The organism is Kitasatospora sp. NPDC127067, from assembly GCF_042724755.1.
In the GTDB taxonomy this organism is placed as follows: domain Bacteria; phylum Actinomycetota; class Actinomycetes; order Streptomycetales; family Streptomycetaceae; genus Kitasatospora; species Kitasatospora lactacystinica.
In genome coordinates, this window is the sequence record NZ_JBHXEM010000067.1 from 1 (window position 1) to 47366 (window position 47366).

At 73.6% G+C, this 47366-nt stretch carries 42 protein-coding genes; 18 read left to right on the top strand and 24 right to left on the bottom strand.

Translation table 11 applies throughout. The features are described from left to right. Window positions 1-63: 63 nt before the first annotated feature. Window positions 64-1299, bottom strand: a complete 1236-nt coding sequence (locus ACFWJ4_RS24875; protein WP_380547164.1) for a sulfite oxidase — start codon at window positions 1297-1299, stop codon at window positions 64-66. A gap of 473 nt (window positions 1300-1772) precedes the next feature. On the opposite strand from ACFWJ4_RS24875, the gene ACFWJ4_RS24880 reads away from it, so the two are divergent. The 3 genes from ACFWJ4_RS24880 to ACFWJ4_RS24890 all read left to right on the top strand — a co-directional run bounded on the left by ACFWJ4_RS24880 (window position 1773) and on the right by ACFWJ4_RS24890 (window position 4253). Further along, window positions 1773-2162, top strand: a complete 390-nt coding sequence (locus ACFWJ4_RS24880) for a MerR family transcriptional regulator (protein ID WP_380547101.1) — start codon at window positions 1773-1775, stop codon at window positions 2160-2162. Between the two features lie 159 nt (window positions 2163-2321). Then, window positions 2322-3953: a BCCT family transporter gene (locus tag ACFWJ4_RS24885; RefSeq protein WP_380547103.1), complete on the top strand. Its 1632-nt coding sequence runs from the start codon at window positions 2322-2324 to the stop codon at window positions 3951-3953. Between the two features lie 120 nt (window positions 3954-4073). Further along, the gene (locus tag ACFWJ4_RS24890) at window positions 4074-4253 is read left to right on the top strand and encodes a hypothetical protein (RefSeq protein ID WP_359913294.1); all 180 of its coding nucleotides are present in this window, start codon (window positions 4074-4076) and stop codon (window positions 4251-4253) included. A gap of 165 nt (window positions 4254-4418) precedes the next feature. Here the strand turns inward: ACFWJ4_RS24890 and ACFWJ4_RS24895 are convergent, their stop codons facing one another. Then, entirely contained in the window at window positions 4419-5978 is a 1560-nt protein-coding gene (locus ACFWJ4_RS24895; protein WP_380547105.1) for a DUF2398 family protein, read from the bottom strand. Window positions 5979-6434: 456 nt separating this feature from the next. Here ACFWJ4_RS24895 and ACFWJ4_RS24900 point away from each other — a divergent pair, with 456 nt between their 5' ends. Beyond that, window positions 6435-7199, top strand: a complete 765-nt coding sequence (locus tag ACFWJ4_RS24900; protein WP_380547107.1) for a lysoplasmalogenase — start codon at window positions 6435-6437, stop codon at window positions 7197-7199. Window positions 7200-7276: 77 nt separating this feature from the next. On the opposite strand, the gene ACFWJ4_RS24905 is transcribed toward ACFWJ4_RS24900, so the two are convergent. The 7 genes from ACFWJ4_RS24905 to ACFWJ4_RS24935 form a co-directional block, all read right to left on the bottom strand. Further along, window positions 7277-7900, bottom strand: coding sequence for a hypothetical protein (locus ACFWJ4_RS24905; protein WP_380547109.1), 624 nt, complete (start codon window positions 7898-7900; stop codon window positions 7277-7279). A gap of 167 nt (window positions 7901-8067) precedes the next feature. Next, complete coding sequence (locus ACFWJ4_RS24910; RefSeq protein ID WP_359913305.1) at window positions 8068-8916, bottom strand: exodeoxyribonuclease III; 849 nt, start codon at window positions 8914-8916, stop codon at window positions 8068-8070. A 75-nt stretch (window positions 8917-8991) separates the two neighbouring features. After that, window positions 8992-10782, bottom strand: coding sequence for a gamma-glutamyltransferase (ggt, locus tag ACFWJ4_RS24915; protein ID WP_380547111.1), 1791 nt, complete (start codon window positions 10780-10782; stop codon window positions 8992-8994). Window positions 10783-10863: 81 nt separating this feature from the next. Then, the gene (locus ACFWJ4_RS24920; RefSeq protein WP_380547113.1) at window positions 10864-11970 is read right to left on the bottom strand and encodes an ROK family glucokinase; all 1107 of its coding nucleotides are present in this window, start codon (window positions 11968-11970) and stop codon (window positions 10864-10866) included. Beyond that, a complete protein-coding gene (locus tag ACFWJ4_RS24925) occupies window positions 11967-12827 on the bottom strand; it encodes an ATP-binding cassette domain-containing protein (protein WP_380547115.1) in 861 nt (286 codons plus the stop codon). Before ACFWJ4_RS24925 ends, ACFWJ4_RS24920 begins: the two co-directional genes overlap by 4 nt. Window positions 12828-12835: 8 nt before the next feature. Beyond that, on the bottom strand, window positions 12836-13882 hold the full coding sequence (locus ACFWJ4_RS24930; protein WP_380547117.1) for an ABC transporter permease: 1047 nt from the start codon (window positions 13880-13882) through the stop codon (window positions 12836-12838). After that, a complete protein-coding gene (locus ACFWJ4_RS24935; protein ID WP_380547119.1) occupies window positions 13879-14898 on the bottom strand; it encodes a substrate-binding domain-containing protein in 1020 nt (339 codons plus the stop codon). Before ACFWJ4_RS24935 ends, ACFWJ4_RS24930 begins: the two co-directional genes overlap by 4 nt. 310 nt (window positions 14899-15208) lie before the next feature. On the opposite strand from ACFWJ4_RS24935, the gene ACFWJ4_RS24940 reads away from it, so the two are divergent. Then, a complete protein-coding gene (locus ACFWJ4_RS24940) occupies window positions 15209-16336 on the top strand; it encodes an alpha/beta hydrolase (RefSeq protein ID WP_380547121.1) in 1128 nt (375 codons plus the stop codon). Between the two features lie 80 nt (window positions 16337-16416). Here the strand turns inward: ACFWJ4_RS24940 and ACFWJ4_RS24945 are convergent, their stop codons facing one another. After that, on the bottom strand, window positions 16417-18006 hold the full coding sequence (locus ACFWJ4_RS24945; RefSeq protein WP_380547123.1) for a PucR family transcriptional regulator: 1590 nt from the start codon (window positions 18004-18006) through the stop codon (window positions 16417-16419). Between the two features lie 299 nt (window positions 18007-18305). Between ACFWJ4_RS24945 and ACFWJ4_RS24950 the strand changes: the two genes are divergently transcribed. From ACFWJ4_RS24950 to ACFWJ4_RS24975, 6 genes are all read left to right on the top strand, one after another. Then, complete coding sequence (locus tag ACFWJ4_RS24950; protein ID WP_380547125.1) at window positions 18306-19193, top strand: FAD binding domain-containing protein; 888 nt, start codon at window positions 18306-18308, stop codon at window positions 19191-19193. Beyond that, window positions 19190-19678 (top strand): (2Fe-2S)-binding protein, encoded by a 489-nt coding sequence (locus ACFWJ4_RS24955; protein WP_380547127.1) that lies wholly within the window; start codon window positions 19190-19192, stop codon window positions 19676-19678. The genes ACFWJ4_RS24950 and ACFWJ4_RS24955 overlap by 4 nt, the downstream gene beginning before the upstream one ends. After that, complete coding sequence (pucD, locus tag ACFWJ4_RS24960) at window positions 19675-22053, top strand: xanthine dehydrogenase subunit D (RefSeq protein WP_380547129.1); 2379 nt, start codon at window positions 19675-19677, stop codon at window positions 22051-22053. The genes ACFWJ4_RS24955 and pucD overlap by 4 nt, the downstream gene beginning before the upstream one ends. A 249-nt stretch (window positions 22054-22302) precedes the next feature. Next, window positions 22303-23799, top strand: a complete 1497-nt coding sequence (locus tag ACFWJ4_RS24965) for an NCS2 family permease (protein ID WP_380547131.1) — start codon at window positions 22303-22305, stop codon at window positions 23797-23799. 135 nt (window positions 23800-23934) lie between these two features. Next, the gene (locus tag ACFWJ4_RS24970; protein ID WP_380547133.1) at window positions 23935-25140 is read left to right on the top strand and encodes an XdhC family protein; all 1206 of its coding nucleotides are present in this window, start codon (window positions 23935-23937) and stop codon (window positions 25138-25140) included. A gap of 100 nt (window positions 25141-25240) precedes the next feature. Beyond that, window positions 25241-25534 (top strand): hypothetical protein, encoded by a 294-nt coding sequence (locus tag ACFWJ4_RS24975; protein WP_380547134.1) that lies wholly within the window; start codon window positions 25241-25243, stop codon window positions 25532-25534. Between the two features lie 21 nt (window positions 25535-25555). On the opposite strand, the gene ACFWJ4_RS24980 is transcribed toward ACFWJ4_RS24975, so the two are convergent. From ACFWJ4_RS24980 to ACFWJ4_RS25045, 14 genes are all read right to left on the bottom strand, one after another. Continuing rightward, entirely contained in the window at window positions 25556-26176 is a 621-nt protein-coding gene (locus ACFWJ4_RS24980; protein WP_359911746.1) for a LysE family translocator, read from the bottom strand. 72 nt (window positions 26177-26248) lie between these two features. Further along, window positions 26249-26665 carry a PIN domain nuclease gene (locus ACFWJ4_RS24985; RefSeq protein ID WP_380547136.1) on the bottom strand — a complete coding sequence of 139 codons (417 nt, stop codon included), beginning with the start codon at window positions 26663-26665 and terminating at the stop codon, window positions 26249-26251. Beyond that, window positions 26662-26856, bottom strand: a complete 195-nt coding sequence (locus ACFWJ4_RS24990) for a type II toxin-antitoxin system VapB family antitoxin (RefSeq protein ID WP_359911752.1) — start codon at window positions 26854-26856, stop codon at window positions 26662-26664. Before ACFWJ4_RS24990 ends, ACFWJ4_RS24985 begins: the two co-directional genes overlap by 4 nt. A gap of 95 nt (window positions 26857-26951) precedes the next feature. Beyond that, on the bottom strand, window positions 26952-28700 hold the full coding sequence (locus ACFWJ4_RS24995; protein ID WP_380547138.1) for an SDR family oxidoreductase: 1749 nt from the start codon (window positions 28698-28700) through the stop codon (window positions 26952-26954). Further along, on the bottom strand, window positions 28697-29647 hold the full coding sequence (locus tag ACFWJ4_RS25000; protein ID WP_380547140.1) for a M24 family metallopeptidase: 951 nt from the start codon (window positions 29645-29647) through the stop codon (window positions 28697-28699). Before ACFWJ4_RS25000 ends, ACFWJ4_RS24995 begins: the two co-directional genes overlap by 4 nt. Before the next feature lie 25 nt (window positions 29648-29672). Further along, window positions 29673-30761 carry a PDR/VanB family oxidoreductase gene (locus ACFWJ4_RS25005; protein ID WP_380547141.1) on the bottom strand — a complete coding sequence of 363 codons (1089 nt, stop codon included), beginning with the start codon at window positions 30759-30761 and terminating at the stop codon, window positions 29673-29675. 39 nt (window positions 30762-30800) lie between these two features. Then, a complete protein-coding gene (locus ACFWJ4_RS25010) occupies window positions 30801-31715 on the bottom strand; it encodes a metal-dependent hydrolase (protein ID WP_380547143.1) in 915 nt (304 codons plus the stop codon). A gap of 207 nt (window positions 31716-31922) precedes the next feature. Next, complete coding sequence (locus ACFWJ4_RS25015) at window positions 31923-32702, bottom strand: IclR family transcriptional regulator (protein WP_380547145.1); 780 nt, start codon at window positions 32700-32702, stop codon at window positions 31923-31925. 253 nt (window positions 32703-32955) lie between these two features. Beyond that, window positions 32956-34416 (bottom strand): catalase, encoded by a 1461-nt coding sequence (locus ACFWJ4_RS25020; RefSeq protein WP_380547146.1) that lies wholly within the window; start codon window positions 34414-34416, stop codon window positions 32956-32958. A gap of 112 nt (window positions 34417-34528) precedes the next feature. Beyond that, complete coding sequence (gene alc, locus ACFWJ4_RS25025; protein ID WP_380547148.1) at window positions 34529-35725, bottom strand: allantoicase; 1197 nt, start codon at window positions 35723-35725, stop codon at window positions 34529-34531. A gap of 10 nt (window positions 35726-35735) precedes the next feature. Next, on the bottom strand, window positions 35736-37124 hold the full coding sequence (allB, locus tag ACFWJ4_RS25030; RefSeq protein ID WP_380547150.1) for an allantoinase AllB: 1389 nt from the start codon (window positions 37122-37124) through the stop codon (window positions 35736-35738). 147 nt (window positions 37125-37271) lie between these two features. After that, entirely contained in the window at window positions 37272-38414 is a 1143-nt protein-coding gene (locus ACFWJ4_RS25035) for a glycerate kinase (protein WP_380547152.1), read from the bottom strand. Between the two features lie 557 nt (window positions 38415-38971). Further along, window positions 38972-39880, bottom strand: a complete 909-nt coding sequence (locus ACFWJ4_RS25040) for a 2-hydroxy-3-oxopropionate reductase (protein WP_380547154.1) — start codon at window positions 39878-39880, stop codon at window positions 38972-38974. A gap of 203 nt (window positions 39881-40083) precedes the next feature. After that, window positions 40084-40950 carry a TIM barrel protein gene (locus ACFWJ4_RS25045; protein ID WP_380547156.1) on the bottom strand — a complete coding sequence of 289 codons (867 nt, stop codon included), beginning with the start codon at window positions 40948-40950 and terminating at the stop codon, window positions 40084-40086. Between the two features lie 184 nt (window positions 40951-41134). On the opposite strand from ACFWJ4_RS25045, the gene ACFWJ4_RS25050 reads away from it, so the two are divergent. From ACFWJ4_RS25050 to ACFWJ4_RS25080, 7 genes are all read left to right on the top strand, one after another. Further along, the gene (locus ACFWJ4_RS25050) at window positions 41135-41389 is read left to right on the top strand and encodes a thiamine-binding protein (protein WP_359911788.1); all 255 of its coding nucleotides are present in this window, start codon (window positions 41135-41137) and stop codon (window positions 41387-41389) included. Continuing rightward, entirely contained in the window at window positions 41386-41766 is a 381-nt protein-coding gene (locus tag ACFWJ4_RS25055; protein ID WP_359911791.1) for a helix-turn-helix domain-containing protein, read from the top strand. Before ACFWJ4_RS25050 ends, ACFWJ4_RS25055 begins: the two co-directional genes overlap by 4 nt. A 248-nt stretch (window positions 41767-42014) precedes the next feature. Then, window positions 42015-42518, top strand: a complete 504-nt coding sequence (uraD, locus tag ACFWJ4_RS25060; protein ID WP_380547158.1) for a 2-oxo-4-hydroxy-4-carboxy-5-ureidoimidazoline decarboxylase — start codon at window positions 42015-42017, stop codon at window positions 42516-42518. A 94-nt stretch (window positions 42519-42612) separates the two neighbouring features. Then, the gene (uraH, locus tag ACFWJ4_RS25065; RefSeq protein ID WP_359911797.1) at window positions 42613-42948 is read left to right on the top strand and encodes a hydroxyisourate hydrolase; all 336 of its coding nucleotides are present in this window, start codon (window positions 42613-42615) and stop codon (window positions 42946-42948) included. Between the two features lie 33 nt (window positions 42949-42981). Continuing rightward, the gene (gene pucL, locus ACFWJ4_RS25070; RefSeq protein WP_359911801.1) at window positions 42982-43902 is read left to right on the top strand and encodes a factor-independent urate hydroxylase; all 921 of its coding nucleotides are present in this window, start codon (window positions 42982-42984) and stop codon (window positions 43900-43902) included. Window positions 43903-44262: 360 nt separating this feature from the next. Continuing rightward, entirely contained in the window at window positions 44263-45741 is a 1479-nt protein-coding gene (locus ACFWJ4_RS25075; RefSeq protein ID WP_380547160.1) for a nucleobase:cation symporter-2 family protein, read from the top strand. A 78-nt stretch (window positions 45742-45819) separates the two neighbouring features. Continuing rightward, window positions 45820-47205 (top strand): 8-oxoguanine deaminase, encoded by a 1386-nt coding sequence (locus ACFWJ4_RS25080; RefSeq protein WP_380547162.1) that lies wholly within the window; start codon window positions 45820-45822, stop codon window positions 47203-47205. The last annotated feature ends 161 nt before the right edge of the window (window positions 47206-47366 follow it).

The window sequence follows — 47366 nt, forward strand, 5'->3', positions numbered from 1 at the left end:
GTACGAGGTCCAGTCCACCGGCGCGGCGCGGACCACCGCTTGGGCTCGGACCACTGCCGCGGCTCAGACCACCGTCACCGGGTGGGCCACCACCGCACCGAACAGGTAGCCCTCCCGGTTGAACACCGCCCGCTCGGGCTGGGTGTTGCCCCGGCGGTCCGTCGCGCGGGCGCGCAGCTCGTACCGACCGGGCCGCTCGGGGCGCCAGTCGACGCTCCAGCGCGTCCAGCCGTCGGCCCGCGGCTCGTCGCGCAGTTCGGCGCGCCGCCAGGTCCGGCCGCCGTCGGCACTCACCTCGACCCTGCGCACCGCCGCCGCCCCGGACCACGAGCGCCCGTGCAGCCGGTGCTCGCGCCCCGCCGCCAGCCGCGCACCGGCGGCCAGCTCGAAGGCGCTCTTGACCACCTGCTCGGTGAGCGGGTCGCCGCCGCCCGGCGGGTAGTCCGGGCCGAACATCCGGTAGAAGTCGGTGTTCCACGGCGAGTACAGCCGGTGGTCGGCGACCTCCACGCTGCCCACCCACTTGATCGAGGCGATGCCCACCCAGCCGGGCACCACCAGCCGGGCCGGGGCGCCGTGGTCCGGGGTCAGCGGCTCGCCGTTCATCTCGTACGCGAGCAGCACGTCGTCCAGCGCCTTGGCGATCGGCAGCGGGCGGCGCACCGGTCCGTAGTTGGTGCCGCCGGCGACGAAGTCCGGGTCCAGGCCGGTGGGCAGCACGTCCACCGCCGCCCCGGTCAGCCCCGCGGCCCGCAGCACCTCGGCCAGCCGGACGCCACGCCAGCTCGCCGAGCCGACGCCGCCGAGGGTCCACGGGGTACCCGGGACGGGCTGGTTCTGCTGGCCGGGGTAGTAGCTGCGGGCGTTGCCGGCGCACTCGATCAGCGCGCTGATCCGGGTGGACGGCAGCTCCCGCAGGTCGTCCAGGCCGAACTCGACCGGGCGCCCGGCCGTCGGGGCACCGCGCAGGCCGCTGCCGAAGAGCCTGAGGCGCCAGGTGCCGGGGTCGATCAGCGGGGTGCTGGTGTGGTTGCGGACGAAGAACCGCTCCACCGGCACGTGCCGGTGGACGACGGCACGGCCGTCGGCGTCGCGGAAGGCGTCCCAGCGCGTCTCGGCGTTGGTGCCGCGCGGCACGAACCAGTCGGCGGGCAGCGGTTTGACGATCCCGGGCACGGGCCCGGGCACCGCCCCGGGCAGGGGGCCGGGCGCGGGCACCTCCTCGGCGGCCGCCCGGCCCGCGGCGGGCAGCGGGGCTGCCGGGACGGGCGCGACGAGCACCCCGGCGGCGGAGACCATCCGCAGCACCGTCCGGCGGTCCACCCCGTCCTCGCGGACGGGCTGCGCCGGGCCGGCCTGCTCCGGGGCGTCCTGCGTCGGGGTGGCCTGCGTCGGGGTTGCCGCGGTCCCGGCGGCCTGCGTCGGGGCTGCTTCGTCCGGGGTACGGACCTCGTCGTCCATGAACGGCGTTCCTTCCGTGTCGGCGTGGACGGTTCGCCGGTGCGCGCGACCAGAGCCGGGACCCGAAGGCTGTCCCGGGCGGGCTCCCGCTCTCCGGCTTGACCTTCTCACTGGTGTGAACACCTACCGTTCCCGCTGTCGGCGAAACCCCGGCCCGCGAAGGAGCACCCGATGTCAGCCACCCCGCTCACCCGGACCTCCTGGCCGGCCGCCCACGCCGACGTGCGAACTGCGCGACGTGGTACTGGAGTTCCTCAAGGGCTGACCGCCCCCCGGGGAACACCCCGGCGAGCGGCGTCGTTCGCCAGGTCATGCGCATCGGAGAACTCGCCCGCCTGACCGGGGTGTCCACCCGCCTGCTCCGCTACTACGAGGAGCAGGGCCTGCTCAGGCCGGACCGTACGGCCGCCGGCTACCGCGAGTACGGCGAGCAGGACACCGTCCGGGTGTGGCAGATCCGCAGTCTGCTCGCGGCCGGTCTGAGCACCCGGATCATCGCCGAGCTGCTGCCCTGCGCCACCGGTCCCGTCCCGGTCCTGGAGGCCTGCCCGGAGCTGCTGGCCACCCTGCACGACGAGCTCGCCGACCTGGACTCGCGGATCGAGGACCTCTCCCGCAGCCGCCGGGCGCTCTCCCACTACCTCGCCACCGCGCGCGACTCCGGGCACGGGCACGACTACGGCGAGGGGCGGGCGGCCTGACGGGACGTAGGTCCCGACCCGGCGCTCCCCCGGCGCGCCGTCCCGCCACCGGCGGAGTGAACTGGACATAGTGCGACATACAGCTTGATCCCGAGCGTTCCGAGCGTTCCGACAGTCCGAGCGTTCCGGACGCGCCGAGTATGTCGAGAGGTCCATCCGATGAGCAGCCAGCCGCCCCAGCCCGACCCGCCCGCGAAGGAGCCCGACGAACCCGCCGCGACCCTTCCGGTCGACCGGGCGGTGTTCGGCATCGGCGCCGTCCTGGTCCTGGCGGTGGTCGCGTGGGGCGTCTTCGCCGAGGACTCGCTCGGCCGCACCTCCGGCACGGCGCTCGACTGGGTGCTGCACAACTTCGGCTGGCTGTTCGTGGTGGCCGCCGACGTCTTCCTCGTCGTCGCCCTGTTGCTCGCGTTCAGCCGCTTCGGCCGGATCCGGCTCGGCCGCGACGACGACGAGCCCGAGTTCTCCACCGTCGCCTGGATCGCCATGATGTTCAGCGCCGGCATGGGCATCGGCCTGATGTTCTACGGCGTCGGCGAGCCGCTCCAGCTCTTCGCCACCCCGCAGCCCGGCTCCGGCCTGGAGCCGCAGAGCTCGGCCGCCGCCCAGCAGGCCCTGGAGTTCTCGCTCTTCCACTGGACCCTGCACCCGTGGGCGATCTACGCGGTCGGCGGCCTGGCCCTCGCCTACACCACCTTCCGCAAGGGCCGGGGCAACCGGATCTCCGCCGCCTTCGTCCCGCTGATCGGACAGCGCGGCGCGGACGGCTGGGCCGGGCGGACGATCGACCTGCTGGCCGTGTTCGCCACCGTCTTCGGCTCCGCGACCAGCCTCGGCCTCGGCGCGCTCCAGGTCGCCGACGGGCTCGGCTACATCTCGTCCGTCCGCAACACCCAGAACGCCCAGCTGATCATCATCGCCTCGCTGAGCGCCGCGTTCGTGGTCTCCGCGTTCTCCGGGGTGCACAAGGGCGTGAAGTGGCTCTCCACCGCGAACGTCGTGCTCGCCTCGCTGATCATGGTCTTCGTCTTCGTGGTCGGTCCGACCGTGTTCGTGCTGGACGCGATTCCGTCCTCGGTCGGCGGCTACCTCTCCGACCTGCTCGCCATGTCCACCCAGACCGGTGCCTTCACCGACGAGGGCTGGCTCGGCTCCTGGACGATCTTCTACTGGGCCTGGTGGCTCTCCTGGGCGCCCTTCGTCGGCACCTTCATCGCCCGGATCTCGCGCGGCCGCACCGTCCGGCAGTTCCTGCTCGGCGTGCTGCTGGTGCCCAGCGGGGCGACGGTCATCTGGTTCTGCGTGATGGGCGGCACCGCGATCCGGCTGGTCACCACCGGTGCGGCCGACCTGGTCGCGACCATCCCGCAGGGCCCGGAGGCCTCACTGTTCGAGATGCTGCGCTCGCTGCCGCTCGGCTCGGTGACCAGCGTGGTCGCGGTGCTGCTGGTGATGACCTTCTTCATCACCAGCGCCGACTCGGCCTCGCTGGTGCTCGGCTCGCTCTCCAGCCGGGGCTCGCTGCATCCGCGGACCTGGCTGGTGGTGGTCTGGGGCGTGCTGATGGGCGGGGTCGCGGCGGCCCTGCTGCTGGCCGGCGGGCTGACCGCGCTGCAGAACGCGACGATCCTGGTCGCGCTGCCGTTCGTGGTGGTGATGCTGCTGCTGTGCGTCTCGCTGGTGAAGGAGCTCCGCGAGGACCCGGCCGCCGCACCCTCCCGCTTCCGCCCGCCGCACGGCCTGCGGGACGCCGTCCGGGAGGCCGTCGGCGAGTCCGGCACACGCCGCTGACCTGCGCATACGCCCCGGCCGGCGACGGTTGGGGTGTGTGCGGCCAACCGACGCCAAACCCCCGTCGGGACTTCACCCGCGCGTACCGACCGTTCACGCCGCCCTGGAAACCTCCCTGTCATGAACGCCAACCCTCAGGCGCCCCACCAGGAACCGCGCTTCCCCCTGCCCCAACGGCACCGCCGGCTGCTCGCCGCCACCGCCGTCCTCGTCTCCATCGCCCTCGGCACCCTGGGCGTCGGCGCCACCGTGGAAACCGTCGAACACGGCCCCTTGGCCAGCGCCTCCGCCAGCAAGTAGCAACCGCCCCGCCCGGCACCGCGGTCCCGCCCCGGACCCGGTGCTTCTTGCTCTCCCGGTCCGGAACCGCCACGCTCCCCGACCCGGAGCCAGCATGCTCCCCGGCCCGAGCCCGTCGCGTTTCCCGGCCCGGGCCGGGCCCGCCGCCGGAGAGCGGCGCCCCCGCTACGCCCGCTGTTCGGCGCGGGGGCCGGCCGGGGGCGGGACCAGCGGGCCGGGGCGCGAGTGGCGGCCGTTGCCGGGGGTGGGGTGGAGGTCGGGAGCCGGGGCGTAGCGGGCGGCCGGGGGGCGCAGGCGCCAGGCCGGGGGCCGGGTCGGGTGGGGGGTGGGGGCCATCAGGGCGAGGCGGTGGAGCAGGTCGAGGGCGTCGCGCCGCAGGGCGGTGCGGTCGGCGAGGTAGCGGGCGGGCAGCCCGTACTCGTCGGCGATGTCGCCGAGGACGCCGTCTATCAGCGCGTCCGGGATCGGGACGTCTCCGGCCACCGCCTCGCCGGGCAGCGGGCGGACCTCCTCGACGAGGCGCTCGACCAGCAGCAGGGCGGCCTGGGCGACGGTGTCGGCGCCGGGGAGGGCGAGGTCGGTGAGTTCGGCGGCCGGGTCGAGCAGGGCGACGCCCTCGGCCCGCAGCTCGGCCTCCAGCCCGAGGAACTCGGCGAGTGCCGCCGGGCCGCTGAGCCGGTGGTCCTGCAGCCAGGCCCGGTGGTCCTCGGGGAGGTCGGCGGCCAGGACGGCGGGTGTCTCGGCGAGCAGCCGGCGGACGGCGGTGGCGGGCTCGGCGTCGGCGGCGCGGCGGATCAGGTCGGCGGCGTCGTCGGCGAGGGCGGGCGGGCCGGCCGGGACGGCACGGGCGAGTTCGCGGTCCACGGTCAGTACGAAGGAGCCGTCGGCCGGGTCGGACGGCAGCTCGCCGAGCACCTGCCAGCCGGCCAGCGCGGCCAGCGCCATGGCGAGGTCGGCCGGTTCGGCGGTGAGTTCGGGGGCGGCGGCGCCCATCGCATCGAGCAGCCGCCGGTAGTCCAGCTCCTCCGGGGCGTCGACCAACAGGGCCAGCGCGAGGGCGAGTTGGGCGTATCCGGCCGGGGTGAACGGAGCCCCGGTGACGGGGTGTTCGAGGCGGCGGGCGGCGTCGGGGCCGAGGCCGGCCTTGCAGAGCCGGGCGTGCCAGGGGCCGACGACGAGGCGGTAGCCGAGCAGGGTGTCGAACCGCTCGGCCAGCCAGTCCCGGTGACGGCGGATCAGCGGGAAGCCGTCGGCGTGCGGACCGGAGGCGGTGACCAGTGGATGGGCGAGCAACAGCCGGGCGGCGATCCGGCGTTCGGCCGAGGGGAGCTCCTCGCCGGAACGGTCCTGGGCCACGACGGTGGGCGGCGTCACCCGCATGGGCTCGGGCCTGCGGTGCCGGCCCGGCCTGCCCGGCTTGGCACCTGACCGGACGACGGGCAGCGCGGCGTCGTCGCGCCGGGCGCGGCGCAGGCCGCCCTCGGTGCGGTCCTCCCGGAGGCGCGCCGGCGTGGCGGAGTGCGCGGTGGGGCCGTGCCACCAGCTGACGCCGGGATCGGCGGCGGGCTCGGCGGCGGCGCCGAGGTGGCGGGCGGGGTAGAGGCCGAAGGAGGCGGCGCAGAGGTCGTCGGCGGTGCCGGGGGCGGCGGCGGCGAACCAGTGGGCCAGGCGCAGCAGCCCCGGATCGGGCGAGAGCGTCACGTCGGCGGCCGGGGGGTCGGTCACCCGCACGTCGTCAGCACCGCTCGCCGCGCCCGTCCCAGGTCCCCTGTCAGCGGGGCCGGTTCCAGGACCGCCGGCGGAACCGGTGGCGGAGCCGGCAGCGGGACCGCCGTCAGGACCGGCTTCGCGTACGGCGAGGACGGCGTGGGCGGTTCCCCGTCCTGCCCCGCCCGCGCGTCCGTCCGGCCTGCCGGCCACCCGGGTGGCGCCGACCGCGTAGTCCTGCTGATCCATGTCGGGGTCCAGACTAGACGGTGCCCGGGCCACCCGTCGGCAGCAACCGCCCTCCTGAGGAACTCTCCGCAGGAGCCCTCGAAGCGGTCGCCCGCGCTCCGCCTGCCGGCCGCCCCGTCATCCGGCTCCGCCCACCGGGGTTACGCACCGGTAACCCGCCCTTCCGCCGCCGGTCCGGCTCCTCTAGGGTCGGTCCGAAGCAGCGGATCACCGAGAGGCGCACGCATGACTGTCCGTACCACCGACCGCGCCGGCCTCGGGGCACGCCTGCGCTCGGCCACCGGCCTGCTGGGCGGCTTCGCGGCCACCTCGGCGGCGCACCTGGGCGCGATCGTCTCCGGCGCCTCGGTGCTCCAGAACGCCACCAAGCCGGCCCTGATGCCATTGCTGGCGGCCCAGAGCGTGGCGGCGGCCAGGAAGGCCGGGCAGGAGGCGCCGAAGCTGCTGGCGCCGGCCCTGCTGCTGAGCGCGGGCGGGGACGTGCTGCTCCAGCTGAAGAACGATCCCGCGTTCCTCGCGGGCATGGGCTCGTTCGCGGCGGCGCACGTCTGCTACGTGACGATGTTCGTCCAGCGCGGCGCGCTCACCGACCGCCGCCGGGCGCTGATGGTCGCGGCCGCGTACGCGACGGCCTGGGTGACCCTGGTCGGGCAGCTCTGGCCGGATCTCGGGGACCTGCGCGTCCCGGTGGCGGGCTACAGCCTGCTGCTCGCCTCGACGGCCGTCACCTCGGCCGGGCTGGGCTGGCGGACCGGGCTGGGCGGGGCGCTGTTCCTGCTCTCCGACACGTTGATCGCCACCCAGCTGGCGAAGTGGCGGGAGCTGCCGGGCCATCAGTTCTGGATCATGGCGACCTATGTGCTGGCCCAGTACCTGCTGGCCGACGGCACCCTCCGGCACCAGGACCGGCTGCACCGCGAAGGCGTCGAGGGCACCGGGAGCACCGGGGGCACCGGGGCACCTGGGGCAACGGCGGCGCCGAGCCGCTGACCGTCTGACCCGCCGCCGGTCCCGTCGGGGTCCGGCGGCGCGGCGCAGGGGCGCGCGGGCACGCGGCGGCGGGGCCGTCAGGCACCGCGCCTCCGCAGCAGCCAGAAGCCGCCGACACCGCCGGCGACGAGTGCGAGGCCGCCGGCCAGCTCCGCCGGGTTCGCCGCGACCGAGCCGCCGAGGCCGGTCTGCACCGCGCCGTGCGGGGCGACCTGCTGGCTGCCGGCGCCGGACTGCCCGAGCGAACCGGCCCACTCCCCCGCGGCCTCGCCCCATTCGCCGAGGCTCTTGTCGGGGTTCGTCCGGGCGTCCTTGTCGGTGCTCCTGTCCGGGGTGGTGGAGGCCGCGGTGGAGACCGTGACGGTGGTCGCGAAGACGCCGCCGTCCGGGCAGGTGCCGTCGACCTTGCTGTCCCCGGCGTGCTGGCCGGCCAGTCGGGCGGAGCCGCTGTGCTTGCCGTCGGGGCCCAGGGTGAGGGTCGCCGGACCGCCCTCGAAGGCGGCGGAGCGGGCGGTGATGGTCTTGGCGTCGGGCTTGTCCGACTTCTCGCAGGAGACCGTGACCGTCACGGTCTGGCCCGGTGCGGCCTGGGACGGGCTGACCGAGGCCGAGCCGTCCCTGGCGGATGCGAGGGGGGCCGTCAGGCCGGTCAGCGCCGTCGCGCCGATCAGGACGGCGGCGGCCGTACACGTGGGGCGCATGCCGGAACCTCCGGGATTCTCGGGCGCAGCCGGGGACTCCCATGTCCACGTGGTCGAGCGACTGCACCCGGTCATTCACCGACGGTAGGCACCCGCCCCGCGCTCGGCCAGCGCTCACGACCGTTCGGGTTACGGCCCGTGACCCGGCGTGACGCCCGCGGCGCGGCTCAGACGTCGAGGTCCAGGTCCACCACGACCGGCGCGTGGTCCGAGGTTCCCTTGCCCTTGCGGGCCTCGCGGTCCACGTAGCTGTCGGTGACGGCGTCGGCGAAGGGCTTGTTGGCGTAGGTGAGGTCGATCCGCATGCCCCGGTTCTTCGGGAAGGCCAGCTGGCGGTAGTCCCAGTAGGTGTAGGGGCGGTCGTACTTGAGCGGGCGGGGCAGCACGTCCTGGAGGCCGATCTCGCCGAGGGACGTCAGCGCCGCGCGCTCGACCGGGGTGACGTGGGTGAGGCCCTCGAAGGCGGCGGCGTCGAAGACGTCCTCGTCGGTGGGGGCGATGTTGAAGTCCCCGAGGACGGCGAACGGGCGGGAGCCCGCGGCGTCCTCGGTGGCGGCCTTGCGCAGCGCCTCCAGCCACTCCAGCTTGTACTCGTAGTGCGGGTGGCCGACCTCGCGGCCGTTGGGCACGTAGACCGACCAGACCCGGACCGGGCCGCAGGTGGCGGCGACGGCGCGCGGCTCGACCTCGGGCAGCAGGGCGCCGTCGGCGAGGTAGCCGGGCTGGTCGGGCAGGCCGCGCACGACGTCGTCCAGGCCGATCCGGGAGACGATCGCGACGCCGTTCCAGCGGCCGTTGCCGTGCGCGGCCGTCTCGTAGCCGAGCTCGCGGACCGCCTCGTACGGGAAGGCGTCGGCCGCGCACTTGAGCTCCTGGAGGCAGAGCACGTCGGGCTTGGCGCTCTCCAGCCACTCCAGGAGCTTGGGCAGCCGCGCGGTGACGGAGTTGATGTTCCAGGTGGCGATGCGGACGGTCACGGCGGGCGGCCTTCCCGGTGGTTCGGTGCGGACGGGCATGCGGACGGGGTGGGCCGCCCCTCGCGCGGGAGGCCCACCCCGAACATACCGTCCGGCACCGACAGTCCGGCCCGATCAGCGCGCGGGCCGGACCACCGCGGCCGAGCCGCCGCCGCGCCGCACGGGTTCGGCGGCGGCCACCCAGCGGCCGTCCGGCAGCCGTTCCACGCCGGTGGCGGCGCCGATCTCGCCGCCGTTGACGAAGCTCTGTCCGAGGCCCTCCAGCGCTGCCCGCTCGGGCAGCGCCAGGAAGCCGGGCTCGGCCTGGGTCGTGGCGCCGTTGCGCTGGCTGGCGCGCGGCGCGGCGATGGCCTGCTCCAGGCTCAGGCCGCGGTCGAGCCGCCCGAGCAGCACCTGGAGGGTGGTGGTGATGATGGTCGCGCCGCCGGGGCTGCCGGTCGCGAGCACCGGCTCGCCGTCGCGCAGCACGATCGTCGGGGACATCGAGGAGCGCGGCCGCTTGCCCGGGCCCGGCAGGTTGGGGTCGGGGACGCCGGGCGCGAGCGGGGTGAAGTCGAAGTCGGTCAGCTCGTTGTTGAGCAGGAAGCCGCGGCCGGGGACGGTGATGCCGCTGCCACCGGTCTGCTCGATGGTGAGCGTGTAGGAGACGATGTCGCCCCAGCGGTCGGCGACCGTCAGGTGGGTGGTGTTGGGGCCCTCGTACGGCTCGGCGACGGCCTGGCCGGTGTCGGCGCAGGGGGCCGGGTGGCGCGGGTCGCCGGGGGCGAGCGGGCTGGTGAGCGCGTGGTCCGGGCTGATCAGGCAGGCCCGGGAGGCGGCGTAGCGCTCGGAGAGCAGCTGCTTGGTGGGGACGTCGTTGAAGGCCGGGTCGCCGACCCAGCGGTTGCGGTCGGCGAAGGCGATCCGGGAGGCCTCCAGGAAGTGGTGGTAGTACTGGGTGCTGCTGTACGCGGAGACGTCGCCGCCGTCCTCCAGGATGTTGAGCGCCTCGCCGACGGTGGTGCCGCCGGAGCTGGAGGGGGCCATCGCGTAGACGTCGTAGGCGCCGTGGGAGACGTGGGTGGGCGCCTGGTCGCGGACCCGGTAGTCGGCGAGGTCGGTGGTGTCGACCCGGCCGGGGCGGGCGTTGCGGCCGGAGGCCGGGTCGACCGGCGGGTGCTGCACGGTGTTGACGATGTCCCCGGCCAACTCGCCCTGGTAGAAGGCCTTGACGCCGTCCTTGGCGAGCAGCCGGTAGGTGGCGGCGAGGTCGGGGTTGCGCAGCAGGCTGCCGGTCTCGGGGGGTTTGCCGTTCGGCAGGTAGAGCTTGGCGGTGGCCGGGAAGTCCTTGAACCGGGCGTAGTTGTCGGCGGTCTGGTTGCGGAAGGTGTCGTCGACGACGAAGCCGTTGTCGGCGATCCGCTCGGCCGGTTCGAGGTTCTGGGCGAGCGAGCGGGTGCCCCAGTGGCGCAGCGCGGCGTCCCAGGTGGCGGGGGTGCCGGGCACTCCGACGGACAGTCCGCTGGTGACGGCGTCGGCGAAGGCCAGCGGTTTGCCGTCCTCCAGGAACAGGCCGCTGTCGGCGGTGCGGCCGGCCGTCTCGCGGCCGTCGATGGTGTGCACCCGTCCGGTGGCGTGGTCGTAGTAGACGAAGTACCCGCCGCCGCCGACGCCGGAGGAGTACGGCTCGGTGACCCCGAGGGCCGCGGCGGCGGCGACGGCCGCGTCGACCGCGTTGCCGCCCTTGCGCAGCACCTCGATGCCGGCGGCGGTGGCGTCGGCGTCGACGGTGGCCACCGCACCGCCCCAGCCCACCGCCTCCGGTGCCTTCGACGGCGGGGCCGCGGCGCCGGCCGGCCCGACGCCGGACCAGACCAGTGCGGTGGTGAGTAACAGAGACGGCGCGAGGCGGGTCAGAGCTCTCATGCGAGTCCTCCTGAGTCGACGTCAACTCATCAGTTGTTCCACAGGAGGAATGATCCGACAACCGCACCGCCCCGCCCCCGCCTACAGCGCGCTGCGCTCCACCCGCCGCCGCTTGATCGTACGGAAGCGCCGCGCCACCTGCCGGGCCAGGTCGGCCGCGCCGACCAGGCCCGCCTCGTTGCCGAGGGCGGCGTGCACGATGGCGGCCTCCGGACGGAACCCGCGCCCGGTGAGGGTGCGGCGGAAGGTGTCCCGGGCCGGGCCGAGCAGCAGGTCGCCCGCCTCGGAGACCCCGCCGCCGATGACGAAGCGGCCGGGGTCCAGCGCGGCGGCCAGGTTGGCGATGCCGACGCCGAGCCAGGTGCCGACCTCGTAGAGCAGCTCGGTCGCGGTCGGGTCGCCGTCCTGGGCGGCCTCGGTGACCAGCGGGCCGGTGATGCCCTCGACCGTGCCGCCCGCCCGGGCCAGCAGCGGCTGCACCACCGGCGACTCCTCGGCGACCAGCTCGCGCGCGTCGCGCACCAGCGCGTTGCCGGAGGAGTACTGCTCCCAGCAGCCCCGGTTGCCGCACGGGCAGCGGTGGCCGCCGGGCAGCACCTGCATGTGCCCGAACTCGCCCGCCAGGCCGTACTTGCCGCGGTCCACGTAGCCGTCCCGGACCACCGCGCCGCCGATGCCGGTGCCCAGGGTGAGCATCACCATGTGGTCCTCGCCGCGCCCGGCGCCGAAGCGCCACTCGGCCCAGGCGGCCGCGTTGGCGTCGTTCTCCACGATCACCGGGAAGCGCAGCCGCTCGCTGAGCGCCTCCCGGAGCGGCTCGTTGCGCCAGTTGAGGTGCGGGGCGAACAGCACCTTGGAGCGGTCGGCGTCGACCCAGCCGGCCGCGCCGATGCCGACGGCGTGGACGTCGTGCCGGTCGGCGAGCTGGAGCACCAGCTCGACGATGACGTCCTCGACCACCTTGGGGCTCTTGCTCTTGTGCGGCGTGTCCGTGCGCAGCTTCTCCAGCACCTTGCCCTCGCCGTCCACCACCCCGGCGACCACCTTGGTGCCGCCGATGTCGACGCCGATGGTGGGCAGCCGCAGTATCCCGGCGGGCAGGGCGCGGCGGCGGCGCTCGGCGCGCGGGCCGAGGCCGAGCAGGGTGGGCAGGACGGGTGGCCGGGTGCTGCCTTGGGAGCTGGTCACGGCTGCGGACGCTCCTCGCCTGGGTCGGGGTCACGGGGGTCGGGCTCACGGGGGTCGGAAACGGAGGGCCGGGCCAGCTCGTGCGAGAGCTCGGCGAGGTCGGAGCCCCCGGCCATCTCGGTGGTGAGCTGTTCGAGGCCGATCTCGGCCCGCGGGTGGCTGCCCGCCATCCGGCCCCGCTTGAGCAGGGTGAAGTGGTCGCCGACCAGGTACGCGTGGTGCGGGTTGTGGGTGATCAGCACGACCCCGAGCCCGGCGTCGCGGGCGGCGGTGACGTACTTGAGCACCACTCCGGACTGCTTGACGCCGAGCGCGGCGGTGGGCTCGTCCAGGATCAGCACCCTGGCGCCGAAGTGCACCGCGCGGGCGATGGCCACGCACTGGCGCTGCCCGCCGGAGAGGGTGCCGATCGGCCGGTCGACGTCGTACAGGTCGATGCCCATCCTGGCGAGCGCCTCGCGGGTGGTGGCGCGCATCCCGTCGGCGTCCAGCCGCAGGCCGCCCCAGCGGCGCGTGCCCTGCTCGGAGCCGAGGAAGAAGTTGCGCCAGACCGGCATCAGCGGGACGACCGCGAGGTCCTGGTAGACGGTGGCGATGCCGCGCTCCAGGGCCTGGCGCGGGGAGTCCAGGCGGACCTCCTCGCCGCCGACGGTGAAGGTGCCCTCGTCGTGCTGGTGAAGCCCCGCGATGATCTTGATCAGGGTGGACTTGCCGGCCCCGTTGTCGCCGAGCACGCAGCTGATCTCGCCGGCCCGCAGGGTCAGCGAGACGTCCTGCAGCGCGCGGACGGTGCCGTAGCTCTTGCCGACGCCCTCCAGGGAGAGCAGTTCGGTGCCCGCCGCGGCCGCGCTCGTCATGTCCGTGCTCATCGCGGCCCCCGCTCGGCCCGGCGCTTGACGTAGGCGTTCAGCAGCGCGGCCAGCAGCAGCATCGCACCGAGGAAGAACTTGAACCAGTCCGGGTTCCACTGGGCGTAGATGATCCCCTTGCTGACCATGCCGAAGATCAGCGCGCCGAGCGCGGAGCCGACCACCGAGCCGTAGCCGCCGGTGATCAGGCAGCCGCCGATGACGGCCGCGACGATGTAGATCAGCTCGTTGCCGACGCCCTCGCCGGACTGCACGGTGTCGAAGGAGAACAGCAGGTGCTGGCCGAGCACCCAGGCGCCGAAGCCGACGCCCAGGTAGAGCAGGGTCTTCGTCCGGGCGACCGGCACGCCGACCGCGCGGGCCGCCTCCGCGTCGCCGCCGACCGCGAAGATCCAGTTGCCGAAGCGGGTGCGCAGCAGCACCCAGCTGCCGACCGCGAGCAGGCCGAGCCACCACCAGACGGTGGCCTTGATCGTCAGCCCGCCGACGGTCACCTCGGAGGCGAACAGCCAGCGGCAGGAGGCGAAGCCCTCCATGTCGGAGATCGACTTGGTGGAGACGGTGCCGGAGATCGCCTTGGTGACGCCCAGGTTGGCGCCGGTCAGCATCAGGAAGGTGCCGAGCGTGACGATGAAGCTGGGCAGCCTGGTGCGGCCGAGCATCCACCCGTTGAACCAGCCGACGGCCAGCGTGGTCGCCAGCGAGACCAGCACGCCGACCCAGGTCACCGCGGTGAACTGGTACGAGACCATCGAGGAGGTCAGCGCCGCGGTGGTGACCAGCACACCGGCCGAGAGGTCGAACTCGCCGCCGATCATCAGCAGCGAGACCGGCACCGCCATGATCCCGATGGTGGAGGCCGCGTACAGCACGGTGCCCAGCGAGGAGACCCGCAGGAAGGGTTCGGCGACGACGGCGAAGACCGCGAAGACCGCGACGGCGGCGATCAGCGCGCCCAGCTCGGGGCGGGCGAGGAGCCGCCGCAGGGCCGCCGGGCGGCCGTCGACCAGGCCGTCGTGGGCGAGGAGGTCGGGGCTGCTCACCTGGTCCCCCTCGCGACGTACTCGGCGAGCGCGTCGGCGTTGTCCTTGGTCAGGATCTGCGGACCGGTCTCGACGGGCTTGCCGCCCCCGAGCATGTTCAGGTTGTACTTGTACAGCCAGATCAGGTCGACGCCCGTGTAGCCCTGGAGGTAGGGCTGCTGGTCGACGGCGAAGCCGACACTGCCGGACTTGAGCCCGGACACCACCTGGGTGCCCAGGTCGAAGGTGTCCAGCTCGACGCTGCGGCGGGCGTCCTGGACGGCCTGGAGACCGGTGGCGGCCATCGGGCCGGAGAGGGTGAGCACGGTGTCGATGGCCGGGTCGGCCTGGAGCTTGGCGGAGATCGCGGCGCGGGCGTCGGGCATGTCGACGCCGTTGACGTAGAGCACCTGGAAGGCGCCGCCGGCCTTGGACTGGGCTCCGGAGCAGCGCTGCTCCTGACCGACGTTGCCCTGCTCGTGGATCACGCAGAGCACGTTCTTGCGGCCGCGCGAGGCCAGCTCGGCACCGGCCGCCCGGCCGGCGGTGGACTCGTCCTGGCCGATGTGGGTCAGCGCGCCGAACTTCTGCGAGAACTCCTGGCCGGAGTTGATGGTGATCACGGGGATGCCCGCGGCCTTGGCCTTGCCGAGGACGTCGGCCATGGCGTCGCCCTTGGCGAGGGTGACCAGCAGTCCGTCGACCTTCTGGTCGATGGCGGCCTGGACGAGCTGGACCTGGTTCTGGGTCTGCGCGTCGTTGGAGTACAGGAAGGTGATGTTGTCCTTGGCGGCGGCCTGCTCGGCGCCCTTGCGCACAGTGTCCCAGAAGGCGTCGCCGGCTCCGGCGTGGGTCACCATGGCGACCTTCCAACGCGGGGTGGTGACGGCGCTGCCGCCGGTGGCCGCGGCCTTGGCGCGGGCCTCCTCGGCGCGTCTGCCTCCGGTACTGCTGCAACCGGCCGCGGTGACCGCGAGTGCCAGGACGGCGCACACGGGCCAGAAGCGGCGGGACGGGCGAAAGCGGGTGATGCTCATCCCCATAGTCTCCCTTCCCTGGTCGCGCGGGATCGCACCGCCTCGCCCGGCAGGCCCAACGGCCTGGGAGGTAAGGTGCCCCGGGGGACCTTTCCTGGTAGTTCGCTGAACATCTGGTCCGGACGACGTCTGTCCGGGTGGCAGACTTAGGCGCCGATCCGAACGGGTTCATCGCGAGAACGTGATGTTCCTCTCAGGTTCCGCACAGATTCGGACGGCAACCGATCATCGGTCCATCACCGTCTGATGCCATTGACGTGCGTTCGGGCGAGTGGGGCCCGGGCGGCGTGCGACCCGATACGAGAACTCGATGGAACTGACAGGTACGCCATTCTTCCTCCTCACCGTCATCCTGGTGCCGGTGTCCATCACAGTGGCGCTGCTGTTCTGGGGGAAGGTCGGCGGCCCGCAGCCGGTGCGCTACCTCACCCGGATCGTCATGATCATGTTCTGCCAGGTCACGGCCGTCCTGATGGTGTTCGTGATGGTCAACAACGCCAACCTGATCTACGGCAACTGGGACGACCTGCTCGGCACCGGGAACCACGTTCGCGCGGTGCCCGTCCTGGCGCCGGTCGACCCGGCCGCCACGGCGGGCCAGGGCGGTGAGGCCGCCAAGGAGCCGCCGAAGGTCAAGCAGAGCTTCGGCGGCGTGAACGACCCGCTCGTCCCGAACGACGTGCAGCGGACCGAGCTCAAGGGCCAGGTGTCCGGGGTCGACGGCGAGGTGCTGGTCTGGCTGCCGCCGCAGTACAACGACCCGGCGTTCAAGGACAAGAAGTTCCCCGTGGTCGAGCTGATCCCGGGCTACCCCGGCTCCTCCTCCACCTGGTACGGCACCCTCAAGGTCTCCGAGCAGCTCAAGCCGCTGATGCAGCAGGGCAAGGTCGCCCCGTTCATCCTGGTCTCGCCCCGCACGAAGCTGCTGAACAACCAGGACGCGGGCTGCACCGACATCCCCGGCAAGATCAACGCCGACGCCTGGGTCACCCGCGACGTCCCGCAGATGGTGCTGGACAACTTCCGGGCGGACCCGTCCGCGGACCGCTGGGCGATCGCCGGCTACTCGGCCGGCGCGCACTGCGCCGCCAAGCTGTCGCTGTCCCACCCCAACCGGTACCGGGCCGCCATCGCGATGTCCGGCTACAACGACCCGGCCCAGGAGCCGGACTCCCTGGTCGGCAAGGACGCCAAGCTGCGCGAGGCCAACAACCCGGTCAACATCCTGAAGACCGCCCCGCAGCCGCCGAAGGTCGCCCTGCTGGTCAGCGGTTCCAAGGGCGACGGCTACGAGGACGGCGAGGCGATCCGCGCCGCCGCCAAGGCCCCGACCACCGTCCAGGTCGAGGAGGGCACCGGCCCGCACACCACCGAGCAGTGGAAGAAGATGGTCCCGGCCGCCTTCCAGTGGCTGACCTCGGTCATCCCGGTCCAGTAGGCCGGCAGCAGCCAACCGTACGGGCAGGGCCCGCCGCGACCGAGGTCGCGGCGGGCCCTGCCGCATGTCCGGGCGCGGCGTCAGGCCAGCTCCAGCGCCAGGTAGAAGTCCACCCGGTCCTCCAGCCGGGAGAGGTCACGCCCCGTCAGCTCCTCGATCCGGCCGATCCGGTACCGCAGGGTGTTCACGTGGACGTGCAGCTGCGCGGCGCAACGGGTCCAGGAACCGTCCGAGCGCAGGAAGGCCTCCAGGGTGCGGACCAGGTCCGCCTGGTGCTCGATGTCGTACGCGATCACCTTGTCCAGCAGCCGGCCGCGGAAGGCGCGGCGCACCTCGTCCGGGACGGCGGCCAGCAGCAGCACGTGCGAGGCGAGCTCCTCGGGGCCCGCGACGCAGACCCGGCCGACCCGGGAGGCGGCGATCCGGCGGGCGTGCCGGGCCTCCTCCAGGGCGCCGCGCAGACCGCCGGCCCCGGAGGCGGGGGCGGAGACCCCGAGGGTGATCCGGCCCTCCGAGCCGAGCCCGGCCTCCAGCGGGGCGAGCAGCTCGCGCAGGGCGTCGGCGGGCACCGGGCCCTCCGGGGCGGGCAGCACCACCACGGCGCCGGTGCCCGTCCCGGCGACCAGGGCACGGTCGGTGGCGCCGAGCGCCTCCTCCAGCACCGCCCGTACGGTGCCCTCCGGCAGGCCGGTGCCCTCCGCACTGAGCACCAGCCAGGAGCCTGCCTGCGCCCGGGACTTGGGATCGGGGATCTCGTAGCCGACGGCCATCGCCGAGGAGGCGTACAGGGTGCGGCTGATCTCGGCCGGGTCGGCGTCGCGGCGCAGCAGGGCGAGCACCTCGTCGGCGAGGCGGCGGCGCAGCCGGCGGCCCTCGTCGCGGCGGTGGCGCTCGGCGGCCACCAGCCGGGCCAGGTTCTCGGCGAGCTGCTGGCGCTTGGCGGTCCACTCGGTGACGTCGCCGGCCACCGCGAGCACCCAGTCCACCAGCGGCGCGTCGTGCTCGGCGGAGACCGGGGCGGGCAGCAGCGAGTAGGAGCCGGCCGCCAGCCGGGCCCGGTGCGGGGGGCGGCGGCGCTGGCGCTGGGCGGCGAGGTGGGCGCGGACCAGCTGGTCGCGGTCCTGGGCGGAGAGCCGTTCGGCGGGGCCGGCGATCACCGCGCCGGTCGGGGTGAGCACCCAGCAGTCCAGGTCGAGGTCGCCGCCGAGCAGGTCCAGCACCGCGTCCAGTCCGCCGCCGCCGGCCGCCGAGACCAGCAGGCGGTGCCGGTCGACCAGGGCGGCGAGGTCGGCCGCGCGGTCCGCGGAGACCTGGCGGCCGATGAACTCGGTGACGGTGCCGAAGGCGATGTCGTCGGGGACGGCGAGCAGCGGCATCCGGTGCCGCCGGCAGGCCTCGACCAGGTCCTCGGGCACCGGGCCGACCTCGGCCTCGCCGGCCGCCAGGGCCACCGCGCCGCCGGCCGCCAGGGTGCGGACGAAACGCTCGGAGTCGGCCGGGACGGTGCGCCAGAGCATGCCGGTGAGCACCAGTTCGCCGCCGTGCAGGTAGCGGCCCGGGTCCTGGAGGTCCGTCGTCATCACGCCGCTGACCTGCCGGTCCAGCTCTTCCTCGGCCGCGAGCAGGCGCAGTCGCGGGGCGCCGGGGGCGAGCAGGTCACGGACGCGCATCCGCGGACTCCTTAACGGGGCTTGGGGGGAGGGGTGAAGGGGTAACGATAGGGCCTGACCGAGCGGGCGTGCGCGCGGGTCCGTAGCCCGCGCATCCCGGCCGGACTACGGTCGTAGGTAGCACCCGGCGAACACCCGGGCTGCGAGATTCCCCTCCTTAGAGGAACGTACAGGATGCCGGGCGGGCTCACAGCCGGGGCTTCATGCCATCGGTGACTGCCAGTGGGCCGCGTCACAGCGGTTCACTGGGCGACACGCCGCCGGACACCCGGCGGGCGAAGACTTGAGGAGACACCCGCATGGAGTTCCTTCGGCCCGCCACCTGGGACGAGGCACTCGCGGCGAAGGCCGAGTACCCGACCGCGCTGCCCCTTTCGGGCGGCACGGACGTCATGGTCGAGCTGAACTTCGACGTGCACCGGCCATCCGCGATTCTCGACCTGAACCGCATCACCGAGCTCACCGAATGGTCGAACGACGACGGCGTCGTGCGGCTCGGCGCCGCGGTCCCGTACGCCCGGATCATCGCGGAGCTGTCCGGTCCGCTGCCCGGGCTGGCGCTGGCGGCCCGCACCGTCGGATCCCCCCAGATCCGCAACCGCGGCAGCGTCGGCGGCAACCTCGGCGCGGCCTCCCCGGCCGGCGACGCGCACCCGGCGCTGCTGGCGGCCGGACGGGACGTGTTCGTCGAGGCGGCCTCGGTGCGCGGCACCCGGCTGATCCCGATCGACGACTTCTACGTCGGAGTGAAGCGCAACTGCCTGGAGGCCGACGAGCTGATCCGGGCCGTTCGAATCCCGGTGGCGGACGGGCCGCAGCAGTTCTCGAAGATCGGCACCCGCAACGCCATGGTGATCGCGGTCTGCGCGTTCGGCTTCGCCCTGCACCCGAAGAACGGAACCGTCGGCACCGGCATCGGTTCGGCCGCCCCCACGCCGCGCCGCGCCGTCGAGGCCGAGGAGTACCTCCGGGGCGTGCTCGCCGAGCGCGGCCTGTGGGAGTCCGGGGAACTGCTGGGCACCGAGGTGGTCCAGCGCTTCGGCGAGCTGGTCAAGGCCGCGGCCTCGCCGATCGACGACGTGCGGGGCACCGCCGACTACCGCCGGCACGCGCTCGCCGTGATGGCCCGCCGCACCCTCACCTGGACCTGGAACGACTACGGCAAGCAGATCAGGAGCGCGGCATGAGGGTCACTTTCACCGCCAACGGCAAGCCGGTCGAGGCCGACGACGTGTGGGAGGGCGAGAGCCTGCTGTACGTGCTGCGCGAGCGGGTCGGCCTGCCGGGCTCGAAGAACGCCTGCGAGCAGGGCGAGTGCGGCTCCTGCACGGTCTACCTGGACGGCGTCCCGGTCTGCTCCTGCCTGGTCGCGGCCGGCCAGGTGCAGGACCGCGAGGTGCGCACGGTCGAGGGCCTGGGCGCGGAGGACGGTGAACTGGGCCTGGTCCAGCAGGCGTTCGTCGACGCCGGCGCCGTCCAGTGCGGCTTCTGCACCCCCGGGCTGCTGGTGCAGACCGACGCGCTGCTGGCCGCCGATCCGCAGCCGAGCGACGACGACATCCGCGAGGCGCTGTCCGGCAACCTGTGCCGCTGCACCGGCTACGAGAAGATCATGGACGCGGTGCGGCTGGCCTCGGCCCGCACCTGCGCGGGAGCGGGGGCCTCGGAATGAGCGGGCGGACGGTCCAGCGGACGATCCAGGGACAGAAGAACCTCCAGAACATCAACCAGGCCTCCAAGGACGGCATCGGCGGCTCCCCGCTGCGCCCGGACGGCAACCTGAAGGTCCGGGGCGAGTTCGCCTACTCCTCCGACCTGTGGCACGAGGACATGCTCTGGGGCACGGCGCTGCGCTCGCCGCACCCCCGGGCGAACATCCTCTCGGTGGACATCTCCGAGGCGCTCAAGGTGCCCGGGGTGTACGCGGTGCTGACGCACGAGGACATCCCCGGCTCGAAGTACTACGGCCTGGAGATCCAGGACCAGCCGGCCCTGGCCATCGACCGGATCCGGTACCACGGCGAGGCGATCGCCCTGGTCGCCGCCGACCACCCGGAGACGGCCCGCCGCGCGGTGAAGAGGATCGCCGTCGAGTACGAGGTGCTCACCCCGATCGTCACCGAGGAGCAGTGCCTCGACCCGGAGACCCACGGGTACGTGCACGAGCCGCACGAGTACAAGTCCCATGCGTACGGCAACATCTGCCACGAGCAGCGGCTGGTCTCCGGCCGCGGCGTGACCGACGAGGTGCGGGCGCTGGCGGACGTGATCGTCAGCGGCGACTACGAGGTCGGCATGCAGGACCAGGCCTTCCTCGGCCCGGAGTCCGGCCTCGCCGTGCCCGCCGAGGACGGCGGCATCGACCTCTACGTCGCCACCCAGTGGCTGCACGTCGACCGCCAGCAGATGGCCCCGGTGCTCGACCTCCCGGAGGAGAAGGTCCGGCTCACGCTGGCCGGCGTCGGCGGCGCGTTCGGCGGCCGCGAGGACCTGTCGATGCAGATCCACGCCTGTCTGCTGGCCCAGCACACCGGCAAGCCGGTCAAGATCGTCTACTCGCGGGACGAGTCCTTCTTCGGCCACGTCCACCGCCACCCGGCGCGGATGCACTACGAGCACGGCGCCACCCGGGACGGCAGGCTGGTCTTCGCCGACTGCCGGATCGTGCTGGACGGCGGCGCCTACGCCTCCGCCTCCCCCGCCGTGGTCGGCAACGCGGCCTCGCTCGGGCACGGCCCGTACGTCATCCCCAACGTGCGGATGCACGCCATCGCCCTGTACAGCAACAACCCGTCCTGCGGGGCGATGCGCGGCTTCGGCGCGGTGCAGGCGGCGTTCGGCTACGAGTCGCAGATGGACAAGCTGGCCGTCGAACTGGGCATGGACCCGGTGGAGTTGCGGCAGCTCAACGCCGTCTCGCAGGGCGACTTCATGCCCACCGGGCAGGAGATCGACGCGCCCGCGCCGGTGGCCGAACTGCTCCGGCGGGCCAAGGAGATGCCGCTGCCGCCGCCGCTGGACACCGAGCACCCGGACATCCGCCGGCTGCCCGGCGCCCTGTCCAACACCTCGCACGGCGAGGGGATCGTGCGCGGCGTCGGCTACTCGGTCGGCATCAAGAACGTCGGCTTCTCCGAGGGCTTCGACGACTACTCCACCGCCCGGGTGCGGCTGGAGGTGATCGGCGGCGAGCCGGTCGCCATGGTGCACACCGCGATGGCCGAGGTCGGCCAGGGCGGCGTCACCGTGCACGCCCAGATCGCCCGCACCGAGCTGGGCGTCGAGCAGGTCACCATCCACCCGGCCAACACCGAGGTGGGGTCGGCCGGTTCGACCTCCGCCTCGCGCCAGACGTACATGACGGGCGGCGCGGTGAAGCTGGCCGCCGAGGCGGTGCGCCGGGAACTGTTCGACCGGGGACGCCGGCGCTACGGCTGGACCCACGACGACCTGGTGCTGACCGGCGGCAAGGTGGTCTCGGCCGGGGCCGGCACACTGGTCTCCATCGTCGACCTGCTCGGCGACGACGTCATCGAGCAGACCCGCGAGCACCACCACCGGCCCACCCAGCCCTTCGACAAGGAGACCGGCCAGGGCTTCGGCCACGTCCAGTACACCTTCTGCGCCAACCGCGCGGTGGTGGACGTGGACGTGGAACTGGGCCTGGTCAAGGTGGTCGAGCTCACCGCCGTCCAGGACGTCGGCAAGGCGCTCAACCCGCTCTCCGTGGTCGGCCAGATCCAGGGCGGCTGCACCCAGGCGCTGGGCCTCGCGGTGATGGAGGAGATCATCGTGCGGGACGGCAAGGTGCGCAACGCCTCCTTCACCGACTACCTGATCCCCACCATCCTGGACACCCCGCCGATCCCGGTGGAGATGCTCGAACTGCCCGACCCCAACGCGCCGTACGGGCTGCGCGGGGTCGGCGAGGCGCCGACCGTCTCCGCGACGCCGTCCATCGTGGCCGCCATCCGCAACGCCACCGGGCTGGCGCTCAACCGGATCCCGGTCCGGCCGGAGCACCTGACCACCGAACAGCCCGGCTGAGGCCAGGCCCCGGGGCGGTGACCGTCATCCCCGCCGTCCCGGGGCCCCGGGGGCACCCCCACACCCGCTGCCCTGCCCACGCCGGGGTCCGCAGCGGTGCGCACCAGCACCACCCCCGCCCGCACCGCCCGCACTCCACCCTTCCCGCGAGTGCCCCCCGTGAGTCGATACGTCCCCCTGTGCCGCCTCGTTGACCGGCAGTCAGGTCGGCTCGCCCACCCCAACCCCCTGTGACACTTGGGAGTGGACATGACCAGGATCCCCACGGAACCCGGCACCACCGAAGACAGACCCGCCGACGGCGGACCCGCCGCGGACGGCCCCCACCCGTCGTCCCCGGCACCGCGCCCCACCGGCGCGCTGGACGCCTACTTCAAGATCTCGGCCCGCGGATCGACCCTCGCCAACGAACTGCGCGGTGGACTCACCACCTTCATGGCGATGGCCTACATCATCCTCCTCAACCCGCTCGTCCTGAGCGGCGCGGACGCCACCGGCGTCACGCTGGACCACGCCGCGCTGACCACCGCCACCGCACTGGCCGCCGCCGTCACCACCGTCCTGATGGGCCTGGTCGGCAACGTCCCGCTCGCCCTCGCCGCGGGCCTGTCCGTCTCCGGCGCGGTCTCCGCGCTGGTCGTCCCGCACACCACCTGGGCCCAGGCCATGGGCCTGTGCGTGATCTACGGTCTGCTGATCGTGCTGCTGGTCGTCTCCGGGCTGCGCGAGAGGATCATGAACGGCATCCCGCTGCCGCTCAAGCACGCCATCACCATCGGCATCGGCCTGTTCGTCACCGTGATCGGCCTCTACAAGGCCGGGTTCATGCACACCGGCGGCCCCACCCCGCTCTCGCTCGGCCCCACCGGCGAGCTGGCCGGCTGGCCGGTGCTCGTCTTCTGCGTCACCCTGCTGGCGATCTTCGTGCTGATGGCGCGCGGCGTCCGCGGCGCGATCCTGATCGGCGTCGCCGGCGGCACCGTGCTCGCGATGATCGTCAACCGGGCCGCGCACGTACCGGCCGAGGCCTGGAAGAACTCGGTGCCGGTCTGGCCCGGCAGCCCGGTCTCGGCACCCGACTTCGGCCTGTTCGGCCACGTCGACCTGTTCGGCGCCTTCGGCGGTCACGGCATGGGCGCCATCAGCGCCTCGGTCGCGGTGTTCACCCTGGTGCTGGCCGGCTTCTTCGACGCGATGGCCACCATCATCGGCGTCGGCACCGAGGCCGGACTGGCCGACCGGCAGGGCCGGATGCCCGGGCTGTCCAAGGCGCTGTTCATCGACGGCGCGGGCGGCGCGGTCGGCGGCCTGGCGGGCGCCTCCGGGCAGACCGTCTTCGTCGAGTCCGCCACCGGCGTCGGCGACGGCGCCCGCACCGGACTCGCCTCCACCGTCACCGGCGCCCTGTTCGCGCTGATGCTGTTCTTCTCGCCGATCGCCGGGATCGTCCCGGTCGAGGTGGCCTCGGCCGCCCTGGTCGTGATCGGCTCGATGATGATGAGCCAGGCCCGGCACATCGACTGGTCCGACCGCGAGGTGGCGATCCCGGCCTTCCTCACCTGCGTGCTGATGCCGTTCACGTACAGCATCACCGCGGGCGTCGCGGCCGGCGTCATCTCGTACACCGTCATCAAGGCCGGGCTGGGGCGGTGGCGCGAGCCCGGGCCGCTGATGTGGATCCTCACCGCGGTGTTCGTGGTGTACTTCGCGATCACCCCGGTCAAGTCCTGGCTGGGCGTGCACTAGCCGGCCGCATCCCGCCGCTGCTCGGGCGCCCACCGCCTTGGGCACCACCGCCTTTGGGCACCACCGCCGCCGTCCGGGATCGTTTCCCGTACGGCGGCGTCTCCCGCTACTGTCGAAACCGTGTAAGGAGCCCCCATGCAGGACATCGCCGAGCAGTTGCGGGCCTGGCACGCGGCCGGCCGCTCCTTCGCCGTGGCCACCGTCGTCGGCGTCTCCGGCAGCGCACCGCGCGACCCCGGGGCGGCGCTGGCCGTGGACGCGGACGGCGAGGCGGTCGGCAGCGTCTCCGGCGGATGCGTCGAGGGCGCGGTGTACGAGCTGTGCCAGGCCGCGATCGCGAGCGGCGAGCCGGTGCTGGAACGCTTCGGGTACAGCGACGAGGACGCCTTCGCGGTGGGTCTGACCTGCGGCGGCGCCCTGGACGTGTTCGTCCAGCCGGTGGTGCTGGGGGCCGACGCCGGGCTGGACGCCGGGATCGCCCGCATCGCGGCCGGCACCCCGGTGGCGCTGGTCCGGGTGATCGCCGGGCCGGGCGGCCTGGTCGGGGCCGTGCTGGCGGTCACCGCCGACGACGTCACCGGCGCGCTCTCCCCGACGCCCTCCACGGTCGGCGGGCTGGAGCGGGCGATCGTCGCCCGGGCCCGGGCGATGCTGGAGGCCGGGCGCACCGACCGGCTCGTGCTCGGCCTCGACGGACGCCCCTGCGACGAACACGGGCGGGGCACCGTCACCTGCTTCGTCGAGTCGTACGTACCGGCGCCGCGGATGCTGGTGTTCGGGGCGATCGACTTCGCGGCCGCGGTCGTGCGGATCGGCAAGTTCCTCGGCTACCACGTGACCGTCTGCGACGCCCGGCCGGTCTTCGCCACCGCCCGTCGCTTCCCCGACGCCGACGAGGTGGTGGTCGACTGGCCGCACCGCTACCTCGACTCCCAGCTCGGCCGGATCGACGGACGCACCGTGCTCTGCGTCCTCACCCACGACGCCAAGTTCGACATCCCGCTGCTGGAGCGCGCCCTGCGACTGCCGGTCGGCTACGTCGGCGCGATGGGCTCGCGCCGCACCCACCGGGACCGCGTGGCCAAGCTGCGCGAGACCGGCATCACCGAGGCCGAACTCGCCCGGCTGCGCTCCCCGATCGGCCTCGACCTCGGCTCGCGCACCCCGGAGGAGACGGCCGTCTCGGTCGCCGCCGAGATCGTCGCCCACCGGCGCGGCGGCAGCTGCCTGCCGCTGAGCGCCTCGGACGGGCCGATCCACCACGACCTGTCGCGAACGGGAACGGAGGGTGACGAGGGTCGCGCGGCCGACGGCCCGGCACCCCGCCCCCACGCGGCCTGAACCGGGAGCGGCTCCGGTACCACTCACGTTGCGTGGCCACCGGCACGGCGGGAGGCTGGAGTTGCGGACTCACCCCGAGCCCGGGGAAGGAGCAGGGATCATGCGTGCCCTGCTGGAGGTCGAACTCGACACCGCGACCTCGAACAAGCTCATCACCGATGGAACGATCGGCGAGGGAATCCAGCAGACCCTCGCCCAACTCAAGCCGGAGGCGGCCTACTTCCTCAGCCGCAACGGGCACCGGGCCATGATCTTCGTCGTCGACATCGCGGACGAGGCCTCGATCCCGTCCCTCGCCGAGCCGTTCTGGCTGCAGCTCAACGCCACCGTCGACATCCGCCCCTGCATGAACGCCGACGAACTCATGGAGGGACTCAAGCGGCTCGGCGGCTGAGCGGCAGGGCACGGACGGAGGTCAGTCGCTCAGCGCCAGCTTCACGCCGAAGCCCACCACGACCGCGCCGGTCACCCGGTCCATCAGCCGCCGGGCGGCCGGGCGGCGCAGCCAGCCGCGCAGCACCTGGGCGAAGCCCACCAGGACCGTCGACCAGAGCAGGCCCTCCACGACGTGCACGCAGGTCAGCGCCACACCCGCGGCGAAGTGCGGGGCCCCGGCCGGGATGAACTGCGGCAGCACGGCCACGTAGAAGACCCCGACCTTGGGGTTCAGCAGGTTGGTCAGCGTGCCGCGCCGCCAGCCGTGCGCGAACCCGCCGTCCTCCGGCTCCTCCTCGGCCGCCGCCTCGCCGCCCCGGTTGCGCAGCATCCCGATGCCCATCCACACCAGGTACGCCGCGCCCGCCCAGCGCAGGATCTCGTACCCGACCTGCGAGGCGGTCAGCAGCGCCGTCACCCCGGCCGAGGTCAGCGTCCCCCAGAGCAGCGTCCCGGTCTGGATCCCCAGCACGACCCCCCACGCCTGCCGGCGCCGCCCCAGGGCGGAGGTCCGCAGGATCAGCGCGGTGTCGAGACCGGGGGTGAGGGTGAGCAGCCCCACGACGAGGGCGAAGGACCACAGAGCCGTTGTCATCTCCATGGACCTCGATGCTCTCACAGCCCCGGCCGGCCGCCGCCCGCCGGGGCGGGGGCCACCTGGCCGCCCGATCCGTCAGTCCGCCGACCCCGGAGGCACGACCCACTCGGTGGGCTGGCCGGTGACGGCGGCGATCATGTCGAAGTCACCGTCGTAGTGGAGCACCGTGGCCCCGTGACGCTCGGCGGTGGCCGCGACGACGAGGTCCGGCACCGACAGCGCCCGCCAGTTGCCCGACGAGGTCAGGAGGGCCTGCACCTCGATGGCCCGGTCCCACACCTCGTCGGGCGTGGGCAACCGGTCGAAGCCGCTCAGGCCCTCCCGGATCCGAAGGGCGTCGGCCTTGGAACGGGCGCTGTGCATGATCTCCAGTTCGACAGCGCCGCAGATGGCGACGAGCCCTCTGACGGTCCTCGGCCTGAGGACCGACCTGACGGTCGGCTTGGAGAAGCGAGCGAAAGCCGACTTGTCGATCAGGAAGCGCTCACTCATCCCTTTTCCACCGGTCCGGTGAGGTCAGGCAGTCCGCCCTCGGCGAGCCAGTCCATGAAGGTCTCACGCTTGCGGCGCTTCACGAGATCTTCAAGGGCGGCGTTGACGGTGGCCACCTTGGTCGTCGTACCAAGGATCTCGGCAGCCTCGGCCAGCAGTTGGTCGTTGACGTCTATCACGGTACGGGCCATGGTCGGCCTCCCGAGCGGAGCGGGCCTGCGATATCAATATCGACGACACTTGATATCGCAGGCCCATATGCCCTGATCAGCCGATGTTCACCCGGTCAGGTGATGTTGAGGCGGGCGGCGAGGCGCAGCAGGCCGGGGCTGAGGCGGGAGAGGAAACGGGCGGCCTTGGCCTCCGGGGTGACGGGGACGACGGGCCTGCCGGTGCGGACGGCGGTGAGGATGGCGCTCGCGACCTTCTCCGGGGGGAAGCCGCGGCGGGCGTAGAGCTTCGCGGCGCGGGCCTGCTTGGCGGCCTGCTCGGTGGAGGTGGTCGCGGAGAAGGTGGAGGTGCGGGTGATGTTGGTGTTGACGATGCCCGGGCAGATGGTGGAGACGCCGATGCCGTGGCCGACGAACTCGGCGCGCAGGCAGTCGGAGAGCATGAACACCGCGGCCTTGCTGGTGGCGTAGGCGGTGAGCGCCTTGGACGGCAGGTAGGCGGCGGCCGAGGAGACGTTGACGATGTGGCCGCCCTGGCCGCGGTCGGCCATCAGGGTACCGAAGGCGCGGCACCCGTGGATCACGCCCCAGAGGTTGACGTCCAGGACCCGCTGCCACTCCTTCTCGGTGGTCTGCAGGAACGTCCCGGAGTGGCCGATGCCGGCGTTGTTGACCACGACGTCGGGCACCCCGTGCTCGGCGGCGACGGTCTGCGCGAAGGCGTCCATCGCGGCGCCGTCGGAGACGTCCACCCGGTAGGCGTGCGCCTTCGGGCCGATCAGCGAGGCGAGTTCGGCGGTGCGCTCGGCGGCCGCGAGGTCGAGGTCGCAGACCACCACCCGGGCGCCGTCCTCGGCGAAGGCGAGCGCGGTGGCCCGGCCGATGCCGCTGCCGCCGCCGGTCACCACGACCAGCCGGCCGTCGTCCCCGGCCGGTCGGGCCTGCCCCGCGTCGATGCGGGCGGTGAACTCGCGGACCATCCCGGCCACGACGGCTCCCTTCTCCAGCAGCGCCGACCAGTGGCCGGCGTGCAGCGTCCTGCGGGTCAGTTCGGGCACCCAGCGCTCCAGCCCCTCGGAGAGGTAGGTGCCGACGTACCGGTCCCGGGTGAGGGTGATCAGCTGGACCGGCACCTCGGTCGGCCGATCGCGCGGACTGCCCAGGGTGGGACGGAAGTTGGCCCGGTACAGCTCGATGCCGCGGACCGCGTCGCGGCGCAGGGTGGGCTGCGGGTGGTCGGCGCGCGGGGTGACGTGCTCCAGGTCGCGCAGCACCCGCGGCCAGGCCCGGGCCAGGCCGAGCCGCCAGACGCCGGGGGCGAGGTAGGGCAGGTGGAAGGCGGTGATGTACCAGGAGTGCAGGCCCTGGTGCAGCAGTTGCCCGAGGTGGCGGGGGGTGGGGCGGCGCACCCGGTGGCGCAGCCAGTGGCCCATGTGGTCCAGGCTGGGGCCGGACAGGGTGGTGTACGAGGCGATCCGGCGCCCGGCGCCGGGTTCGGTGACGGCCTCCCAGGACTGGATCGAGCCCCAGTCGTGGGCGACCAGGTGCACCGGGCGGTCCGGGCTGACGGCGTCGGCGACGGCGAACAGGTCCTCGGCGAGGTGCTCCAGGCGGTAGCCGGACCGGTCGGCGGGGGCGGCGGACTCCCCGGCGCCGCGCACGTCGTAGCGGACCACGTGGTGGTCGCGGGCGAGGTCGGCGGCGATGTCGTCCCAGACGGCGTGGGTGTCGGGGTAGCCGTGCACGAGCAGGACGGTGGGGGCGTCCGGGTCGCCCTGCTCGAAGACGGCGAGCGGGAGGCCGCCGGAGCGGACGGTCCGGCGGCGGACCGGGGGCTGCGCCGGACGCTTCGTCGGGCTCGTCATCGGGTGGCCTCCAGGGTGGTCGGGGCGGCGGCGGTCGGGGCGGCCGTGGTCGGCTCGGCGGCGGTCGGGACGGCCGCCTGTTCGGTGACGGCCTGCCCGGTGGCAGTCTGCCCGGTCCCGGCGGTCCAGCGGCGGACGTGCGGCAGGTCGTCGTCGAGCCAGTAGGCGTCGTCCTCGGTGACGACCAGCAGTTCCTCGAACTTGATGCCCACGCCCCGGAAGCCGATGTGCGGCTCCACCGCCCACAGGCCCGGGGTGGGCGCGTGCCGGGACGACCGGCCGTCCGCCCAGAGCGGTGAACGGCCGTGCAGCCGCTCGGAGATCAGCTCGCGGCCGAGGGTCTGGAGGGTGCGCACGCCGAAGCCGAGGACGTTCACCCCGGCCGGGCCGCGCGCGGTGTTGCGGGTGACCTGGTGGCCGATCACCCGGCCCGGGTAGACCTGGTGGCGGTTGTCGTAGCCGTGCGCGGCGATCTGGGCGTCCACCGCCGCGTACACCTCGGCGAGCGGCCTGCGGGCCCGCACCTCGTCGAGGATCAGCTTCCGGTACACCTTCAGGTCGGCGGCCAGGCGGTCCCAGACCCGGTTCTCGCCGACCTTGCCGCCGTAGCCGATGTCGGCGGTGTAGCCGTCCACCACGGGCGCGCAGTCCAGCACGTACGGCATGCCCTCCTCCAGGCGGCGGTTGCCGGCGAAGAACTGCAGCGGGGTGTGGAAGTGCCGGAACGCCGTCCGGTCGCCGAACCAGGCGAAGGGGACGTGGAAGAAGTCCTGCACCCCGGCGGCGACCAGGCGGCGGCGCAGCTCCGCGGTGGCCTGCCGCTCGGTGACGCCGGGCTCGATCCAGGCGGCGACCTGTTCGGCGCAGGCGTAGGCGAGTTGCTGGGTCTCGCGGAAGCGGGCGAGGTCGCGCTCGGTGTAGCGGAAGGCGGGGGTCGCTTTCGCCATGGAGGTGCTCCTTCTCGAGGTCGAGCTAGAGGTCGAGCACGAGGGTCTCGCCCTCGGCGGCCCGGGAGACGCAGGGCAGCAGGGCGCCGGCGGCGCGCTGCTCGGGGGTGAGGCGGCGGTCCCGGTGGTCGGGCGTACCGGCCAGCACCCGGACCTCGCAGGTGCCGCAGAAGCCCTGGTGGCAGGAGTACGGGAGGTCCGGGCGGGCCTCGCGCAGCACGTCGAGGGCGGAGCGGTCGGCGGGGACGTCGAGGTCCGGACCGTCGGTGCCGAGGCGGACGGCGAACGGCTCGCCGTCGGTGACCGGGGCGGCGCCGAAGCGCTCGAAGTGCAGGGAGGCGGCCGGGGAGGCGTCCAGGGCGCGCTGCACGGCGGTGAGCATCGGCGCCGGGCCGCAGCAGTAGACGGCGGCGCCGCGCGGGGCGTGGGCGAGCAGTTCGGCTCCGGTGGGGGCGCCGCCGTGCTCGTCGTCGGTGCGCAGCACCACCCGGCGCGGGTCGAGGGCGCGCAGCTCGTCCGTGTACGGGAGGGTGTCGGCGCTGCGGCCGACGTGCACCAGGCGCCAGTCCAGGCCGTGCCGCTGTGCCTCGCGGGCCATCGGGAGCAGCGGGGTGATGCCGATGCCGCCGGCCAGCAGGAGGACGGCCGGCTCGGCGCAGAAGGCGAAGCCGTTGCGCGGGCGGCGGGCGGTGAGCCGGGTGCCGGGGTGCAGGGCGTCGTGGACCTCGACGGATCCGCCGCCGCCCTCGGGCAGCCGCCGGACGGCGATGCGGTAGTTGGTGCGGTCGGCCGGGTCGCCGCTGAGGGAGTAGTGGCGTTCGCGGCCGGAGGGCAGGACGAGGCGCAGGTGGGCGCCGGGCTGCCAGCCGGGCAGCGGGCCGCCGGAGGGGTCGGCGAGGAGCAGTTCCACGACGTCGACGGCCGGTCGGCGGCGCTCGGTGACGACCAGTTGGAGCGGCGGGGTGGGGCGGCTGAGCGGCCGGCGGGGGTTGCGGCGCAGCAGCGGGCCGCCGAGGGCCGGGGAGTAGCGGTCGCCGAAGGCGGTGAGCCGGCGCATGAAGCCGTCGGGGCGGGGGCGGCCGTAGAGGTCGGGGGGCGGGGTGAGCTGGTCCATCCGGCGGGGTCCTCGGGGTGGGTGGGAGAGGGACCGGGCTCAGCGCCCGGCGGCCGCGCGGGCGGCCGGGGAGGTGGCGAGGTAGCCCAGGGCCTGGCTGGACGAGCCCTCCTGGGTGGGGTGGTAGCCCGGTCGCAGGTAGCGCAGTCCGGAGCGGATCGACTTGACCGGGTCCGGCAGCAGGCCGCGCCTGGCGATCCGGCCCGCCTCCCGCCAGGTGGGCTTGAGCCGGCCTTCGAGGGAGGGGTCGGCGGCGAGCAGGAAGCGGGCGCCGCGCACCCAGAGGTGGACGAGCAGCGGACCGGAGACCGCCATTCCGCGCACCCGGCGCAGGTAGCCCGGGTCCAGGTGGACCATCAGGTCGTAGGCGACGCTGCGGTGCTCGACCTCCTCCGCGCCGTGCCAGCGCAGCAGGTCGAGCATCGTCGGGTCGGCCTTGGCCCGGTCCAGGCCCGGGGAGTTGAGCGCCCAGTTGCCGAGGAAGGCGGTGAAGTGCTCGATCGCCGCGATGAAGGCGACCCGCTCGATGACGTTCTCCCGCCGCCGGTCCGGCGTCAGGCCCGGCTTGTCGCCGAGGACGCGCTGGAACAGCCAGGAGATCTGCCGGACGTACGGCCGCGGGTCGAGCCCCTGGCCGAGCAGGTGGTCCAGGACCTCCTGGTGCGCCTCGGCGTGGATGGCCTCCTGTCCGATGAACCCGAGGACCTCCTCGCGCAGTTGCTCGTCCCGGATGAGCGGCAGCGCCTCCTTGAACACCTTGACGAACCACCGCTCCCCTTCGGGCAGCAGCAGGTGCAGCACGTTGATGACGTGGGTGGCCATCGGCTCGTCCGGGATCCAGTGCAGCGGCAGCTGGGCCCAGTCGAAGCGGACGTCCCGGGGTTCCAGCACGAGGCTGTCGTGCACGCGCGCGGCGGGGACGGCGAGGGCGGGGACGGGGGTGGAACGGGGCATGGCAGGCCCTCCTGACCTGGGGGCGGCGGCTCGGCTCCAGGGAAACGTACTCGCGGGTAGCCGTCAGGACAAGGGGTTCGGCGACCCTTATCGACATCGAGTCTAATAAGTGACGCGCACCGGCGGCCACCACGGGAAACGCGGGAGGCCCCACCGGTCTCCCGGCAGGGCCTCCTCGAACTCGTGCGCGCGACCGCCGGCTTGACGTCAGACCGCCATCGCCAGCATCAGCGGCGCCGCCCGGGCCGCCAGCAGCTCGGCGGCCGCCTTCAGCTTGTGGACGCTGTCCGCCGGCATCGAGGTGGCCAGGCAGCCGACCGTACTGCCCGCCGTGATCGGCACCGCCGCGCACACCGTGCCCAGCGCGTACTCCTGGATGTCCAGCACCGGCACCGTGGCCGGCTGCCGCTCCAACCGGTGCATCAGCTGGTCGGCGTCGGTGACGGTGCGGGAGGTGAGCCGGGCGACCGGGTGCCGGGAGAGGTGGTCCCGCCGGGCGTCCGCGTCCAGCTGACCGAGCAGGCACTTGCCGATCGCGCTGGCGTGCGCGGTGGCCCGGAAGTCCACCCACTCCTGCACGGCCGGCGCGTAGTCGGCGGCCGAGACCGCCTCCACCGACAACTCGCCGTCGTGGTACCGGCTGAAGTACACGGCGGCGCCCAGCTCGTCCCGGAGTTCGGCGAGCTTGCGGTTGAGCCGGGCCTTCACCAGCTGCTCCCGGTTGTGCTGGCCGAGCAGGGCGAAGGTGCCGCCCAGCAGCCAACCGCCGTCCTGGCACTGGAGATAGCCCTCGACCTCCAGGATCTCGGCGAGCCGGCGCACGGTGGGCAGCCCGAGCGAGGTCTCCCGGGCGAGGGCCACCAGGGTGGCACCGTCGGGGTGGCGATCCACCGCCTCCAGCAGTCTGAGGGCGTGCTGGAGGGAGGTGAACGAGCCCGTCGGGCCCTGGTCCAAAGCGGCGTGACGACCCGGGGCTGGTGTCGACATGTCGTCCCCTTCCGATGTCCCCCCACGGAGCGACCGCGGGCACCCACCAGCCTATCGACCCGGCGGCTCCGACGGCTGCCGTCCGTGCATATCCGTGGACAATCCGTGGCGCCCAACCGCCCGACCTGGGACGACGCGACGGACCCCTCCCCCACTGCCCAGGGGGGAGGGGCCCGCCCGCGGGGCCGCCGGATGCGGGCCCGGCGGCCGTGGGGACGGTGGTGCGGATGGTGGGCCGACCCGCCGCCGGCGCTCAGCCCTCGTCGCCCGCCCGCAGGGTGGTGACGGCGGCGGCCAGCCGGGCGCCGAACTCCTCGTCCGCGGCGTGGAAGTGGGCGAGGTTGCGCTCCACGACGTCGTCCCGCGAGACCTGTGCCAGGGAGCCCGCGAGGTTGTCGATCAGACGGGACCTCTCGCCGGCCGACATCAGCCGGTACAGCTCGCCGGCCTGGAAGAAGTCGTCGTCCTTGGTGTGCACAGGGGTGGTGTACGTGCCGGTGTGGCCCGCCACCTCGACCGGCGCGGACAGCGCTTCGCCGGTCTGGGCCGGTCCGCCGTACGAGTTGGGCTCGTAGTTCCTGCCGCGGCCGGCACCGTTGACCGCCATCAGGCCGTCCCGGCCGTAGTTGGCGGCCTCGGTGGCGCGCGGGGCGTTCACCGGCAGTTGGGTGTGGTTGACGCCGAGGCGGTAGCGCTGGGCGTCCGCGTAGGCGAACAGGCGGCCCTGGAGCATCTTGTCCGGGGACGGGCCGATGCCGGGCACGAAGTTGTTCGGCGAGAACGCGGCCTGCTCGACCTCGGCGAAGACGTTCTCCGGGTTCCTGTTGAGGACCAGGCGGCCGACCTTGACCAGTGGGTAGTCGGCGTGCGGCCAGACCTTGGTGAGGTCGAAGGGGTTGAAGCGGTAGTCCGCGGCGTCGGCGACCGGCATCAGCTGGACGTGGAGGGTCCAGGACGGGAACACCCCGCGCTCGATGGCCTGGTGGAGGTCGCGCTGGTGCGAGTCGGCGTCGCCGCCGACGACCTCGGCGGCCTGGCCGCCGTCCAGGCAGCGGATGCCCTGGTTGGTCTTGAAGTGGTACTTCACCCAGTAGGCGTCGCCGTCGGCGTTGACCCACTGGTAGGTGTGGGAGCCGTAGCCGTTCATGTGGCGGTACGAGGCCGGGATGCCGCGGTCGCCGAACAGCCAGGTGATCTGGTGGGTCGAGGCCGGCGAGTGGGCCCAGAAGTCCCAGACGTTGTCCGCCTCCTGCACACCGGTGTACGGGTCGCGCTTCTGCGAGTGGATGAAGTCCGGGAACTTGACCGGGTCCTTGATGAAGAACACCGGCGTGTTGTTGCCGACGAGGTCGTAATTGCCGTCCTCGGTGTAGAACTTCACCGCGAAGCCGCGCGGGTCGCGCACCGCGTCGCCGGAGCCCAGGTTGCCGGCCACGGTGGAGAAGCGCAGGAAGACCTCGGTGCGCCTGCCGACCTCGGAGAGGAAGCCCGCCCGGGTGTACCGCGCGACCTCGTCGGTGACCTCGAAGTAGCCGTACGCGCCGGAACCTCGGGCGTGCACGACGCGCTCCGGGATCCGCTCGCGGTTGAACCGGGCCAGCTTCTCCAGCAGTTGCTGGTCCTGGATCAGCAGCGGGCCGTACGCGCCGGCCGAGGCCGAGTTCTGGTTGTCGGCGACCGGAGCACCGGACTCCGTGGTCAGGATCTTGGGCATGGAGGGTCCTTCGGGTGTCGATAAGGGCGGTGCGCGGAGAGATGGATGACGCATCGTCAGATTCCCGCCCGGACGGGTTCCACGGGCTCCGGGCGAGGGATCCGACGGATCGTCAGCCGCCGAACAGGATCCGGACGACGGTCGCGGCCGTCACCGGGTCGGCCGCGGGACGGGCGGCGGTCAGCGCGGCGGCCTCCTGCGCGGCGGCACCGGCCCCGGTGAGGGCCGCGACGGCCTCGGCGGCCGGGAGGGCGTTGAACCAGCGCAGCGCGAGGGCCGCGCGGCCGGCTCCGGTGAGGCGGCCGGTGAGCCGGAGGCGGGCCAGGCCGCCGTCCGGGTGGACGTTGATGCGCACGTGGGTCACCGGGCGGCCGGCGTCGAGCCGGAAGCGGTGCCGGGTGTCGGGCTGGAGCCTTGTGCGGGGCAGGAGTTCGAACCAGTCGCCGTCGGCCGGGTCCGCCCCGGTCGAGGCGTCGAAGCCGATCAGGTCGGCCCAGCCGGGGGCATTGGCGACGAAGCAGGAGGTGTCCACTTCGGCGGCCAGGACCTCACCGCCCCCGGCCAGGGCGATCTGCACCCAGTCGTTGGCCTTGTCGCGCCGACGCCGGGTCTCCCAGCCGTCGCCCATGACGGAGGCACGGCCGGGAGCGTTCAGGTTGTGCGGGGAGGAGAAGTAGCGGTCGGACGCCGCCTCGGCCACGCCGCCGTACTCCTGGGCGGCCAGGTCGAAGGTGAGGCCGTCCAGTTCGCGCGGGTCGGGCAGCACCTCGCCGTGCACCCGCAGCCGGGCGACGCCGCCGTCCGGGAAGATGTTCAGCCGCACATGGGTGCAGCGGGTGCCGTCCGCGACGGCGAACTCGTGGGCGGTGTCGCCGCTCAGCGCGGTGCGCGGCACGATCGTGGTCCACTCGGCGCCCCGGAGTTCCTCGGGCGAGGGGTGGCCGGGGACGGACGCGGCCTCGACCGAGGCGGACTCCGGGTAGTTGCCGGTGAAGTGGGCGGTGTCCACGATCACGCCGTGGACCACCCCGGCGACGCCGAGCCGCACGATCGTCCAGTCGTGGTCCTCGTCGGTGGGGTGCGGCTGCTCGGCGGAGACCCCGCGACGGCGCTTGGACTCCCAGCCGTCCATGATCTGGCCCTTGTGGCCGAAGGTGTGCGGGCGGAACTCGGCCGGCTTGGCGACCAGCAGGTTCTCGGCGTCCGCGAAGGTGTCCTCGTTGGTGGCGACGACGCCCGCGCCGAGCAGTCGGGAGGCCAGGTTGACCAGCTCGGCGAAGGGAGCACTCGGGGTGTCGGCAGTGGTCACTGACTCTCCTTTAGGCGCGTACGGGCGGGGTGGTGGTGGGACGGGATCGGGGCCGGGCGAGCTGCCGGCCGAAGGGGCGGGCCGCGGGGTCCACCTCGCGGCCGCGCAGCCAGGTGGTGCGCACCGCGCCGGTGAGGGTCCGGCCGGCGTAGGGGGTCACCGGGTTGCGGTGGTGCAGCCCGCTCGCCCGGACGGCGAAGCCGCCCTCGGGGTCGAAGGCGACCAGGTCCGCGTCGTGACCGGCGGCGATGGCGCCCTTGGTGCCGGTGAGGCCGACCAGTTCGGCCGGTCCGGCGGACATCCAGCGCACCACGTCGGACAGGGTGCGGCCGCGGCGGCGGGCCTCGGTCCAGACGGCCGGCAGGCCGAGCTGGAGCGAGGCGATGCCGCCCCAGGCGGCCGCGAAGTCGCCGCTGCCGCCGTACTCGGGCAGCAGCTTGAGGTCGGGGGTGGACGGCGAGTGGTCGGAGACGACGGCGATGAACTCGCCGTTCGCCAGGGCCTCCCAGAGCGCGTCCCGGTTGGACTCGTCGCGGATCGGCGGACAGCACTTGAAGGCGGTGTCGCCGTCCGGCACCTGCTCGGCCGCGAGCGTCAGGTAGTGCGGACAGGTCTCGGCGGTCACCCGTACGCCGTCCTCGCGGGCCTGCCGCAGCAGCGGCAGGACGGCGGCGGAGGAGACGTGCAGGACGTGCACCCGGGCGCCGGTGCGCCGGGCCGTGTCGAGCAGCCGGGAGACCGCCGCGGTCTCCGCGTCGGCGGGCCGGGAGGCCAGGAAGTCCCGGTAGTGGACGCCGGGTTGCTGCGGGGCGGCGGCGAGCACGGCCGGGTCCTCGGCGTGGATGATCGCCAGCGCCCCGATCCGGGCCTGCTCCGCCAGCGCCGCCTCCAGGTCCGCGGCCTCGACGTGCGGGAACTCGTCCACCCCGGAGGGGGCGAGGAAGCTCTTGAAGCCGAACACGCCCTCCCGGTGCAGCGGTTCGAGGTCGGCGACGTTGCCGGGGACGGCACCGCCCCAGAAGCCGAGGTCGACCCAGGCCTGGCCCTCGGCGGCCTTCCGCTTGAGCGCCAGCCCCGCCACCGTGGTGGTGGGCGGGATCGAGTTGAGCGGCATGTCGATGATCGTGGTGACGCCGCCGGCCGCGGCGGCCCGGGTGGCGGTGGCGAAGCCCTCCCACTCGGTGCGGCCGGGCTCGTTGACGTGCACGTGGGTGTCGACCAGGCCGGGCAGCAGGGCGGTGTCACCGAGGTCGACGAGCTCGCCCCCGGCGGCCGCCAGCGAGCCGTGCGGGGCCGTGCGGGCGATCGTCCCGCCCTGGATCAGCACGTCCGCGGGGCGCTCGCCGTCGGGCAGGACCACCCGGCGGGAGCGGATCACCGTGGGCTGGCCGAAAGGCATGGGGGACCTCCGAAACCTGGGAGTCGAGGGTGGTGGAGCAGGGTGGAGGCGAAGGATTGCCGGGAGCCTAGGCCCGCCTTCAACAAAACGTCAATGGCTGAACGTACGAGGCCCGGGCCCGCGGGACGGTCCGGTACGCGCCGGGGTTCAGCCCGGCAGCAGCTCGCCGGCCAGCCTCTCCCCCGCGAGTTCGGCCAGCTCGCCGGCCCTGGACATGCTCTCCCCCGGCCGCTCGGCCAGGTCGGTCAGGGCGATCGCGGCGGTGAAACCAGCGGTCCGCCACTCGGGCTCGGAGAGCTCCAGCCGGCCCGCCACGGCGGCCACCCGAACCCCCGCCCGGGCGGCCGCGGCGGCGACTCCGGCGGGGGCCTTGCCGTGGAGCGTCTGCGCGTCCAGGCAGCCCTCGCCGGTCACGACGAGGCGTGCCCCACGCACGGCCCCGTCGAAGCCCAACAGGTCGAGCAGCAGCTCGATGCCCGGGCGCATGGTGGCGCCGAGCAGGGCCAGGGCGGCGAACCCCACCCCGCCCGCGGCGCCGGCGCCGGGCGCCTCCCGGAGGTCCCGCCCGGTGACCTCGGCCACCAGGTCGGCGAACCGGGTCAGCCCCTCCTCCAACACCACCAGGTCCTCGCCGTCGGCGCCCTTCTGCGGGCCGTAGACGGCCGGTGCGCCGCGCGGGCCGAGCAGCGGGTTGTCCACGTCGCAGGCCACCACGACCTCGACCCCGCCCAGGGCCTCGGCCAGCGGGCCGAGGTCGATCTCCGCGAGCCGGCGCAACGCGGCGCCGCCGGGCGGCAGTTCGGCGCCGCCGGCGTCGAGCAGCCGCACCCCGAGCGCCTGCACCATGCCGGCGCCGCCGTCCGTACCGGCGCTGCCGCCCAGGCCCAGCACGATCCGCTTCACGCCGAGCGAGACCGCCCTGGCGATCAGCTGGCCGACCCCGTAGGACCCGGCCGCGAGCGGGGCGGCGCGGCCGCCGGGCAGCCGGGCGAGGCCGGAGGCCTGCGCCAGCTCGACCACGGCGGTGTCGTCCCGGACGGCCAGCGCGGCGTCCACCGGCAGGCCGGTCGGGCCGGCCACCTTGGCCGGGACCCGGCTGAACCCGGCCGCGAGCGCGGCGGCCAGGGTGCCCTCGCCGCCGTCGGCGACGGGCAGTTCGCGCACCTCGGTGCCGGGCGCGGCACGCCGGATGCCGGCGGCGATCCGGGCCGCCGCCTCGGCGCCCTCCAGACTGCCCTTGAACTTGTCGGGGGCGACGACCACATGGCCCTGGTGGGGGATGGCGGGCATGGCGCGGTCCTCGCTTCCGTACGGGTCTGGCGGTGGCTCTGCGGTGTGCGTCCAGCATGGGCCCGGGTGTCCCGGGGGGCCAGTGCCCGGGCCGGGGAGGCCGGCGGGCCGCTCGGCGAGGGTCCGACCGGGGCGTTCCGGGGGCATCGGCCCGGAGGGGCGGCTCTGAGGGGACCGTCCGGAGGGGCGGTCCTGAGGGGACCGTCCGGAGGGGCGGTCCTGAGGGGACCGTCCGGAGGGGACCGTCCGGAGGGGCGGTCCTGAGGAGGCCGTCCGGAGGGGTGCGCCCCCTCCCCGCCGTCTCCCCCGTCCCGCTTCCGACGTTCGGGGGGCTCCCCTCGGCGGGGAGGAGGCCTGGCGACGCGTACCAGGCACGACCGAAGTGCCCCCCAGGGGGACGTACGCGTCACCGGCTCGGAGCGACCGGCGGGCGGGCGGATGAGCCCCGGCCCGCACGCCGGCCGGCCTGGCCTCCTGGCGGCGCGGGCACGACCGGAATGGGTACACGCCGCCAGGAGGAGCTCGGGCCGGGGGCTCCGCGAGGGAGCCCCCGGGGATCAGGGCCGGCCGGACCCGCCCTGTGCGGCCCCGCGCCCGGAGAGCCGCTCGACGCCGCGCAGGAGCGCCGAGTGGTCGAGCGAGCCGTCGCCGTTGGCCCGGGCGGAGGCGACCAGCTGGGCCACCACGGCGCCGACCGGCAGCGTGGCGCCCACGGCGCGGGCGGCGTCGGTGACGATGCCCATGTCCTTGTGGTGCAGGTCGATCCGGAAACCGGGGGCGAACTCGCGGTTCAGCATGTTCGCCTTCTTGCGGTTGAGCACCGTGGAGCCGGCCAGGCCGCCGCCGAGCACGTCCAGCGCGGCCGCCAGGTCGACGCCGGCGTTCTCCAGGAACACGACGGCCTCGGCGAGCACCTGGATGTTGACCGCGACGATCAGCTGGTTGGCGGCCTTGACGGTCTGGCCGGCGCCGGCCGGGCCGACGTGGACGACCGTGGTGCCCAGCGCGTCGAACAGCGGCCGGGCCTCGGCGAAGTCCTCGGCGGCGCCGCCGACCATGATCGACAGGACGGCCTCGACGGCACCGGCCTCGCCGCCGGAGACGGGGGCGTCCAGGGTGCGGACGCCCTTCTCCCTGGCGGCGGCCTCGACCTTGATCGAGGTCTGCGGGGTGATCGAGGACATGTCGATCACCAGGGTGCCGGGCGCGGCGTTCTCCAGGACCCCGCCCTCGCCCAGGACGACCTGCTCGACCTGCGGGTCGGCCGGGACCATGGTGATGACCACCTCGGCGTCCTTCACCGCGTCCGCGATGCTGGTGGCACTGTGGCCGCCGGCCGCGACCAGGGCGTCGATCGGCGGCCGGGTGAGGTTGAAGCCGGTGACGTGGTGGCCGGCCCTGACCAGGTTGGCGGCCATCGGGCTGCCCATGATGCCGAGGCCGATGAAGGCGATCTTGCGGCTCATCGCGTCGAGTTCCTTACGTGTGCGGGTGGGAGGTCGGGTGGGTCGGCGGCGAGGCCCGGCGAGGCCCGGCGAGGCCCGGCGAGGCCCGGCGAGGCCCGGCGAGGCCCGGCGACGCCGCGCGAGTCGGCGGCACACGGCTCGGCGGCGCGCACGTCGGCGGCATGCGGCTCGGCGGCGCTCATCGGCTCCGCCGCGCGGCTCGGCTACCTGACGGCGCGCAGCTCGCGCGGCAGCCACCCGAAGCTGTCGGCGCTGACGCCGGTGGAGGGGCGGTACTCCAGGCCGATCGAACCGCTGTAGCCCGCGGCCGTGAGCCTGGCGAAGAGGTCCTCGAAGTCCAGGTCGCCGGTGCCGGGCTCGTTGCGGCCCGGGTGGTCGGCGATCTGCACGTGGCCGATCCGGTCGGCGTACGCGTCGATGACCGCCGGCAGGTCCTCGCCGTTCCTGGCCAGGTGGTACAGGTCGCAGAGGAACCTGGCGTTCCCGAGGCCGGTGGCGGCGTTGACGTTGTCGACGACCTCGACGGCGGCGGCGGCCGAGACCAGCGGGTAGTGCGGCGACTCGTCCTTGTTCAGGGCCTCGACGAGCAGGATCGCGCCGATCCCGTGCGCGGCCCGCGCGGCGAGCACCAGGTGCTCCAGCGCGAGCGCGTCCTGCTCGGCCGGGTCGACGCCCTCGACCCGGTTGCCGTACAGCGCGTTGAGCGCGGTGGCGCCGAGCGAGGCCGCGAGCTCCGCGGCGACCGGGAGGTTGGCGCGGAAGCGGTCCCGCTCGGACGGCACCGAGACGGTGCCGCGGGCGCCCCGGCTCAGGTCGTCCAGGAGGTTCAGGCCGGTGAGCCGTACCCCGGCGTCGGTGAACGCCTTGCGCAGCGCGTCCAGTTCGGCCTGCGAGGGGTCGTGTTCCGCCCCGAAGGGCCACCACAGTTCGGCGGCCGTGAAGCCGGCCGCAGCGGCCGCGGCGGGACGCTCCAGGAGCGGCAGTTCGCCGAACAGGATCGACAGGTTGACCGTGAAGCCGTGCTGGGCTGCCGCCGTCACGTCGCTCACCTCTCTTCTCTCTTCCTTCATCCGCAACTTCCACGATCCGGAAGAGGGATTCTGTGTGGTGGAAGCATCTCTAGCCCGCCGAGCGAGTGTCAAGGGAGTCGCAACAATTTGTTGAAGCCGCCTCATGAGCATGCCGCCCCCGGGGCCGGACTGTTCGATCACCCGGGCCCTGCCCGCCCGCACCCCCGCTCGCTACAGTGACCCCGTGCGATTGATGGTGGAGTTCACGACAGAACCGTTCGAACTGGACACGTTCCCGGAGCACGCCGCGGCGGCCCGCAAGGTCGTCGACGAGGCCGGCCTGGCCGTGTCGGTCGGTCCCTTCGGCACCGGCGCCGAGGGCGGGGCCGAGCAGGTCCTCGCGGCGGTGACCAAGCTGCTCAGGGAGACCCTGGACGCCGGGGCGACCCGGATCTCGGTCCAGGTCAGCGTGCTGGGCGAGGAGGACGGTACGCCGTGACCGAGAACGTGGAACACCCGCTCGCCGCGGCGGTGAAGCCGCTGCTGGCCGCGGTCGGCGCGACGCCCGTCCCCCTGGACGAGGCGAAGCCCGACGACGTGGTCCTGGAGTGGGAGGGCGTCCCGGCCCTGGCCGTCCGACTGCCCCACCTGGGCAGCGCGCTGGACCGGCTGCTCACCGAGATGACCCGCCAGTTCGACGGCCGCCCGCTGGCCGAGCTCGACCGACTGGAGAAGCAGCGGGTCGTCGCCCTGCTGGAGGAGCGCGGCGCCTTCACCGTCCGCCACGGCGTGGAGACCGTCGCCTCCGCCCTGGGCGTCAGCCGCTTCACCGTGTACAACTACCTGAACCGCCAGGACGGCGCGAAGCCGTCCTGACGCCCCGGTTCGACGCCCTCCGGGGCACGCACGGGCCCCCGCCCCGGGGGCTTCCGAACGGGTGACCCCGCCGGCACGGCAGGAGTGGATCGGCCTGCGGCGGGGCACACTTGGCGAATCGCACACGAAAGGGCCCGGCATCGCGGCCCGGTTCAAAACGTAACCACCAACAGTTCAACAAAGTGTTGACGGCCGGGTGGGGCCGATCTAGCTTTTCCGGGTGGCACCACTCTTCAGGAGGTCCACCCGTGACCAACCACCCCCACGCCCTTGACGCCCTGGCCGCGGCCGACGCCGCGGAGCTGGAAGAGATCCTGCTGGAGGTGTGCTCCAGCCCCCACTGGGCCGCCGCGGTCGCGGCGGCCGAGCCGTGGTCCGACCGCGAGGCCCTGCTCGCCGCCAACGCGGCGGCCATGGCGTCGCTGACGACCGAGGACCTGCGCGACGCGATGGCCGGACACGCCCGGATCGGCACGCCCGTGGCGGGCGACGCCACCTCCGAGCGCGAACAGGCCGGGATCCGGGGCGTGGACCAGGCGGTCCTCGACGAACTGCGCGAGGCCAACGCCGCCTACGAGGCCAAGTTCGGCCACGTGTTCCTGATCTGCGCGACCGGCCGCACCGCGGTCGGCATGCTCGCCGCCCTGCGCGAGCGCCTCCCCAACGACGCCGCCGCCGAGGCGGAGACCGTCCGCGAGGAGCTGCGCAAGATCAACGACATCCGGCTCGACCGCCTGCTCGACATTTTCTGACGCACCGTCACATTCTGTCGCACCGAACCTTCCCGGGGATCCCACCGGGGATCTGACGCATCATCACCTCTGCGATCAGTAAGGCCACTCACCCATGACCGGCATCTCCACCCACGTGCTCGACACCAGCCTCGGCCGGCCGGCCGAAGGCGTCCCGGTCGAGCTCGCACTGCACACCGAGGGTGGCTGGCAGGTGCTCGGCACCTCCGCCACGGACTCCGACGGCCGGGTCGCGGACCTGCCGGCCGTGGAGGCGGGCTCGGTCGTCCGGCTGCTCTTCGGCACCGGCGCGTACCACGCGCTCAAGTCCGCCGAACCGCCGTTCTTCCCCGAGGTCTCGATCGTCTTCACGGTCGCACCCGAACAGCACCACTACCACGTGCCGCTGCTGCTCAACCCGTTCGGATACTCGGTCTACCGCGGAAGCTAGTGGACCGACCTTGAAAAGCTTAGGAGCCACGTCATGGCCCACGTGCTCGGTCAGAACCAGTACGGCAAGGCGGAGAACCGCATCGTCCGGATCCACCGCGACTCCTCCCGGCACGAGATCAAGGACCTGAACGTCTCGGTCTCGCTCCGCGGCGAGTTCGAGGACGTCCACCTCACCGGGTCCAACGCCAACTGCCTCCCCACCGACACCACCAAGAACACCGTCTACGCCTTCGCCAAGGAGCACGGCATCGAGTCGGCCGAGGCGTTCGGCATCCTCCTGGCGCGCCACTTCGTCGACGACACCGAGCGCGGCGTCGTGCACAGCGCCCGGATCCGGATCGAGGAGTACGCCTGGGACCGGATCAGGACGCCGGACAGCTCGGCCCGCTTCATCGGCTCGGAGGAGGTGGGCCACTCCTTCGTCCGCAGCGGCCAGGAGGTCCGCACCAGCGAGATCGTCTACGACGGGGAGTCCGTCCAGGTCGTCTCCGGCCTGAAGGACCTCGTCGTCATGAACTCCACCAACTCGGAGTTCTGGGGCTACATCAAGGACGGCTACACCACCCTCCAGGAGGCGTACGACCGCATCCTCGCCACCCAGGTCACCGCCCGCTGGAAGTTCGGCTACAGCGGGAAGGACGGCGAGGCCCAGCCCCACTGGAACCGCTCCTACACCCGGGTGAGGCGGCACCTGCTGGAGGCTTTCGCCGAGACCTACTCCTACTCGCTGCAGCAGACCCTGCACGCGATGGGCACCCGGGTCCTCGACAACCGCGCCGAGGTGGACGAGGTCCGCCTCGAACTGCCGAACAAGCACCACTTCCTGGTCGACCTGGAACCGTTCGGCCTCAAGAACGACAACGAGGTCTACTTCGCCGCGGACCGCATGTACGGCCTGATCGAGGGCACCGTGCACCGCGAGGGCGTCGTCCCGGTCATCCCGGTCGCCTGACCTCCCCCACCCGGTGGACGCCGCCCGGAAATCGCCGCACCCTCCGGCCCCCACGGACCGGTCGGGTGCGGGCGGACCGCTCCATCCACGGCAACCGCTCCCGCGGTGCCACCCGCACCAGCCGTTCGACCCGCACCAGCCGTTCCATCCGCTCCAGCGGTTCCGTCCGCACCAGCGGTTTCTCCACCCCCACCCCCCACCCACCGGAGTTCGTGCCTGCCTCGCGGCGGCCGGCCCGGGGCACTGGAGAGGCCGGCCGAGGGATCCTTGCACCGCCGTCCCGTCCTCGGTCACATCAGCACCAGCCGCACTCCAGCGCCACGGGCGCGCCGGGAGCCACGGGCACAAGAGGGGCTCGACATGGCACCCAGCAGCACCAGCAGTACAGACGGCGGTTCCACCTCGGCGGGAACGCACGGCCCGGACGGCGCGGCGGACCACCTCCCCGGCGGGCCGCCCCGGCCCGGGACCCACCCCGTGGACGAGTTGCTGCCCCCGGTGAAGCTGTTCTCCACCGGACTGCAGCACGTCGCCGCGATGTACGCGGGAGTCGTCGCACCCCCGCTCATCGTCGGCGCCGGCGTCGGGCTCTCCCCCGCCGAACTCGCCCTGCTCATCTCGGCCAGCCTGTTCACCGCCGGACTGGCCACCCTCCTCCAGACGCTCGGCATCTGGCGGATCGGCGCACGGCTGCCGTTCGTGAACGGCGTCTCCTTCGCCGGGGTCGCGCCCATGATCGCCATAGCGAAGGGCTCCATCGAGAAGACGGGGGGACCGAAGGACGCCCTCCCGGTGATCTTCGGAGCGGTGATCGTCGCGGGGCTGCTGTGCTTCCTCGCGGCGCCGTACTTCTGCAAGCTCATCCGGTTCTTCCCCCCGGTCGTCCAGGGCACCGTGATCACCCTCATCGGGGTGTCCCTGCTTCCGGTGGCGGTCAACTGGGCGCGCGGCGGCTCGCCGGGCGCCCCCGGGTACGGCTCCACGCGGGCCGTCGGCCTCGCCGCGATCACCCTCGTCGCGGTGGTGCTCTGCAACCGGCTGCTGCGCGGTTTCTGGCAGCAGCTGTCCCTGCTCATCGGTCTGGCGCTCGGCACCCTGATCGCCTTCCCGCTGGGGCTGGCCGACTTCGGCGCGGTCCGGGACGCGAAGGTCTTCGCGCTCCCCTCGCCGTTCCACTTCGGCGCGCCCGTTTTCGACGCCGCCGCGATCGTCTCGATGTGCATCGTCATGGTGGTCGCGATGACCGAGTCCACCGCCGACATGCTCGCCCTCGGCAGGATCGTCGATCGCGAGGCGGACGAACCCACCCTCGCCGCCGGCCTGCGGGCCGACGGTCTGGCCACCGCGCTCAGTCCCGTCCTCAACGGCTTCGCCGCCAGCGCCTTCGCCCAGAACATCGGGCTGGTGGCGCTGACGAAGATCCGCAGCCGCTTCGTGGTCGCGGCCGGCGGAGGCATCCTGGTCCTGCTGGGGCTGTTCCCCGTGCTGGGCTCGGTCGTCTCCCTGGTTCCGCAGCCCGTCCTCGGCGGCGCCGGGATCGTGCTCTTCGGCACGGTCGCGGCCGGCGGCATCCGCACCCTCGCGGAGGCCGGCATGGAGTCCGGCTCGCACACCATCCTGGTGTCGGTCTCGCTCGGTGTCGGCATCATCCCGATCGCCGTGCCGACGTTCTACGACTCCTTCCCGGAGGCCGTCCGGACCCTGATGCACTCGGGGATCTCGGCCGGCTGCGTGATGGCCGTCCTGCTCAACCTGCTCTTCCACCACGTCGGAGCCGCCCGCCGGTCCGGGTCCGGCCAGGCCCCCGGCGCGACGGTACCGACGGCGACACCGTCCTGATCGGCCCGGGAGGGGCGTGCACCGTGCGGTGCGCGCCTCCCCCGGCCCTTCCCCGGCCCTCCCCCAAGGAGTCACACCATGGCAGTCCAGCCCCCGCCCGCCGACCAGCGGATCGTGATCGAGAACGCCGCGATCGCCACCGTGGACGCGAACGACACCGAGTACGCCCGTGGCCACGTGGTCGTCCTCGGCAACACCATCGAGACGGTGGGCGACGGCCCCGCCCCCGCGTGGCTGGACAACGTGGTGCGCCGGATCAACGGCGAGGGCCACCTGATCACCCCCGGCCTGGTCAACACCCACCACCACTTCTACCAGTGGATCACCCGCGGCCTGGCCCAGGACCACATCCTGTTCGACTGGCTGGTCGCCCTCTACCCGACCTGGGCCCGGATCGACGACAAGCTCGTGCACGCCGCCGCCCGGGGCTCCGCCGCCGCACTGCTCAAGTCCGGCTGCACCACGGCCTCCGACCACCACTACGTCTTCCCGAAGGATGGCGGCGACGTGCTCGGCGCCTCCATCGAGGCCGTCCGGGAACTCGGCCTGCGCTTCACCGCGCTGCGCGGCTCGATGGACCGCAGCAAGAAGGACGGCGGACTGCCGCCGGACCACGCGGTCGAGGAACTGGACGACATCCTGACCGCCTCCGAGGCCGCCGTGGACCGGTACCACGACTCCTCCTTCGGCTCGATGCTGCACATCGCCATCGCACCCTGCTCCCCCTTCTCCGTCTCCACCGACCTGCTCCGCCGGTCCGCCGAACTCGCCCGCCGCAAGGGCGTCCGGCTGCACACCCACGGCTCGGAGACGGCCGAGGAGGAACAGTTCTGCAAAGAGCTGTTCGGCATGGGGCCGACCGACTACTTCGAGTCGGTGGGCTGGCTAGGCGAGGACGTCTGGATGGCGCACTGCGTGCACATGAACGACTCCGACATCGCCAAGTTCGCCGAGACCGGCACCGGCGTCGCCCACTGCCCGTCCTCCAACGCCCGCCTGGCGGCCGGCATCGCCCGGGTGCCCGACATGCTCCGGGCCGGCGTCCCGGTCGGGCTCGGCGTCGACGGCACCGCCTCCAACGAATCCGGCGAGCTGGGCACGGAGCTGCGCAACGCGCTGCTGATCAACCGCCTGCACGGCTCCCCCACCGCACTGACCGGGCGGCAGACACTGCGCCTGGGCACCATGGGCGGCGCCCGGGTGCTCGGCCGGCAGGACGAGATCGGCTCGATCGAGCCCGGCAAGCTCGCCGACCTGGCGCTGTGGAAGATCGACGGGATCATGCACTCGTCCATCGCCGACCCGGTCGCCGCGCTCACCTTCGGGGCGCTCCCGCCGCTGTCGGTGCTCTTCGTCAACGGCAACGCGGTGGTCGAGAAGGGGCGCCTGGCCACCGTCGACGAGGACCGGATCGCGCGCGACTGCGCCCGCGCCGCCCGCGAGCTGGCGGCCCGTCCGCTCTGACGCCCACCCCTGACTCCGGGAGCGCCCAGGGACGGTGCGCCCCCGGACTCCGCACCCCCCGACGGGGGGGCGGACCCCCGCCCCCGGTGCCCGGCGGGGGTCCGGGGGCGCGGCGGGCCGCCGGCCCGCGCCCCCCCCCCGGGGGAGCGGGCCGGGCGAAC

Excerpts from the sequence above, each read along its gene's own strand:
- ACFWJ4_RS24875 (WP_380547164.1), bottom strand. The coding sequence starts at position 1,299 with ATGGTCTCCGCCGCCGGGGTGCTCGTCGCGCCCGTCCCGGCAGCCCCG.
- ACFWJ4_RS24880 (WP_380547101.1), top strand. The coding sequence starts at position 1,773 with ATGCGCATCGGAGAACTCGCCCGCCTGACCGGGGTGTCCACCCGCCTG.
- ACFWJ4_RS24885 (WP_380547103.1), top strand. The coding sequence starts at position 2,322 with ATGAGCAGCCAGCCGCCCCAGCCCGACCCGCCCGCGAAGGAGCCCGAC.
- ACFWJ4_RS24890 (WP_359913294.1), top strand. The coding sequence starts at position 4,074 with ATGAACGCCAACCCTCAGGCGCCCCACCAGGAACCGCGCTTCCCCCTG.
- ACFWJ4_RS24900 (WP_380547107.1), top strand. The coding sequence starts at position 6,435 with ATGACTGTCCGTACCACCGACCGCGCCGGCCTCGGGGCACGCCTGCGC.
- ACFWJ4_RS24905 (WP_380547109.1), bottom strand. The coding sequence starts at position 7,900 with ATGCGCCCCACGTGTACGGCCGCCGCCGTCCTGATCGGCGCGACGGCG.
- ACFWJ4_RS24910 (WP_359913305.1), bottom strand. The coding sequence starts at position 8,916 with ATGCCCGTCCGCACCGAACCACCGGGAAGGCCGCCCGCCGTGACCGTC.
- ggt (WP_380547111.1), bottom strand. The coding sequence starts at position 10,782 with ATGAGAGCTCTGACCCGCCTCGCGCCGTCTCTGTTACTCACCACCGCA.
- ACFWJ4_RS24925 (WP_380547115.1), bottom strand. The coding sequence starts at position 12,827 with ATGACGAGCGCGGCCGCGGCGGGCACCGAACTGCTCTCCCTGGAGGGC.
- ACFWJ4_RS24935 (WP_380547119.1), bottom strand. The coding sequence starts at position 14,898 with ATGAGCATCACCCGCTTTCGCCCGTCCCGCCGCTTCTGGCCCGTGTGC.
- ACFWJ4_RS24940 (WP_380547121.1), top strand. The coding sequence starts at position 15,209 with ATGGAACTGACAGGTACGCCATTCTTCCTCCTCACCGTCATCCTGGTG.
- ACFWJ4_RS24945 (WP_380547123.1), bottom strand. The coding sequence starts at position 18,006 with ATGCGCGTCCGTGACCTGCTCGCCCCCGGCGCCCCGCGACTGCGCCTG.
- ACFWJ4_RS24950 (WP_380547125.1), top strand. The coding sequence starts at position 18,306 with ATGGAGTTCCTTCGGCCCGCCACCTGGGACGAGGCACTCGCGGCGAAG.
- ACFWJ4_RS24955 (WP_380547127.1), top strand. The coding sequence starts at position 19,190 with ATGAGGGTCACTTTCACCGCCAACGGCAAGCCGGTCGAGGCCGACGAC.
- pucD (WP_380547129.1), top strand. The coding sequence starts at position 19,675 with ATGAGCGGGCGGACGGTCCAGCGGACGATCCAGGGACAGAAGAACCTC.
- ACFWJ4_RS24965 (WP_380547131.1), top strand. The coding sequence starts at position 22,303 with ATGACCAGGATCCCCACGGAACCCGGCACCACCGAAGACAGACCCGCC.
- ACFWJ4_RS24970 (WP_380547133.1), top strand. The coding sequence starts at position 23,935 with ATGCAGGACATCGCCGAGCAGTTGCGGGCCTGGCACGCGGCCGGCCGC.
- ACFWJ4_RS24975 (WP_380547134.1), top strand. The coding sequence starts at position 25,241 with ATGCGTGCCCTGCTGGAGGTCGAACTCGACACCGCGACCTCGAACAAG.
- ACFWJ4_RS24980 (WP_359911746.1), bottom strand. The coding sequence starts at position 26,176 with ATGGAGATGACAACGGCTCTGTGGTCCTTCGCCCTCGTCGTGGGGCTG.
- ACFWJ4_RS24985 (WP_380547136.1), bottom strand. The coding sequence starts at position 26,665 with ATGAGTGAGCGCTTCCTGATCGACAAGTCGGCTTTCGCTCGCTTCTCC.
- ACFWJ4_RS24990 (WP_359911752.1), bottom strand. The coding sequence starts at position 26,856 with ATGGCCCGTACCGTGATAGACGTCAACGACCAACTGCTGGCCGAGGCT.
- ACFWJ4_RS24995 (WP_380547138.1), bottom strand. The coding sequence starts at position 28,700 with ATGACGAGCCCGACGAAGCGTCCGGCGCAGCCCCCGGTCCGCCGCCGG.
- ACFWJ4_RS25000 (WP_380547140.1), bottom strand. The coding sequence starts at position 29,647 with ATGGCGAAAGCGACCCCCGCCTTCCGCTACACCGAGCGCGACCTCGCC.
- ACFWJ4_RS25005 (WP_380547141.1), bottom strand. The coding sequence starts at position 30,761 with ATGGACCAGCTCACCCCGCCCCCCGACCTCTACGGCCGCCCCCGCCCC.
- ACFWJ4_RS25010 (WP_380547143.1), bottom strand. The coding sequence starts at position 31,715 with ATGCCCCGTTCCACCCCCGTCCCCGCCCTCGCCGTCCCCGCCGCGCGC.
- ACFWJ4_RS25015 (WP_380547145.1), bottom strand. The coding sequence starts at position 32,702 with ATGTCGACACCAGCCCCGGGTCGTCACGCCGCTTTGGACCAGGGCCCG.
- ACFWJ4_RS25020 (WP_380547146.1), bottom strand. The coding sequence starts at position 34,416 with ATGCCCAAGATCCTGACCACGGAGTCCGGTGCTCCGGTCGCCGACAAC.
- allB (WP_380547150.1), bottom strand. The coding sequence starts at position 37,124 with ATGCCTTTCGGCCAGCCCACGGTGATCCGCTCCCGCCGGGTGGTCCTG.
- ACFWJ4_RS25035 (WP_380547152.1), bottom strand. The coding sequence starts at position 38,414 with ATGCCCGCCATCCCCCACCAGGGCCATGTGGTCGTCGCCCCCGACAAG.
- ACFWJ4_RS25040 (WP_380547154.1), bottom strand. The coding sequence starts at position 39,880 with ATGAGCCGCAAGATCGCCTTCATCGGCCTCGGCATCATGGGCAGCCCG.
- ACFWJ4_RS25045 (WP_380547156.1), bottom strand. The coding sequence starts at position 40,950 with ATGAAGGAAGAGAGAAGAGAGGTGAGCGACGTGACGGCGGCAGCCCAG.
- uraH (WP_359911797.1), top strand. The coding sequence starts at position 42,613 with ATGACCGGCATCTCCACCCACGTGCTCGACACCAGCCTCGGCCGGCCG.
- pucL (WP_359911801.1), top strand. The coding sequence starts at position 42,982 with ATGGCCCACGTGCTCGGTCAGAACCAGTACGGCAAGGCGGAGAACCGC.
- ACFWJ4_RS25075 (WP_380547160.1), top strand. The coding sequence starts at position 44,263 with ATGGCACCCAGCAGCACCAGCAGTACAGACGGCGGTTCCACCTCGGCG.
- ACFWJ4_RS25080 (WP_380547162.1), top strand. The coding sequence starts at position 45,820 with ATGGCAGTCCAGCCCCCGCCCGCCGACCAGCGGATCGTGATCGAGAAC.